Below are 57,671 nucleotides of genomic sequence, written 5' to 3'. Positions count from 1 at the left end.
GCCCCAAACTCACCGGCCATGCGACGGTGATTCCCCTGCCGGGCGGCCATCATTTCGACGGGGATTACGATCGTCTTGCCGATCTTGTGCTTGCGCATGTCGATGCCACCCCAACCGTCGCCGAGGCCGAAGCCGCCGCGGCGAAGTGAGCACATGTCCGCCAAGGTTGCCGTTGATCCCGACCCGTCTCCGGCGCAAAACTGTTGCCGCGGCCCCGCCGCACCCGGTGACCGATGGAGACCCCGCCCGCATGAGCAGCACCCGCAATCGCACCCCCGATCCCCAGGCGGCCTGGATCCTGGATCTGGTCAAGGCGTCCGGCCGCGATCCCTATCCGAAGATGGGGGTAGAGGCGGCACGCCGGATGTTCGACGAGGTGGTGGTGCTGCTGGATCTGCCCCGGGCGGAACTGCCGGTGGTCGAGGATCACACCCTGCCCGGGCCTGAGGGCATCGATCTGCCGGTCCGGCTCTACCGGCCGGCGGCCCTCGATCCCGATGCGGCTCCCCTGCCGGCCCTGCTTTACATTCACGGCGGTGGCTGGACCATCGGCAGCCTGAACGCCTATGACCGGCTCTGCCGCCATATCGCGGCGGCGGCCGGCATTGCGGTCATCTCGCTGGATTATCGTCTGGCGCCCGAACATCCCTTCCCGGCTGCGGTCGACGACGCGATCGCCGCCTGGGCCGCCCTGCCCGGGGCAGCCGCCCGCTTCGGCATCGATCCCGAACGCCTCGCGATCGGCGGCGACAGCGCCGGCGGCAACCTGTCGGCGGTGGTAGCACTCACGGCCCGGGACGACGGCATGCACCTGCCCCGGCTGCAATGGCTGGTCTATCCGGCCACCGACCTCGCCCATCGTCACCCGTCGCGCGACGATTTCGCCCAGGGGTATCTGCTCGACGACGCCACCATCACCTGGTTCCTGGACCAGTACCTGCCCGACCGGGCGGCGGCCGTCGACTGGCGGGCCTCGCCGCTCAGGGCCACGGATCACCGTGGCCTGCCGCCGGCGCTGATCGTCACCGCCGGGTGCGACCCGCTTGCCGATGAAGGCCAGGCCTATGCCGAGGCGCTCAGCCGGGCGGGTGTCACGGTCGAACACCGGGTCTATCCCGGCATGCTGCACGGTTTCATCAACACCGCGGGCGCGCTCGATCAGGCGCGCGACGCCGTCGCCCGTTCCATCGATGCGCTCAAGACCGCCTTGCGCGGCTGACACCGACCGGAGACCCCCATCGTGAACGCCCCCCTGGCCGCAGGCACCTCTGCCGGCGACGCGCTGATCGCCTATGTCGACGCCCTGACCCAGGGCCGCTATGACACCACGCCCCCCACGGCGAACGACCCGCTGGGCCTGGCCATTCTCCGCCTCGGCGCCCGGCTTGCCGAGCAGGCCCGTGAAGACACCGATCGCATCGTCGGTGCGTGCATCGACTCGGCCGAAGCCAGTGTGGGCGTGGTGCATGCCGTCGCGGCCGCCCGCGACCTGGAGGCGCGCACCGCCGGCGCCGCCTCGGCCGTGGCCGAACTTGCCGCCAGCGGCAACCGGGTGCGCGAGGGCGGGCGCCGGGCCGCAGAAGCGGCGGCCGTCGCCAATGAACAGGCGGAGGCCGGCGTGCGCCAGCTGCGTGCCTCGGCCCGGTCGGTCGCGACGCTCGCCGACGGCGTCACCGCGGCGGCCGGCCGGGTGGACGCCCTGGCGGCGGCATCCGAACAGATCGATGCCATCGTCGGTTCGATCGAGGCGATCGCCCGTCAGACCCGCCTGCTGGCGTTGAATGCGACCATCGAGGCCGCCCGGGCCGGTGAGGCCGGCAAGGGCTTCGCGGTCGTGGCATCGGAAGTGAAGAACCTGGCACAACAGACCGCTGCCGCCACCGACGACATCCGCTCGCGCATCGATGGGCTGCGCAGCGAGATGGCCGCGATCGTGGCGGTGATGGGCGATGGTGCCCGCGGTGCCGCCGAAGGCCGGGCCGCGATCGACGGGCTCGGCCGCGAGATCGAGGCCCTGGGCCGCGGCATTGCCGATGTTTCGCGCCAGATGGCCGAGATCGCCGGCGAGATCGACAGCCAGGGTGTGGCATCCGACCGTCTGGCCGGCGACATTGCGGCCCTGGCAGGCCTTGGTGCCGACAACCGCGCCGGCATCGAAGCCGTGGCCGACGCCCTCGACCATCTGGAAGGCCGCATCGCCCCGGCGCTGCAGGCACTGGCCGGCCGGCATTTCCCGGATCAGGTCGTGCGTCTGGCCAAGGCCGATCACGCCCTGTGGAAGAAGCGTCTGGCCGCAATGGCGACCGGCCGGGCGAAGCTGTCGGAAAGGGAACTGACCGATCACCATTCCTGCCGGCTGGGCCGCTGGTATTACGGTGACCAGTCTGCCGCCTGGAGGGGAGACGCAACTTTCCGTGCTCTGGAAAAGCCGCATGCGGCCGTCCACGACCACGGCCGCGAGGCGGCAAGGGCGATGGCGGCCGGTCGGCCGCGCGATGCCCTGGCGGCCCTGGACCGGCTGACCAGCGCATCAGGCGAAGTGTTGCAGCTTCTGGAACGTATGGCGCCAGAGGGTCGGCCGACCGGGCGGAACTGACCGCCACATCCCGGAAAACTGTTGACTATCAAGGGCTCCGACCACATCGTGTGCGAGCGGAAACGGGTTTGTGCCGGCGCAGGAGCCGCGGCCGGCATACCCGAGCTGCGGGTCTGTCATTTTGCATGACGCACCTCCCGTTCCGCCCGCGCAGGCGGGTGCTGCGGGTTCCGGGTCTGCCCGGCATACGCGGCCATCCACATGCGTGAGCACCTGGCATGCCCCGACTGTCCCGCCTTTTGCGCGCCATCCTGGCATCCGGCCTCCTTCCCCTGCTGCTGATCGCGTTTGCACTTGCGGGTTTTGTCACATATTCCGACGCCGCCACACCGGTGCAACAGCTGTCGCCGGTCCGCCTGGGCGTGATGAAGGGGCCGGAGACCGAAGTCGCCGAGGTGGTGAAGACGGTCGCCGCGGGCAAGGGCCTGACGGTGGAGCTTGTCACCTACACCGATTACAGCGAGCCCAATGCGGCGCTGGCGCGCGCCGAGATCGACGCGAACGCCTTCCAGCACCGGCCCTTCCTGGAAGCGGAGATGGCCGCCAAGGGCTATGACCTGGTCTCGGTCGGCTACACCATGGTCCAGCCGATGGGCATTTATTCCCGGACCTACAAACAGCTGCGCGACCTGCCGGATGGTGCCCGGATTGCAATCCCGGAAGACCTGAGCAATGGCGGCCGCGCCCTGCGCCTTCTGGCCGAGCGGGCGATGATCGGCCTGGCACCGGGGGCGAAGCTCACGCCCACGCCCAAGGACGTGATGATCAACACCCGCAGGTTCCAGTTCGTCCAGCTGCCGGCCGATCAGGTCGCCGGCGCCATCGATCTGGTGGATGCGGCGGCGATCAACGGCAACTACGCCCGGGCCGCCGGTCTTGATCCACGCCGTGACACCATCGCGGTCGAAAACCGGCGCAGCAACCCGTATGGCAACATCCTGGTCGTCCGCCGGGCGGATCAGGACCGGCTCGAGATCCATACCCTGCTCGAAGCCTTTCAGTCACCCGAAGTTGCAGCCTTCCTGAACACGCGCTTCGAGGGCGCCTTCCTCCCGGCCTGGTGAGCGGACGCATACCAGCGTCAGCATCCGGTGTGCGCCTGAAAATAACATTATATTATTGTATATATTTTTACATTGACTACATAAACTGTGGAATACATCGTTCCTACACGCTGTTCCGCGATATCATCGGAATGGGCCCGGCATTGCCTCTTCGCCGGTCGTTCTTCTCCCCGCAGGACCACCGCACAGGATCGCCATCATGTTCCGCTCCTTCGCCCAGCCGCGGCCCCGGCGCAAAACCGCCCTCGAAGATGGTCGCCGTCGCCTGTTCACCGCCATTCTGGGGCTTGCCGCCCTGGTCGCCGCCTTTGCCGCCGGCGGTCTCGCCGCCCGTGCGGCCGGGACCGAAACCGTCCGGCTGGGCGTCATCGCCGGCGCGGAAGAGGAAATCGCCGAGGTCGTGAAGCAGGTAGCCGCCCGCGACGGGCTGGAGGTCGAAATCGTCACCTTCCAGGACTACGTGCTGCCGAACGAGGCTCTGGCCGCCGGGGATCTGGATGCCAATGCCTTCCAGCACCAGCCCTATCTGGATGCCCAGATCGCGGCCCATGGCTATGACATCGTCAATGTCGGCTACACCATCGTCGAGCCGATCGGAATCTATTCCACCCGAGTAAAGCGCCTGGCCGATCTGGCCGAAGGGGCAAAGCTCGGCATCCCCAACGACCCGTCGAATGGCGGCCGTGTGCTGAACCTGCTGGCCCGGGAAGGCCTGATCGAGCTGGCCCCTGGCAAGGGGCTCACCCCCACCCTGCTCGACATCACCGCCAATCCGAAGAAGCTTGAGATCGTCGAACTGGATGCCGCCCAGCTGCCGCGTGCGGTGCCCGATCTGGATGCGGCGGCGATCAACGGCAATTACGCCCATGACGCCGGTTTCGACCCCACGAAGGATGCGATCGCGATCGAAAGCCGGACCGACAATCCCTATGGCAACTTCGTCGCCGCACGGGCGGCCGATGCCCAGGCGCCAAGGATCCGCAAGCTGGTGGCCGCCTACCAGTCCGACGAGGTGAAGGCCTTCCTGGCCGAGCGATTCAAGGGTGCGATCCTGCCGGCGTGGTAGGCCCGCCCGCACGCACGGCTCTGATTTCACCACGCAGGATCCAAGGGGTGACGGCGCCTCGCCTCCGCCCCATCTCTCAGGTAGTCTGACAAGGCCGGCCGCCCGTTACGGGACGACCGGCCTTCGCCGTTGCACGAGGATCCCCCGCCCCCGTCGCACATACCGCCGCCGTATCGCCGACATCCGAGGCCCCGATCCACATGACCGCCATCCGCAACAAGAGGCAGATCATCCACCGTCGTGCCCTGATGGCCGACATCGAGCAGCAGGTGGAGGAGACGGGCAAACCGGTCGAGAAGCTCCGGCGCGAGATCCTGAGCATGCTGAAAGAGCATCTGGCGAAGGGGCGGGAGGAGATCCGCAAACGCTTCGACGCCGGGGCCGACGGCGCCCATGTTGTGCGCGAGAACTGCTATCTGATCGACCAGATCGTGCGCACCCTGTTCGATCTGGCCACCACCCATGTCTATCCGGTCGCCAACCCAACCTCGGCCGACCGGCTGTGCCTGGTGGCGATCGGCGGCTATGGCCGCGGCGAGCTGGCGCCGCATTCCGATGTCGATCTGCTGTTCCTGATGCCCTACAAGCAGACCCCGCGCGGCGAGCAGGTGGCGGAATACATCCTCTATCTGCTCTGGGATCTGGGGCTCAAGGTCGGCCATGCGGTGCGCTCGGTCGATGAATGCATCTCGCGGGCGCGCGGCGACATGACCATCCGCACCAGCCTGCTGGAAAGCCGCCAGCTCTGCGGCGAGATGGTGCTGTACGAGGATCTGCGCCGCCGCTTCGCCACCGACATCATGGTCGGCACGGCGGGCGAGTTCATCGAGGCCAAGCTCAACGAGCGCGACGAGCGCCACCGTCGCATGGGCGACAGCCGCTATGTGCTGGAACCCAACGTCAAGGAAGGCAAGGGCGGGCTGCGCGACCTCCACACCCTGTTCTGGATCGCCAAATACTCCTACCGCGTCCACAACCTGTCGGACCTTGTCGAGCAGAAGGTCTTCACCGCCGGCGAATACCGGCGCTTCGCCAAGGCGCAGAACTTCCTGTGGACGGTACGCTGCCACCTGCACTACCTGGCCGGCCGCCCCGAGGACCGCCTGACCTTCGATGTCCAGACCGAGATCGGCCGGTTGATGGGCTATGCCGACCGGCCGGGCGTGCGCGGGGTCGAGCGCTTCATGAAGCACTATTATCTGGTCGCCAAGGATGTGGGCGACCTGACCCGGATCCTGTGCGCGGCACTGGAAAGCGCCAATCAGCGCCAGCCCAAGATCCGCATGCCCAGCATCCTGATGCGGCGCGAGATCGACGGCTTCCGGATCGAAGGCGGCCGGCTGACACTCGCGAACCGCCACGAACTCGCCGAACAGCCGATCAAGATGCTGAAGCTGTTCCGGGTGGCCCAGAGCCGCGAGATGGACGTCCATCCGCAGATCCTGCGCTGGATCACCCAGAACCTGAAATACATCGACGACGGCGTGCGCGAGGATCCGTCGGCCAACCAGGTCTTTCTCGACATCCTGACCTCGCCCAAGGACCCGGAAGCGACGCTGCGCCACATGAATGAGGCCGGTGTCTTCGGTCGCTTCATTCCGGATTTCGGCCGCGTCGTCGCCCAGACCCAGCACGACATGTACCATGTCTATACGGTCGACGAGCACACAATCCGGGCGATCGGCATCCTGTCGGGGATCGAAAAGGGCAACTTCCCCGACGAACTGCCGCTCGCGACCCGGATCGTGCACGAGGTGCTGTCGCGCCGGGTGCTTTATATGGCAGTTCTGCTCCACGACATCGCCAAGGGGCGTGGCGGCGATCATTCCGTGCTGGGAGAAGAGGTCGCCCGCAAGCTCTGCCCCAGGGTCGGCCTGACGCCCGAGGAAACCGAGACCGTCGCCTGGCTGGTGCGCTGGCACCTGCTGATGAGCGCGGTCGCCTTCAAACGCGACATTGAAGATCCGAAGACCGTCCACGACTTCGCCGATCAGGTCCAGTCGATGGAGCGGCTGCGCCTGCTGACCGTGCTGACGGTCGCCGATATCCGTGCCGTCGGCCCCAATGTCTGGAACGGCTGGAAGGGCACGCTGCTGCGTGAACTCTATTATCGCGCGGCCGAACAGCTCTCGGGCGGCCATGTCGAGGGGCTGAACCGTGCCGGCCGGATCCAGGCGGTGCAGGACAAGCTGCGCGAACGCCTGGCCGACTGGACCGGCGCCGCCTTCCAGGCCCATGTCGAGCGCATGCCCGGATCCTATTGGCTGGCCCATGATGCCGAGGTGCTGGAACGCCATGCCCGCCTGGTCGCCAAAGCCGACCGCCAGGGTCCGGCGCCGCTGGTGATCGACGTCGCCCCCGACCGCTTCCGGTCCGTGGCTGCGATCACGGTCTATGCCCCCGATCATCACGGCCTGTTCGCCGGCGTCGCCGGTGCCATGGCGCTGGCCGGCGGCAACATCGTCGATGCCCGCATCGTCACAACCACCGACGGCATGGCGCTCGACACCTTCTGGGTGCAGGACTCCGACCGCTCCGCCTATGACGACGAGGTCCGGGTCGCCAGGATGCGCGATCTGGTCGGGCGGACGCTGTCGGGCGAACTCAGGCCCGCCAAGGCGCTGGCTGCCCGGCGCGACGGGCCCAAGCGCACCGACGTGTTCCAGGTCACCCCCCGGGTGCTGATCGACAACCGCGCAAGCAACACCCAGACGGTCATCGAGGTGACCGCCCGCGACCGGCCGGGCCTGCTGTTCGCGATCACCAGCGTGCTCTCGGATCTGGCGCTCACCATCTCGTCGGCCCATGTCGCGACCTATGGCGAGCGGGCGGTCGACACTTTCTACGTCAAGGACGTGTTCGGCCTGAAGATCACCCATCAGGGCAAGCTGACCCGGGTGCGGGAAGAACTGCTGGCCGCACTCGATGCGGCGGGGCCGGTGATCGCCGATGACGGCACCATCCGCAGCACCGCCACCGCCGCCGGCGACGCCGCCGAATGATCGGCCACGGGGCAGCCCTGGGGCTGCCCCGTCGTCCCATTGATGCCCCTTCCCGCCGGACGCGGTTTCGGATACACCCGCACCTCATGAACCTGATGCGCGCCGCGGCCACGGTGGGTGGCCTCACCATGATGTCGCGGATCCTCGGATTCGCGCGCGATGTCCTCGTGGCCGGCCTGCTGGGTGCGGGTGCGGCGGCGGACGCCTTTTTCGTGGCCCAGAAGCTGCCGAACCTGCTGCGGCGCATGTTCGCCGAAGGCGCGTTCAGCGCCGCCTTCGTGCCGATCTACAACCGCATCCGGGTAGAAAGCGGTCCGGCCGCGGCTCATGCCTTCGCCGAAGCCGCCCTGTCGGTTCTGGTCTGCAGCCTGCTGGTGATCCTGCTTGCGGCCCAGGCGGCGATGCCCTGGGTGGTGACGGTTTTCGCCCCCGGCTTTTCGGACGACCCTGAGAAATTCAACCTTGCCGTTGATCTCGCCCGGATCGTCTTCCCCTATATCGTGTTCATCTCGGCCGTGGCCCTGGTCGGGGGCGTGCTGAACTCGCTCGGCCGGTTCGGCGCCTTTGCCGGCGCACCGGTGCTGTTCAACCTCTGCCTGATCGCCGGTTGCGTGGTCTCGCTGCAGCACTGGGTCGATGCCGATCCGGCGGTGGTCCAGGCCTGGGCGCTGATGCTGTCGGGCATGGTGCAGCTGGGGGCGATGCTGGTCGCCGCCAACCGCGCCGGTGCCGAACTGCGCTTCCGCCTGCCACGGCTGACGCCCGAGGTGAAGCGCCTGCTGAAGGTCGCGGCACCGGCGGCGCTGGGCGCCGGCGTCTATCAGGTGAACGTGCTGGTCGACACCATGATCGCCTCGCTGCTTGCGGAAGGCACGGTGTCGGCGCTCTATTATGCCGACCGGCTGGTGCAGCTGCCCCTGGGTGTGGTCGGCATCGCGGTCGGCACAGCCCTGCTGCCGCTGCTCTCCACCCGGATCAAGGAAGGCGCGCTCGACGACGCCCGCAACCACATGAACCGGGCGATGGAGATGACCCTGCTGGTGGCGCTGCCGGCCCTGGTCGGCCTTGCCACCCTGGGCATGCCGATCGTCGCCACCCTGTTCGAGCGCGGCGCCTTTACACCCGAGGCCACCACCCGCACCGTCGAGGTGATGACCGTGCTCGCTTTCGGCCTGCCGGCCTTCGTGCTCGCCAAGGTGTTGAGCCCGGGCTTCTATGCCCGCGAGGATACCGCCACCCCCACCCGTTATGCGGTGGTGGCGCTGGTCGCCAATGTGGTGCTGAACCTGGCCTTCATGCAGCCTCTGGCGCATATGGGCATCGCGCTTGCGACGGCGCTCTCGGCCTGGATCAACGTCTTCCTGCTCGCCCGCCGGCTCAACCGCGACCGGCTTCTGGTGGGCGATGCCCGGCTGCGCCGCACCCTGCCCAGGATCCTGCTCGCCAATCTGCTGTTCGCGGCCGCCATCCTGGGCGTGCTCGAAGCGCTGCCGCCCTTCGGCACCATGCCCCATGCCGCCCGGGTGCTCTGGCTCACCCTGCTGATCGGCGCGACCATCCCGGTCTATGTGGCCTTCAGCCTGATCACCGGCGCCGCGCGCCTGCAGGATTTCAAGGGCATGCTGCGCCGCCGCAAGCGCTGACCGTCATCGGGCGGTCACATGCCTGCCGTGCAAACTTCATGATGTAAACGTTTACCCACGGATCGATCTGCCGCATTCTCTGGGGGACGAGAGATGACCGATCCCCCGCCGGAGGTCTCGAGACCCATGTCCCCCACCATCCGCGACGTCGCGCTCAAGGCGGGCGTGTCGGTCGCCAGCGTGTCACGCCTGCTGAACGGTACCGGTCGTGTCGGTGCCGAGACCGCGGCGCGCATCCGCCAGGCGGTGGAAGATCTGGGCTTCCGGCCGAACGGGCTGGGCCGCAGCCTCAAATCCCAGCGCAGCCGGCTGATCGGAGTGATGATCCCGTCGCTGGCCAACCCGGTCTTCGCCGATGCGGTGGCCGGTATCGAAACTGCCGCCCGCGCCGCGGGCTTCACCCTGCTTTTCGGCGTCTCGGGCTATCACGCCGAAGAAGAGGTCCGCGCGGTCGAGGCGCTGCTGGCCTACCGGGTCGACGGCATGATCCTGACCGTCACCGACCCCGCCGGCAGCCAGGCGCTCGACGCCCTCGAAGCCGCCCGGGTGCCGCATGTCCTGGTCTACAACCAGCCGACCCCCGGCCGCGCGCCGACGGTCACGGTCGACAACGAGGGCGCCGGTCGGGCGGTCGCCCGCCATTTCTGCGGGCTTGGTCATCGCCGGCTCGGCATGATCACCGGGGCGCTCGGCGGCTCGGATCGCGCTGCCGCGCGGCTGCGCGGCTTTCTGGCCGGTGCGGCCGAAGCGGGGCTGCCGGCGCCCGCCGTACGCGAGGTGGAATTCGAGACCCCGGACCCGGATGCCGCCCTCGACGCCATGGCCGATGAGCCGGGCGGCCTGCCGACGGCGCTGTTCTGTTCGAACGACTGGCTGGCCATCGCCACGATCGGCGCCCTCGCCCGCCGCGGCCTCGCGGTCCCCGGCGATGTGGCGGTGACCGGTTTCGACGGCATCGCGGTCGGCGCCCATCTGACGCCCCCGCTCGCCACCATCGTCCAGCCCTCGGCCGAGATGGGCCGGCAGGCGGCCCTTCGGCTGATCGCCATGCTCGGCGAGGCAGAGGGCCAGGCGGGCGATCTGATCCTGCCCTTCACCTTCAGGCCCTCAGGCCCCCAGGCCGGACCGGCCTCTCCCCATTCCGGGCGCCCCAGAGAAGAGCGCGCGGACACGATGTGACCGGAACGGCGGGACGCACTGCCAGGCACATTCCCGCCGCCCCGGTCGCCACCGACCACGACGCCAACGAGGACACGTCGACCCATGATCGGTACCGCTCTGAAATCCGTGGCCGCTGCGGCCGGGCTGATCCTAGCCGCCGCCACGATCCCCGCGCAAGGCGCCGCCGCCGCGGACGCCATCTGCTACAACTGCCCGCCCGAATGGGCGGACTGGGCGTCGCAGCTGGCGGCGATCAAATCCGAGCTGGGGCTGGACGTGCCCCATGACAACAAGAATTCGGGCCAGACCCTGGCCCAGCTTGCGGCCGAGCGCGCCAATCCGGTTGCCGATGTCGCCTATTACGGCGTCTCCTTCGGCATCCAGGCCGCCGAACAGGGGCTGGTGGAGCCCTACCGCCCGGCTGGTTTCGACGAGATCGACCCCGGTCTCAAGGCCGCGGACGGCAGCTGGTTCTCGATCCATTCGGGCACGATCGGCCTGTTCGTGAACAAGGCCGCGCTGGGCGACCTGCCGGTACCGCAGAGCTGGGAAGACCTGCTCAACCCGCAATATGAGGGCATGGTCGGCTATCTGGATCCGACCAGCGCCTTCGTCGGCTATGCCGGCGCGGTTGCGATCAACCGTGCCTTCGGCGGCGATTTCACCAACTGGCAGCCGGGCATCGACTTCTTTAAGAAGCTGGCCGGCAACGACCCGATCGTGCCCAAGCAGACCTCGTATGCCCGGGTCCTGTCGGGTGAGATCCCGATCATGATCGATTATGACTTCAACGCCTATCGCGCCCGCTACAAGGACAAGGGCGACGTCGAATTCGTAATCCCCAAAGAGGGCACGCTGGTCGTTCCTTACGTGATGAGCCTGGTCAAGGGCGCGCCGCATGCCGATAACGGCCGCAGGATCCTGGACTTCGTGCTCTCGGAAAAGGGCCAGTCGCTCTGGGCCAATGCCTATCTGCGCCCGGTGCGCGAGGTGAAGCTGCCGGCCGAGATTGAGGCCCGCTTCCTGCCCGCCGCCGATTACGCCCGGGCAAAGCCGGTCGATTATGCCGCGATGGCCGCCGGCCAGAAGGCTTTCGCCGAAACCTATCTCGCCGAGGTGAAGTGAGGGTCGCCGGGACGGCCGCCGCTTCACCCCGCCCATGATCCACGACCCGCTGGCACCCGCCGGCGGGTCACCTTTTCACGTGGAACACCGACCGATGTCATCCGCCTCGGGCCGCGACACCCCGCGCCTGGTCCTGATGCTGCTGCCGGCCGGGATCGTGCTCGCCGCCTTCCTTCTGGTGCCGCTGGTCCGTCTCGCCATTGCCGGCGCCTCGGGGCCGGACGGCATCGCGGCCTATTTTTCGATCCTGACCAACCCCCGCCATGGCCACGACACGGTGATGACCTTCGTCCTCGCCGTGACCGTCACGCTGGCCGCACTCGTGATCTCGACCATCGCCGGGCTGTTTCTGGCCCGCCATGTCTTCCCGGGCCGGTCGGCGCTGATTGCCATGCTCACCTTCCCTCTCGCCTTTCCGGGCGTGGTGGTGGGCTTTCTGGTGATCATGCTCGGCGGCCGGCAGGGCCTCGCCAATCTGGTCTCGAAGGCCCTGACCGGCGACAGGCTGGTCTTCGCCTATTCGGCCGCCGGCCTGTTCGTCGGCTATCTCTATTTCTCGATTCCGCGAGTGATCCTGAACGTCATGGCCGCGGCGGAAACGCTGGACCCGTCGCTGCCGGAAGCCGCCCGCTCGCTGGGGGCCGGGGCGGTCAGGGTGTTCCTCTCGGTCACCCTGCCGGCGCTGATGCCGGGGCTGATCGCCAGCGGCGCGATCTGCTTCGCCACCGCCATGGGCGCCTTCGGAACCGCCTTCGCGCTCGCCACCGACATCGCGGTGCTGCCGATGACCATCTATACGGAATTCACCCTGCAGGCGAACATCGCCGGCGCCTCGGCCCTGGCCCTGGTGCTGGGGCTGATCACCTGGGCGACGCTGTTCATCGCCCGCACCCTCGGCGGCCGCGGCGCGGCTGCGGGGGGCGGCTGATGGCCATGCGACGCGGACATCCGCGCGGGGCGGGCTTCTGGGGCGGCCTCGCCTTCACCCTTGTGGTCGCCGCCTTCATGATCGTGCCGGTGGTGCTCTCGGGTCTTGCCGGCGTCACGGTCAACTTCTTCCGCGGCCTGGAAAGCGGCCTCACCCTCGACTGGGTGGCAGAGGTCTGGCGGCTTTACGCCGACACGATCTGGAGGTCGATCTGGCTGGCCTTCGCCACGCTCGCCATCACCGCGGTGATCGGCGTGCCGGCGGCCTATGCCCTGGCCCGCCGGCCGGGGCCGCTTGCCCGCGCGATCGAAGAGACCGTCGCCCTGCCGATCGCGATCCCGGGCCTGGCGCTGGCGCTCGGCCTGCTGCTGACCTGGGGTGGTGCCGGCAGCTTCCGTATGTCGAGCGGCTTCGTGCTCGCCGGTCATGTGATCTACACCCTGCCCTTCATGCTCCGCTCGGTGATCGCGGTGATGGTGGCAACCGACATGAAGACGCTGGAGGAAGGCGCCGCCAGCCTGGGCGCCGGTTTCCTGCGCCGCTTCCTGACCGTGATCGTGCCCAATGCCTGGCCGGGCGTGCTGGCCGGCGGGCTGATGGTGGTCACGCTGTCGATCGGCGAATTCAACCTCACCTGGATGCTGCACACCCCGCTGACCAAGACCCTGCCGGTGGGCCTGGCCGACAGCTATGCCTCGATGCGGCTGGAAATCGCCAGCGCCTACACCCTCGTCTTCTTTGTGATGATCGTGCCGCTGCTGGTCGCCATGCAGCTGGCCGGACGCCGTGGCCGGAAGGACCACCGATGACGACTGATACCGCTTCCTCGGGCGCCACCGCGGTCGAACTCCGCGGCTGCGCCCGCACCTGGCCCGACGGCACCCGGGCGCTGACGCCCATCGATCTCGACATTCCCGCCGGCCGCACCGCCGTTCTGCTCGGCCCGTCCGGCTGCGGCAAGACCACGCTGCTGCGGATCATCGCCGGGCTGGACCGCCCCGACGCGGGCGGGCGGGTGCTGTTCGACGGCGAGGACGTCACCCGGCTGCCGATCGAGGCGCGCGAGGTAGGCATGGTCTTCCAGTCCTATGCGCTTTTCCCCAATCTCACCGTGCGCGGCAACGTCGCCTATGGGCTGAAGGTCCGGCGCCTGCCCCGGCGCGAGATCGACAGCCGGGTCGACGAGATGCTGGCGCTGATGCGGATCGACACCCTGGCCGACCGGCGGATCGACCAGCTGTCGGGCGGCCAGCGCCAGCGCACGGCGCTGGCCCGCGCCATCGCCGTCCGGCCGCGCCTGCTGCTGCTCGACGAGCCGCTGACGGCGCTCGACGCCGCCCTGCGCGAGCATCTGCGCACCGAGATCGACGCTCTGCTGCGCAGCCTGCACATCACCGCCGTCTACGTCACCCACGACCAGGCCGAGGCGATGGTGCTGGGTGACGAGATCGTGGTGATGAATGCCGGCCGCATCGCCCAGCGCGGCACCCCGCGCGAGATCTATCACGCGCCCGCCGACGATTTCGTCGCAGGCTTCGTCGGCACCATGAACCGCGCGATGGACGGCCGGGGCGAGACCCTGCTCTTCCGTCCGGAAGACGCCCGGCTGACCACCCCCGGGGACGGGCTGCTGACCGGCACGGTCGCCGTCTGCCATTTCCTGGGGGATCGTTGCCGGCTGAAGCTCTCAGGCCCCGCAGGCGAAAGCTGGATGGTCGAGACCACCGCCCGCGCCGATCTGCCCGAGACCGGTACCCTGCTCGGCATCGACGTGCCCGCCGCCGCCCGCATCCGCCTTGGAGCCTGAGCCCCCATGCTGATCGCCCAGCTGACCGACACCCATCTGAAGCCCGGCGGCCGGCCGGCCTATGGCCGGGTCGATACCGCCGGCCTGCTGACGGCGGCCGTGGACTACGTCAATGCCTTCGTGCCCGAGGTCGACGCCGTCATCCTGTCGGGCGACCTCACCGACACGGGGTCCGCCGCCGAGTATGCCGTGCTCCGACCGCTGCTCGACCGGATCAGGGCTCCATGGTACGCCGTGCCCGGCAATCACGATCGTGCCGACGAGATGCGCACCGCCTTTGGGGATGTGGTGCCATATGTCGATGCGGCCGATTTCGCCGCCTGCCTGATCGACCATCATCCCGTGCGGCTGATTGGCCTCGACAGTTCGGTCGCCGGCGTGCCCTGGGGCATGGTCGGCGCCGCCCAGCTCGCCTGGCTCGACCGGGTGCTCGCCGCCGGCCCCGACCGGCCGACCCTGGTCTTCGTCCACCACCCGCCCTTCGAGACCGGCATCGGCCATATGGACGTGCAGAATCTGAAGGACGGCGCCGAACTGATCGCGGTCCTCCGCCGCCATCCGCAGGTGCTGCACCTCGCCTGCGGCCATGTCCATCGCGCCATCGACACCGTGCTCGACGGGGTCGCGGTCTCGATTGCCCCCAATGCCGCCCATGCGGTGACGCTGGATCTGACCCTGGGCGGGCCCTCCACTTTCACCATGGAACCGCCGGCGATCCGTCTCTTCCGCTTCACCCCGCCGCGGCTGCTGGTCAGCCATCTGGCCTATCCGGGCCGGTTCGACGGCCCCCACCCCTTCTTCGATGCGACGGGCGGGCTGATCGACTGATCCGTCAGGAGGCTCCAGGCCTGCACCTGCCGGCCTGTGACGGGTGCGCCGTCACAGGCTGTAAATATCTCCATTTATCTCTGATAGTGTATATTGACGCCTTATTCGCAATCCGGAATAAATTCTCTTTATTCCGGATTGGGGATAAATTGCGTTTATCTGATTTCGGGGATAAAATAGCGGCTTGAGTTCCCCCTGAGAGGAACATGCCAGCCATGGCAGATATCATCCGCACCCCCCAACAGCTGGGCAACCTCATCCGGAGACAAAGGCGGAAGCTTGGCCTCACGCAGGCGGCTCTGGGTGTCAGGACAGGTCAGCGGCAAAGCATGATCTCTCAGATCGAGCAAGGCTATCCCAGCCTCCGCCTGGATACGCTCATCGACCTTCTGGCCGCTCTCGATCTGGACCTTCAGGCTGCGCCTCGCGACCGATCCACCGTCGACGACGCCATCGCCCGAATGCTTCTTGGCGGGAACGACGATTGATGGCACGGCGAAAAACCTATGCCGACCTCCATGTTTATCTGAACGGATACCTTGTCGGCCGTCTGTCAAAACAGCTGAACGGCGCCGTGGTTTTTACCTACGATCCGGCCTGGGCAGACCGGCCGGATGCGATCCCGGTGTCACTCTCCCTGCCACTCCGCCCTGAACCGCACCGCGGTCCGGAAGTCGCCGCATTCTTCGACAATCTGTTGCCCGATCAGCCGGCCATCAGGCGGCGTGTCGCCGAACGGATCGGCGCACCAGGCACGGACGCTTACGGCCTGCTCTCCAGGATCGGCCGGGACTGCGTCGGTGCGCTCCAGTTCCTCGACGACGACACACTTCCCTCATCGCTCGACAGAATCGAGGGAGAACCGGTCTCGGACGACGACATCGCCACCATGCTCAAGAACCTGGGACAGACCCCGCTCGGTCTGCAGGGGGATGACGATTTTCGGATCTCCATTGCCGGCGCGCAGGAGAAGACGGCGCTTCTGTTCCACGAGGGGCAATGGCTGAAACCGACAGGAACCACACCCACCACGCATATCCTGAAGACACAGATCGGCCATCTGCCCAACGGCATAGATCTGTCGAACAGCGTCGAGAACGAGTTCTATTGCCTGAAGCTCGCCCAGGCCTTCGGACTGGATGTCAATCACGCTGAGATGATGGTCTTTTCAGGGACCAAGGCACTGGTCGTCAGGCGTTTCGATCGCAAGCGGCTCAACAATGGCTGGCTCATCCGGCTGCCGCAGGAAGATTTCTGCCAGCTCACCGGCACGCCCCCGACCCTCAAATACCAGAGCGAAGGCGGCCCCGGAATCGTCGACATCCTGGATGCCCTGAAGGGCAGCGACGATCCGGGCCGGGATCATCGTGATTTTCTGATGGCCCAGATGCTGTTCTGGATCATCGGTGCGACCGATGGTCATGCGAAGAATTTCAGCGTGTTTCTCGCGCCCGGCGGGCGGTTCAGGATGACCCCGCTCTACGACATCCTGACCGCACAGCCCAGCCTCGACCACAGGCAGGGTGAGCGCAGACAGATGAAGCTCGCCATGTCGGTCGGGCAGAACCGTCATTATCGCCTGGATCAGATCCAGCCCCGCCACTTCGCTCAGACGGCAGAAAAAGCAGGCATCCCGCCTCTGATCTTCAAGACCGCCCTGCAGCAGCTGGTCGAGCGGGGCGGCAGCGCCTTCGACGCCGCGGCCGCCGGACTGCCGGAAGCCTTCCCCCCGGATATCCACGACAGTGTCCTGCGTGCCGCCAGACCGCGGCTCGATGCCTGCGCCAGTTTTCTCGATCAGTTGTCCTGACGATCGAGACGGGGCAAGAGCTCACCCCATTTCCACGCCTCACCCCACTCTCCACGCCTCACCCCATCTCCACGCCTCACCCCATCTCCACGCCTCACCCCATCTCCACGCCTCACCCCATCTCCACGATTTTCCGCCGAAACCGTGCAAGGGCGATCGCGAAGATCCCAAACCCGATCCCCGCCAGAATGGCCAGCGTCGGCCAGACCACGTCCAGGCCGGCGCCGCGATAGAGCACGGCCTGCGAGAACGCCACGAAATGGGTGGCGGGAGAGAGCATCATCACCTTCTGCAGCCAGACCGGCATGCTCTCGAGCGGCGTGGACGAGCCCGAGAGCAGGTTCATGGTCACGATCACCGGGATGACCAGCAGGCCGAATTGCGGCATCGATCGCGCAATGGTGGCAAGCAGAATGCCGAGCGCCGTCACCGAGAACTGGTAGAGCACCGCCCCCGCCGTATAGAGCAGCAGAGAGCCGTGGATCGGCACCGCCAGCACCCCCTGGACCATGCCGATCAGCGACAGCACCGAGGCGACGACGATCACCGAGCCGTTGGCCCAGATCTTGGCGGCCATGATCTCGGCCGGACGGACCGGCATCACCAGCAGATGCTCGATCGTGCCGTGCTCACGCTCGCGGATCAGCGCAGCCCCGGCCAGGATCACCGACAGCATGGTGACGTTGTTGATCACCTGCATCACCGCGTTGAACCAGACCGACGACAGATTGGGGTTGAAGCGCGACCGCACGACCAGATCGATCGGCAGATCCCCCGTCATACCGTCGTCGCGCCCGGCCGCCGCCGAGATCTCGCGCGCGATGATCGACTGGAGATAGGCGGCACCGTTGCCGGCCTGAGTCATGGCGGTGGCGTCGATGTCGAGCAGCAGCGTCGCATCCCGGCCGCGCAGCAGATCGGCTTCGAAGCCTGAGGGAATGTGCAGCACGAAGACCGCATCGCCGGCATCGAGCGCTGCATCGGCCTCGGGCGCCGTCAGCTCGACCACCGAGGCGAATTGCGGCGGCAGCACCGCATCGCGCAGCCGGAGCGACAGCGCCGAGCGGTCGTCGTCGACCACCGCCACCGCCGCATTGCTGACCTCGAAATTGGCGCCGCTCGCGACCGCATAGATCGCATAGGTGAAGGTATAAAGGATCAGAAAGACCAGCACCGGGTCGGCGGCGAGGCTGCGCAGCTCCTTCACGCCCAGGCGGAAGATGTTGGCGAGACGCATCGGCTCAACGCTCCTGCTTGGGCAGCACCCATTGGGCCGCGATCAGGAAGAGCAGCGCAAAACCGGCCAGCGCCAGATGGTTGTGCCAGAGATCCGCAAAACCCAGGCTCTTGGTGAAGGTGCCGATGCTGATCTGCTGGAACCAGGCCGCCGGAAAGGCGAGGCCCAGCACCCGGCCGCCCCCGGTGAGTGCCGAAACCGGGGTCAGCAGGCCCGAGAAGTTCACCGCCGGGATCATGCAGACGATGGCGGTGGCGAACAGCGCCGCAAGCTGGCTCTTCATGAAGGCCGAGACCAGCAGGCCGAAGGCGGTTGTGGCTGCCACATAAAGCAGGGCACCCGTCAGCAGCGCCAGCCCCGATCCCTTCACCTCCAGCCCGAAGACCAGGCCGGCGACGATGGAAAGCACCAGGAAGCTCAGCGCCGCGATACCGAAATAGGGCAGCTGCTTGCCGGCCAGGAACTCGAAACGGGTGACCGGCGTCGCGCGGAAATTGGCGATCGATCCGGTCTCCTTCTCGCGCACCACACCCACCGCCGTCATCATCGCCGGGATCAGCACCAGCATCAGCATGATCACGCCCGGCACGATCGCCTCGACGCTGCGGAAGGCCTGGTTGTAACGGAAGCGGGTCTCGACCGTGACCGAGGGCGTCGTCGAAACCGGCAGAGACGAGGCCTCGCGCATCTCCTCCAGATGGCGCTGCGCCACACCCTGGACATAGGCGCGGGTGGTCTCGGCCCGGAACGGCATGGCACCGTCCAGCACCACCCCGACTTCGGGCACCCGCCCCCGGGTCAGGTCGCGGCCGAAATCGGCCGGAATTTCGATCGCAAGCTTCAGCTCGCCGGCCTGAAGCCGCCGGTCCATCTCGACCGGGCTGTGGATGGGCGCGTGTTCCTCGAAATAGCGCGAGCCGGCGAAGGCCTCGATCAGCGACCGGCTTTCGGTAGACCGGTCCTGGTCATAGACGGCATAGGGCAGATCCTCGACATCGAATGAGATGCCGAAGCCGAAGGTCAGCATCAGGATCACCGGACCCAGCAGCGCGAAGGCCAGCCGGATCGGATCGCGGGCAAGCTCCATCGTCTCGCGCCGGGCATAGGCCCAGAGCCGACGCAGATCCCGGCGCCTGGGCGGCCGGGCCGGCGTCGCCGATGCGGGCTCCATGACGGGGGCCTCGGGCGCCACCGCCCCGGTCGGCATTCCTTCGGCCGGCCCCCCGTCGGTCGCCGCCTGAAGCCGCGCGACGAAGGCCTCCTCAAGGCTGCCGCCGGGATCCTCTGCCGCCAGATCCGCAGGCGTGCCCACCGCCAGCACCCGGCCGGCATGCATCAGCGAGATGCGGTCGCAGCGCGCCGCCTCGTTCATGAAATGGGTGGAAATGAAGATCGTCACACCGCGCTCGCGCGCCAGCACCCCCAGATAGGCCCAGAAGCGGTCGCGGGCGACAGGGTCCACGCCCGAGGTCGGCTCGTCCAGGATCAGGATGTCGGGCTCGTGCAGCACGGCGGCCGCCAGCTGCAGCCGCTGACGGATGCCGAGCGGCAGCGCATCCGAGATCTGGTCCGCCACCCCGGCCAGATCCAGTTCGGCCATCATCGCGGCCATCCGCTCGCTGGTCCGGGTGTCGTCCAGCCCGTAGAGCCGGGCATGCAGCTCCAGATTCTGGCGCACGGTCAGCTCGCCATAGAGCGAGAAGGCCTGCGACATGTAGCCGACGCGGCGGCGGGTCTCGATATCCCCGGCATCGAGCGGCCGCCCGAACAGAAGCGCCGCCCCTTCGGTCGGCGGCAGCAGGCCGGTCAGCATCTTCATGGTCGTGGTCTTGCCGCAACCGTTCGAGCCCAGAAAGCCGAAAATCTCGCCGCGACCGATGGCGAAATCCACTGCATCCACCGCGGTGAAGTCGCCGAAGCGGCAGGTCAGGCCGCGGGCCTCGATCGAGGGCGGCCCGTCGCCGTCGGGGGCCCGCGGCGGGATCACCGGCGCCTGATGGTCGCGACGCCGCGCCTCGGGCAGCAGGCGGATGAAGGCCCGCTCCAGATCCGCCTCGCCGGTCCGGGCCCGCAGCTCGGCCGGCGTGCCGGCGGCAATGACCTGACCACCATCCATCGCAACCAGGCGGTCGAAGCGTGCCGCTTCTTCCATATAGGCGGTGGCAACCAGCACCCCCATGGCCGGACGGCGGGCACGGATGCGATCGATCAGGGTCCAGAACTGGCGGCGCGACAACGGGTCGACGCCGGTGGTCGGCTCGTCCAGGATCAGCAGATCCGGATCGTGGATCAGGGCGCAGCACAGGCCCAGCTTCTGTTTCATGCCGCCCGACAGCTTTCCCGCCGGCCGGTCCGGAAAGGGGGCCAGCCCCGTGGCCTCCAGCAGTTCGGCGATCCGCGCCCGACGTTCCGCCTTGCCCTGGCCGAACAGCCGCCCGAAGAAATCGACATTCTCGAACACGCTGAGCGTGGGATAGAGATTGCGGCCCAGCCCCTGGGGCATATAGGCGATGCGTGGCGCCACCAGCCGACGGTGCGCCGGATCGACCATGTCGCCGCCCAGCACCTCCACCCGCCCGGCCTGGATGCGCCGGACGCCGGCGATCAGTGACAGCAGGGTCGACTTGCCGACGCCGTCGGGGCCGATCAGCCCCAGCGTGCCACCGGCGGTCATCTCCAGATCGACCCGGTCGAGCGCCGTCACCTTCCCGAAGCGATGGGTGACGCCGCCCAGCACCGCCATCGGGCCCGGTGCGACGGGGGCGGTCACGGCAGTTTCACCGCCAGCTCCGCCGGCCATGGGGCGGCGGGATCGACCCGGACCACGGCGGTGCCGCGGACACCGGTCTTCACCCGATCGGCATGGGCGGCGAGCAGATCCGCCGGGATGCGCAGCTTCACCCGGAACATCAGCGTGTCGCGCTCCTCGCGGGTTTCCACCGATTTGGGCGTGAACTGCGCCTCGCCGGCGACGAAGGAAACGGCGGCCGGCACGACATATTCCGGAATCGGATCCAGTATAAGCCGCGCCTCGGCGCCCGTGGCGAGACGACCGGCATCGCGGGCCGGCAGAAAGATCGTCATCTGAACATCGGTGAGGTCGAGCAGGGTGGCGATGCGTCCGCCCGCCGCCAGCACCTCGCCCGGCACCGCCAGGCGGTACTGGATGCGGCCCGCCCGCGGTGCGGTCAGCACGGTATCGTCCAGAATGGCGCGGGTCTGGGCAACCTGGGCCGCCGCCGCATCAATGGCCGCCGCCGCCTGATCGACGGCCGCCATCGCGGCCGCTTCGGCCGCCTGGGCGGTCGCGACCTGCATCCGGCGCTGGTCGACGCCTTCGCGTGTGAAATGACCGCGCGCGGCAAGCGTCTCGCCACGCGAAAGCTCCGCACGGGCATAGACCAGTTCACTCCGCCGGTAGGCAAGCTGGGCCTCGGCCTCGGCCTTTGCCTGGATGGCCCGGCGATGCTCGGCCTCTGCCGCCGCCAGCTGGGCCCGGATCTGAACGTCGTCCAGCCGGGCGACCATCTGGCCGGCCTCGACCATGTCGCCTTCCTCGACCGTGATATCGGCCAGCCGGCCGGCGATCTTGGTGGCGATGTCGATCTGCTCGGCCTCGATCCGGCCATTGGTGCGGGCGAACCCCTCGGGCAGGGCATCGCGGGTGACGGAGCGCCAGTAGATAGCTCCCGCTCCTGCGGCGACGGCGGCAACGATCACGATTGCCATCCAGCGTCCGATACGCATGGCCTTCCGGACCTCCGAACTTGCGCATGGCCTTGAGTGGTCGCCGGTCTCCGCCGGCAGACCATCGTCATGCGTGTGTCACTGGCACCCGACATGCTGTGCGGCGATCATGTCATTCTCTGGTCCGTGACGGAACAGGCTTGTTTTCGCATGCGCGAAAGCCGAACACATTGACATGGATCATGGGTGTCCGCGGCAAGGCAGGCGATGATGCGCTGCAATAGCGGACCACGCACCCCGACCGCAGGCCCCGGGGGATCTTCGAGGAGAGCCGGATCGATGAATGCCGATGCCCGCCGCCACCCCACCGTCGACGCACCCGCAGCGCCGGCCACAGCGCCCGCGGAGCATCCGGTGCCCGCCCATCACCCGCTGCACCACAAAACGCCCGACCCGACCCCACCGGCCGCGGCAGAACCCTGCATCGAAGAGCCGGGAGAGATGGCCGGAGCCGCCGTGCGCGAGGCGGTGGACCGGGCCGTGCACGCGGCCATGGCAAGGGTCACCGGCGGTCTGTCGCCGGCCTCGCTGACCGATGCCTGGGCGGATTGGGCGGTCCATCTGGCAAGCGCTCCGGGCAAGCGGGCCGAACTGGTCGAAAAGGCGATGCGCAAAGCCGCCCGCCTCGGCAGCTATATGGCCCATCGGGCGGGGTTCGCCGATGGCGACACCCCCCTGCCGGGCCTTCCCTTCTCCTCTGCCTATGTTGCCGGGGCGGCAGATGCGGCAGAGGCCGAGGGCATGCCCCATGCAAAGCTGCCCGCCTGTATCGAGCCCCTGCCCCAGGACAACCGTTTCCGGGGCGATGCCTGGAAGCAATGGCCTTTCGACGTGCTCTACCAGGGTTTTCTGCTGAACCAGCAGTGGTGGTACAACGCCACCACCGGCGTGCGCGGCGTGACCCCGGCGCATGAAAAGGTGATGGAGTTCACCGCCCGGCAGATGCTGGACGTGTTCTCGCCGTCCAACAATCCGCTGACCAATCCCGAGGTGATCAATCGCACCATCGAGGAAGGCGGGGCCAATTTCGTCCGCGGCGCCCTGCATTTCTGGGACGACATGTGGCGGACGGTCACCGGCACCGGCCCTGCCGGCACCGAGAATTTCGCCGTCGGCCGCAATATGGGCATGACGCCGGGCGAAGTGGTGTTCCGCAACCACCTGATCGAGCTGATCCGCTATACGCCCACCACCGACACCGTGCATCCGGAACCGGTGCTGATCGTACCGGCCTGGATCATGAAGTACTACATCCTGGACCTGGAGCCCGGCAAATCGCTCGCCGAGTATCTGGTCGGCCAGGGCTTCACCGTCTTCATGGTCTCGTGGCGCAATCCTGGCCCGGCAGACAGGGACATCGGCTTCGACGATTATCGGGTGAAGGGCGTGATGGCGGCGATCGATGCGGTGGAGGCCATTGCCGGTCCTCACCCGATCCACGCCACCGGTTACTGCCTGGGCGGCACGCTGCTCACCATCGCTGCCGCCACCATGGCCCGCGACGGCGACGAGCGGCTGGGCTCCGTCACTCTCTTCGCAGCCCAGGCCGATTTCACCGAAGCGGGTGAGCTGACCCTGTTCATCGACGAGGCCCAGGTCACCTTCCTGGAAGACATGATGTGGGCCCAGGGCTTCCTCGACACCACGCAGATGGCCGGCGCCTTCCAGCTGCTGCGCTCCAACGACCTGATCTGGTCGCGGATGGTGCATGACTACATGATGGGCCAGCGCACGCCGATGAACGCGTTGATGGCCTGGAATGCCGATGCCACCCGCATGCCCTATCGGATGCATTCCGAATATCTGCGCCGGCTGTTCCTCGAGAACCAGTTCGCCACCGGCCGCTTCGAGGTCGAGGGCCAGCCGATCAGCCTGTCGGACATCCGGGCCCCGATCTTCGCAGTGGGCACGGAGCGCGACCATGTGGCCCCCTGGGTCTCGGCCTACAAGATCCACCTGCTGGCCGACACCGAGGTCACCTTCGTGCTCACCGGCGGCGGTCACAATGCTGGCATCGTCTCCGAGCCCGGCCACAAGGGCCGCAAATTCCGGATCATGACCACCCCCACCGACGGCTTCTACAAGGCACCCGACGCCTGGGTGGCGGCCGCCGAAATCCGCGACGGCTCGTGGTGGCCGGCCTGGACCGACTGGCTCCACGCCCATTCCTCGACCCCCGTCACCCCGCCGCCGATGGCCGCCCCGGACAAGGGCTATCCGGCGCTGGGCGCGGCACCGGGGAGCTATGTGTTCCAGAAGTGAACCTGCCGCCCTTCCCTTGACCTCTCCCCCACCCGCGCGCGATCATCCGGCTTTCGCGATCCCCTCCCCCGCAGTGCTTCGAGGATGGCGATGTCGGATGACGTGCGCCCGGCGGGCGTTGCCGGTGCCCTGGCCGCGCGCGGCTTCGGACCGGCGGATTATGGCTGCCTGATCCTGCTCGCCGCGCTGTGGGGCGGATCCTTCATGCTGATCAAGACCGCCCTGCCGACCATGGGGCCGTTCACCATCGTGGTCAGCCGGCTGGCGCTTGGGGCCGCGGCGCTTTATGCGGTGCTGAAGCTTCGGGGGCTGCGCCTGCCGGCCCGGGCGGCCGACTGGCTGCCCTTCGTGGTGTTCGGCGCGATCGGCAATCTCGCCCCCTTCACGCTGATCGCCTGGGGGCAGCAGCATGTGCCCTCGGCGGTGGCGGCGATCCTGATGGCGGCGATGCCGCTGTTCACCCTGGTGCTGGCGCGGGTCGCCAAACCGGCGGAAAACCCGATCACCGCCGGGCGGGTGGCGGGCATTGCGCTCGGCTTTTCCGGGGTGGTCGTGCTGGTCGGTCCCTCGGCCCTGACCGAGGCCGGCGGCGGGATCGGCGAACTTGCGATCCTGGGCGCCGCCCTCTGCTATGCCGTCGCCTCGCTCTATGCCGAGCGGGTGCGCCATGTGCCGCCGCTGGTTTCGGCGACGGCGACCTTGACCTCGGGCGCCGTGCTGGCCCTGCCGGTCGCCGCCGTCCTGGAACAGCCCTGGACCCAGGCGCCGGCGCTGGAGGCGATGGCCGCGGTCACCCTGCTCGGCATCGCCTGCACCGGCCTTGCCTATCTGCTGTTCTACCGGCTGATGGCGCGCGGCGGGGCGGTGCTGGTGGCGCTCAACAACTACCTCATCCCCGCCTTCGGCGTTATGTGGGGCATTCTGCTGCTGGGCGAACAGCCCAGCCTGAACGCCTTTCTGGCGTTGGGGCTGATCCTGTCGGCGATCACCGTCGCCAATCGCCGCAGACGCTGAGCGCCCCGCCCCTGCCTCAGCGCCCCCGCCTCAACGCAGATTCAGCACATCGCGCATGTCGTAGAGCCCCGGCGCCCGCCCGGCGACCCAGAGCGCCGACTTGACCGCCCCACGGGCAAAGGTCTCGCGCGACGAGGCGCGATGGCCCAGTTCCAGGCGCTCGCCATCGGTCGCGAAGATGACCTGATGGTCGCCGACCACATCGCCGCCCCGCAGTGCCGACATCCCGATCGCGCCACGCCTGCGCGGCCCGGTCAGGCCGTCACGTCCGCGATCCGCCACATCGTCGAGCGAAACCTCGCGGCCACGGGCGGCGGCCCGCGCCAGGCCGAGCGCCGTGCCCGAGGGCGCGTCGACCTTGTGGCGGTGATGCATTTCGACGATCTCGATGTCGTAATCCGCATCGAGCCGCGCCGCCGCCTGCTCCACCAGATGCATGAGCAGAGTGACGCCCAGCGACATGTTGGGCGCATAGACCATCGGCACCGACCGGGCGGCATCGGCGAGCACGGCTTCGTCTTCTGACGAAAGCCCGGTGGTGCCGATGACGAGGGCGGTGTTGCTGCCGGCGGCCAGGCGGGCATGGGCCGTGGTGGCGGCGGGCCGGGTGAAGTCGATCACCACATCGGCAGCCGCGAACAGCACGGCCGGATCGTCACCGACGGCGAGGCCCAGAGGATCGACCCCGGCAAAGCGGCCCAGATCCTGGCCGACTTCCTCGCTGCCGGGCCGCTCGGTGCCGCCCGCGATGCGGCAGCCCGGGGTTGTGGCGATGGCAGCCAGCAAGGTGCGTCCCATCCGGCCCGCACAGCCGACCACGCCGATCGCGATCCCGCTCGCGCTCATCTTCCGGTCCTTTCGAGACATCCGACACGAAAAAGGGGCACAGCCGCTTCAACACGGCTGCGCCCCTTTTCCTACCGCGTTTCAGGCCCCCGCGAAAGCCGATCCCGGCCCGCCCGAGGCTGAGATCGGCTCAATCGGTCAGATCCGACCACAGCTCCTTCACCTTGGCGAAGAAACCCTCGGACTGCGGGCTGGACGAGGTGCCGCCTTCCGATCCCTCGCGCTCGAACTCTTCAAGCAGCTCCCGCTGGCGGGCCGAGAGATTGACCGGCGTCTCGACATTGATGATCACATACATGTCGCCGCGCCCGCCGCGTCCCTGAACCGAGGGCATACCCTTCGAGCGCAGGCGGAACTGGTGGCCGGACTGGGTGCCGGCGGGGATGTTGAGCCGCACCCGTGCCCCTTCCAGCGTCGGCACCTCGACCGTGCCGCCGAGGGCTGCGCGGGTCATGGGGATCGGCACCCGGCACGACACGTCGACCCCGTCGCGCTGGAACACCGGATGCGGTGCCACCGCAAGGAAGATGTAGAGATCGCCCGGCGGCCCGCCACGAACCCCGGCCTCGCCCTCGCCCGACAGGCGGATACGCATGCCGTCCTCGACACCGGCCGGGATGTTGACCGCCAACGTCTTATCGCGACGCACGCGGCCCGCGCCGCCGCAATTCTTGCACGGATCCTTGATCACCCGGCCGACGCCGTGGCAGGCGGGGCAGGTGCGTTCGATGGTGAAGAAGCCCTGGGTCGCGCGGACTTTGCCGTGGCCGTTACAGGTCGGGCAGGTCACGGGCTGGGTGCCCTCGGCCGCACCCGAACCGTCGCAGACCTCGCAGGTCGCCGAAGCGGGAACGGTGATCTCGGTCTGCTTGCCGTTGAAGGCATCCTCGAGCGTGATCTCAAGGTCGAAGCGCATATCGGCGCCGCGGGATCCGCCGCCACGGCCACCGCCACGGCCGCCGCCCATGAACTCGCCGAAGATGTCCTCGAAGACATCGGCGAAGGACGAGCCGAAATCGAAGCCGCGGGGACCGCCGCGACCGCCGCCCATGCCCGCCTCGAAGGCGGCATGGCCGAACTGGTCATAGGCCTGACGCTTCTTCGGGTCCTTCAGGACCTCGTAGGCTTCGTTGATTTCCTTGAAGCGCTGTTCCGCTTCGGCGTCACCCGGATTGCGGTCCGGGTGATACTGCATCGCCAGCTTGCGGAATGCCTTCTTGAGCGTCGCTTCGTCGGCGTCTCGCGCAACGCCGAGCATCTCGTAGTAATCGGCCTTCGCCATGGTCGTGGACTGTACCTTGAGCCGGGGCATCCGCGCGCCTGCCGTGGCGGACGCCTCTGCCGGTGCCTTCGATCATGGGCGCGCGCACGAGAACCGGACCCCCGCGCAGCTCCCTCTGAAAACGACCGTGGGCGACCGGCGCCTCGTCGGCACCGACCGCCCCCGGAAACGGGTGGCGGGCCTCAGGCCCGGCCGCCCTTGTCGTCCTTCACTTCCTCGAAGTCGGCATCGACGACACCGTCATCGGCCGCCCCGGCTGCACCGGCACCGGCACCCGGGCCCGAAGCGGTCGGGCCATCGCCCTGCTCGCCGGCCTTGTACATCGCCTCGCCAAGCTTCATCGCCGCCATCGACAGCGCCTCGGTCTTGGCCTTGATGTCGTCGGCATCGTCGCCGTTGAGCGCGGCCTTGAGCGCGGTCACCGCATCCTCGATCGCCGTCCGGTCTTCGGCGCCGATCTTGTCGCCGTGCTCCTTCAGGCTCTTCTCGGTGGAATGCACCAGACCGTCGGCGTGGTTGCGGGCCTCGACCAGCTCCTTGCGCTTCTTGTCCTCGGCGGCATTCGCCTCGGCTTCCTTGACCATCCGCTCGATCTCGGCATCGGACAGACCGCCCGAGGCCTGAATGCGGATCGCCTGCTCCTTGCCCGTCGCCTTGTCCTTGGCCGACACATTGACCAGGCCGTTGGCGTCGATGTCGAAGGTCACCTCGACCTGCGGCACGCCGCGCGGCGCCGGCGGAATGCCGACCAGATCGAACTGGCCGAGCAGCTTGTTGTCCGCCGCCATCTCGCGCTCGCCCTGGAAGACCCGGATGGTCACCGCCGTCTGGTTGTCGTCGGCGGTGGAGAACACCTGGCTCTTCTTGGTCGGGATGGTGGTGTTGCGCTCGATCAGCTTGGTCATCACGCCGCCCAGCGTCTCGATGCCCAGCGACAGCGGGGTCACGTCGAGCAGCAGAACGTCCTTGACCTCACCCTTCAGCACGGCGGCCTGGATGGCGGCGCCGATGGCGACCACCTCGTCCGGGTTAACGCCGCGATGGGGTTCGCGACCGAAGAACTCCTTCACCTTCTCGATGACCTTGGGCATGCGGGTCTGGCCACCGACCAGCACGACCTCGTCGATCTCGCCGGCGGTGAGGCCCGCATCCTTCAGCGCCTTGCGGCAGGGCTCGATGGTGCGCTCGACGAGGTCCGCCACCAGGGCTTCCAGCTTGGCGCGGGTCACCTTGATCGCAAGATGCTTCGGGCCGGTCTGGTCGGCGGTGATGAAGGGCAGGTTGACCTCGGTCTGCATGCCGCTGGACAGCTCGATCTTGGCCTTCTCGGCGGCTTCCTTCAGCCGCTGCAGGGCCAGACGGTCGCTGCGCAGGTCGATGCCGTTCTCCTTCTTGAACTCGTCGGCGAGGTAATCGACGATCCGCATGTCGAAGTCTTCGCCGCCGAGGAAGGTGTCGCCATTGGTCGACTTCACCTCGAACACGCCGTCACCGATCTCCAGGATCGACACGTCGAAGGTGCCGCCGCCCAGGTCGTAGACCGCGATGGTCTTGCCGTCGTTCTTCTCGAGGCCATAGGCGAGCGCCGCCGCCGTCGGCTCGTTGATGATGCGCAGCACCTCGAGCCCGGCGATCTTGCCGGCATCCTTGGTCGCCTGGCGCTGGCTGTCGTTGAAGTAGGCCGGGACCGTGATGACCGCCTGGGTGACGGTCTCACCCAGATAGGCCTCGGCAGTCTCCTTCATCTTCTTCAGGATCTGCGCGCTGATCTGGCTCGGCGACTGCTTCTTGCCGCGCACCTCGACCCAGGCGTCGCCATTGTCCGCCTTGACGATCCGGTAGGGCACCATCTTGGCGTCCTTCTGGGTCGTCGGGTCGTTGAAGGTCCGGCCGATCAGGCGCTTGACCGCGAAGACGGTGTTCTCGGGGTTGGTGACCGCCTGGCGCTTTGCCGGCTGGCCGACCAGAATTTCGTCATCCTCGGTGAAGGCCACCATCGAGGGCGTCGTGCGTGCACCTTCGCTGTTCTCGATGACCTTGGCGTTCTTGCCGTCCATGATCGCGACGCAAGAGTTGGTGGTGCCCAGGTCGATGCCGATGACTTTGCTCATGGGTTCGGTCTCTCTCAGGTAGCGGGCGCCGACGGCCCTGATCAGAGCGGCGCCGACGGCCCCCCCGTTTCCATGCGTGAATGGGTGGAAGGGTCCAGGCAGATGACGGAACGATGCCCAATTTCGCCCCGACATCTGCGGTCGAGCGTCATATAGGGAAGCCCGGGCGGGGGCGCAACCATGGGGGCGTCTCAGAAATGCTGCGACATGTCGCGCATGGCGGCCCGGCCACGCCCTGTCTCAGCTCTTTCGCACCACTTCAGGGTCCTGACACGACAAGGGCCCGCCCGCCGCCGGTCGCTCACCGGCAGGCGGAACGGGCCTTGGCTGTCACCGCCGGACGGTTCCGGCGTCAGGCAGAGGTATCGACCCGGCTGCCGGGGGTCTCGGGCGCAGGCGCCCCCTCCTTCGGGCCACCGCGCGAGACGGCGACCATGGCCGGGCGCAGCAGGCGGTCGGCGATCACATAGCCGGTCTGGAGAACCTGGACCACGGTGCCGGCCGGCTTCGTGCGGTCCTCGACCTCCATCATCGCCTGATGAAGCTTGCTGTCGAAGCGCTCGCCCAGCGGGTCGACACGGCGGATGCCGTGGGTCTCCAGCGTCTGGCGGAACGACGACAGGGTCATGTCCACACCCTGGGCCAGCTGGTCGACCAGCGGATCGCCACCGCGCTTTTCAGGGGGGACGGCCTGGGCGGCGCGCTCCAGATTGTCCGAGACGGCGAGCACGTCGCGGGCGAATTTCGTCACCGCATACTTGCCGGCATCTTCCACCTCGCGCTGGGCCCGGCGGCGCAGGTTTTCCATGTCGGCCAGCGCGCGCAGATGCTGGTCGCGGATCTGGGCCAGTTCCGCCTCAAGCGCCTGAATCCGGGCTTCAGGGCTGATCCGGCCGTCGGGGCTCTCGGCCGCGGCAGTGTCGGGCATGGCCTCGGCCTCGGTACCCTCGGGCGTCTGGTTCTGGTCGGTCATCTCAAGCCTGCTCCATCGTCTTCTCGTTCGAACCCGCGGCCCGGGCCGCCCGCTTCGGGGCCTGCCCCGGCCACGCTCCGCAGATGCCCGGGCCGGACAGTCCCGCCCCGGCCGGGGCATCCGTCGCCATGGGGGCCGATCGGTGGTCGGGGCCATTCTGCCCCAGACCGTCAGCCGATCAACCGCCCGATCAGTTTTGCCGTGTAATCCACCACCGGCACGATCCGGGCATAGTTCACCCGGGTGGGCCCGATCACGCCGATCGCACCCACATAGCGCCGGTTCTGATCGGTCAGGGGTGCCGCGATCACGGAACAGCCGCTCAGGCCGAAAAGCGCGCTCTCCGACCCGATGAAGATCTGGACCCCTTCCGCCCGCTGGCTTTCGGTCAGCAGGCGCAGAATGTCCTTCTTGGTCTCCAGCGCCTCCATCAGCCGGCGGATGCGCTCGATATCCGACAGCGCCGAAACATTGTCGAGCAGCCGTGACTGGCCGCTGACGATCAGCAGCCCGTCGTCATGGCCGCCCGACCAGGTCGCCAGCCCCTGCTCCACCACCCGGGCGGTCAGGGTGTCGATCTCGGCCGAGTTGCGGGCGATTTCGTCGCCGATCAGCTGGCGGGCCTCGTCCATGGTGCGGCCGCGCAGCCGCGCGCTCAGATAATTGCCGGCCTCGATCAGCTTGGCCGGCGGCAGGCCGGGGGGCAGCGGCATCACCCGGTTCTCGACCATGCCGTTTTCGTCGACCAGGATCACCAGGGCCCGGTTTTCCGAAAGCGGCACGAATTCCACATGCTTCAGCCCGGCTTCGCTCTTGGGGGCGATCACCAGCCCCACGCAGCGCGACATCTCGGCGACCACGCCGCTCGCCTCGGTCAGGACCTGGGCCATGCTGCGGCCGGCACCGTTGCACTGGCTGTCGATCGCCCGGCGCTCGTCATCGGACAGGTCGCCGATCTCGAGCAGGCCGTCGACGAACAGCCGCAGCCCGATATCGGTCGGCAGCCGCCCGGCCGAGGTATGCGGCGCATAAAGCAGCCCGCTTTCCTCAAGATCGGCCATCACATTGCGGATGGTGGCGGGCGACAGGCTGCTGCCCAGCCGACGGGCGATGGTCCGCGAGGCGACCGGCTCGCCGGTCTCGACGAAGGCGTCGACCACATGGCGGAACACCTCGCGTGAGCGCTCGTTCAGCTGCTGGAAGGCGCGCGGCGGCCCGCCGAAGCCTTCCAGGGCTTCGAGCGCCTGACGGTCGACATTCTCCCGATCATTCGCGCGCGACATGGATCTGATCCGCTCCACCTTGACCCTCCGCTGACGGTCCGACGTCGATGACGGTCCGACCGGCCGGGATGGCCGTCCGAGCCGGTATGTAAGAGGGGGGCCTTCGACCGTCAACTCTAGGACATGGCGCGGGCAGGGGCATAGTGCGGCGACGGTCTGCCGACATTGCAAGCCCGGGCCCGAGCGCGTAGCTTTACCAGCCAGCCGGCCGGTGCGACACCGCAACCATGTTCCGCACCGTCCGCCCCTCCCGATCTGTTATCCGGGGTGATGCACCCGCATCGCCCGCTGCCGAGGCCTTGTCTCCCCATGCGTCAGTCTCCGATGCGCCTGTCCGGCCGTGCCGTCGATGCGCTCCGCGTCATCCGGTTCGAACCGATGGTGAACAAATATGCCGAGGGCTCGTGCCTGGTTCATTTCGGCGACACCAAGGTGCTGGTGACGGCGACGGTGGAAGAGAAGGTGCCGCCCTTCCTGCGCAACACCGGCAAGGGCTGGGTGACCGCGGAATACGGCATGCTGCCGCGCGCGACCCACAGCCGCACCGATCGCGAGGCCGCCAAGGGCAAGCAGCAGGGCCGCACGGTCGAGATTCAGCGCCTGATCGGCCGCAGCCTGCGCGCGGTCGTCGACATGCAGAAGCTGGGCGAGCGCCAGATCCGGGTCGATGCCGACGTCATCCAGGCCGATGGCGGCACCCGTACCGCCTCGATCACCGGCGGCTATGTCGCCTTGTGGCTGGCGCTGCAGAAGCTGGTGGCGACGCGGGACCTTGCCGAGCATCCGATCACCCGGGCAGTGGCGGCCATCTCCTGCGGCCTGGTCGACGGCGAGGCCGTGCTCGATCTCGATTATGACGAGGACAGCCGCGCCGAGGCCGATGCCAATTTCGTGCTGGCCGAAGGCGGAGGCATCGTCGAGGTCCAGGCGACGGCCGAGGCCGACCCGTTCTCGCCCACCCAGTTCCGCCGTCTGGTCGAACTGGCCGAAATCGGCACGGCACGGCTGTTCGAGCTGCAGAAAGAGGCGATCATCGCCGCCATGGAAGGCCGGCCCGACCTCGCCACCCCGCCGCCGCTGTCCCCCGAGCAGCTGGCCCAGCAGCAGAAGGCGCAGAAACAGGGCAGTGGCAAGCCGGGCGGCGGCAACCGCAATGCCGGTGGCGGCAAGGGCGGTGGCAACAAGGGGGGCGGCAACAATAGTGGCGGTGGCCGCGCGCCCGACCGCGACCGCAATCAGCAGGGACGGCCGCTCGGCACCCTGGGCGATGCGCTGGCGGCCGCCCAGCGCAAGGACCGCTGACCGGAGATCTTCGGATGACCAGCCCCCATCGTCGTTTTACCGAGGACCGCCTCGTCATCGCCAGCCACAACAAGGGCAAGGTGGTGGAGATCCGCGAACTGCTGGAGCCCTTCGGCGTGGACGTCGTCTCGGCCGGCGACCTCGGCCTGCCCGAGCCCGAAGAGACCGGCCTGACCTTCATCGACAACGCCGTGCTCAAGGCGCGGGCTGCCGCCGAGGCCTCGGGCCTGCCCGCCCTCGCCGACGACAGCGGCATGACCGTCGAGGCGCTGGACGGGGCACCCGGCATCTATTCCGCGCGCTGGGCCGGCCCGTCCAAGGATTTCGCCGTGGCGATCGAACTGGTCCGCACCCGCATGGGCGACGATCCCGACCGCCGGGGTGCCTTCGTCTGCGCCCTGGCGCTGGCCTGGCCGGACGGCGCGGTGGAAACCTTCGAGGGCGTCATCCAGGGACATCTGGAATTCCCGCCCCGTGGCAGCAACGGCTTCGGCTACGACCCGATCTTCGTGCCCGAAGGCGACAGCCGCACCTTCGGCGAGTTCGAGCCGGCGGAGAAGCATGCGATCAGCCACCGCGCCATCGCCTTCCGCCAGCTGGTCCGCGCCTGTTTCGAGCCCGACTGACCCCCGGGATGACCACCGCCGCCACCGAACCGCTCGCGCTCTACGTCCACTGGCCGTTCTGCGTCTCCAAATGCCCCTATTGCGACTTCAACAGCCATGTGCGGGAGAAGATCGACGGGCCCCGCTGGGAACGCGCCCTGCTGACCGAGCTGGAAGACGAAGCCCGGCGGCTGGGGCCACGGCCGCTGGGGTCGATTTTCTTCGGCGGCGGCACGCCCTCGCTGATGGACCCCGCCACCACCGCCCGGATCATCGAGCGGGCCCGCACCCTTTTCCCAGCCGAGAGCGCGCCTGAAATCAGCCTGGAGGCCAACCCGACCACGGTCGAGTCCGCCAGGCTCAAGGATTTCCGCGCGGCCGGCGTGGAACGGCTGTCGATCGGCGTCCAGGCACTGGACGAGGCTGCGCTGAAGGCGCTGGGGCGGGCGCATGGCCTGGCCGAGGCACTGGATGCCATCGGCCAGGCCCGCGAGATCTTCCCGCGCATGTCCTTCGACCTGATCTATGCCCGGCCGGGCCAGACCATGGCCGCCTGGATGGCGGAACTTGACCGTGCGGTCGGCCTGGCTGCCGACCATCTGTCGCTCTATCAGCTGACCATCGAGCCGGGCACCGCCTTCCACACCCGCCATGCCCGCGGGGAACTGGTCCTGCCCGAGGATGACGAGGCGGCGGATCTCTACGAGGCGACGACCGCTCGGCTCGCCGCGGCGGGGCTGCCGGCCTATGAGGTGTCGAACCACGCCCGCCCGGGATTCGAATGCCGCCACAATCTCGCCTACTGGACCTATGCCGACTATGCCGGCATTGGGCCCGGCGCCCATGGCCGGGTGCCGACGGGTCCGGACGGCCGGCGCGAAGCCACCCGGCGGGCGCGGGCGCCCGAAACCTGGCTCGACCTGATCGATACCCATGGTCACGGCCGCGACGAAGCCGTGGTCGTCGGGCAGGCACGGGCGGCAGAAGAGGCGCTGATGATGGGGCTCCGGCTCGATGCCGGCATCGACCCCGCCGTCTTCGAGCGCCGGACCGGCGTGGCGCTGCGCGATGCGGTGGATGCCGCCCGCCTTGCCCAGGCGGTGGAGGGCGGCTTCGTCGCCGGGCGCACCGACCGGCTGGTGGCGACGCCCGCCGGCCGGCTGGTGCTGGGGGCGCTGACCGCCCATCTGCTCGCCGACGATCTGGACGAGCGGTTTCCCGAGGCCTGACTGCTTCCCGGGGGCTGACGGCGCGCGGTCAGCGCGCCGGCGGCACCGAACCGGTAAGGCCCTGTGGGGCCGCACCGCTTGCGGTACCAGTGGTGGTCGCGCCGCTCACACCCGAAGTGGAAGCTGCGCCGGTGGTGGGCGGCACGCTCGATGCCGCCGGCTGGGTGGGGGCGGCAAGCGGGTTGGAGCGGATCACGCCCTCCCCGGGACGCGCACCGGCGGTGAAGCGCTGGGCCGCCGGATCGAGCAGTTCGCCGCCGGTCGCCGTCACCTGATAGATGGCGAGCGCATGTTCCGCCGCGCCCTTCTGATCGAAGCGGAACAGGCCGTTCACCCCGGCAAACCCGTCCGGATTGTCGAGTTCGCGGGCAAGCTGACCCTTGCGGCCCAGCACAGCGGCAAGGGCGGTCGCATCATAGGACAGCCCAGCCAGTGCCGGCGGCTGCGCACCGAACAGCGCGCTGAAGCGGCGCACGAAACCGTCCCAGGCGCCGCGGTCGGGGGCGGCATACCAGGCGCCCTGCAGGTTCTGGTCGCGGCCGACCGGCTGATCCATCCAGAGAGCGGTGCCCAGGATCTGCGCCTCGCCGGCATCGATGCCGTAATAGGGCAGCAGGCTGGCGATACCGCGCAGCCGCTCGCCGGTCTCGGCCAGCAACAGGCTGTCGAAGGGGGGCGTCTGCTGCCCGCCCGACAGGCGCCGGACGGCATCCTGGGCATCGGATCCGGGGTCGGAATAGCGCACGATATCGACCAGCTCGGCCCCGGTGCGGGCCACCGCCTTGCGGTAGCTTTCGGCCAGCCGATCCCCATAGGCGCCATAGGGCAACAGGGCGGCAAAGCGGCTCTTGCCCTGCTGGACGGCATAGTCCACCACCCTTTCGACCTGCACCTCGGGCGCCAGCCCGATCAGATGCACGCCCGGGCGCAGTGCCGAGGTGTCGTTCGAGAAGGCGACCACAGGCACCTGACGGGGGGCGGCAACCTCGGCCACCGCCGGCACGTTGCGGCCGTAGATCGGCCCGAGCAGCACGGTCGCGGCCTGGTTTTCGACCAGGTCGCGGGCCGCGGCGGCGCTCTGCTGAGGCTCGGCTCCGCTGTCGCGGGGCAGCAGCACCACGTCATCGGCCTTCACATCCGCAAGTGCCAGCGTGGCGGCATCGATCATCGCCTGGCCGAAACCGGCCTGGGGGCCGGTCATCGGCACCAGCAGACCGACGCGGAGCGCGCCCGGCGGCAGGTCGAGCGGGCTTTCCGGCACTGCCGGCTTCGGCGGCTGCTGGGGCAGAACCTGCACCGGCTGCTGGGGCTGCTGCGGCTGCACTTGTGCCGGAGGCGCCGGCGGCTCTACCCTCTGGCTCTGACAGGCGGCAAGCACGAGCATCGCCGCGAGAGGCAAGAGACGCAATGACGACGCGCGCGAGCGACGAAGCAGGCGGTGGAGCGGGCCGGGTTCAGCCGGACGGACACGGGACCGGTCAGTTTTCACGGGATCGGATCTCATCGGATGTCGTTGCGGCAGAGGCCGGCCCGGCGGGCCACGAAAGCGGCCATGGCCCGGACTGCGGCGACCAGGGTGGCGATCAGAGTAATGGCAGCCCCGGCCCGAGACAACACACGGACGACCCCGAGGGTGAGGCGGGCCCGCCGCCGCGTGCCGGCCGGCGGATCGATCCGGGCCTGTATGCGGTGGCGACGCCCATCGGCAATCTGGGCGACATGACCCCACGCGCCCTGGATGTGCTGGGCCAGGCCGACCTTGTGCTGTGCGAGGATACCCGCACCACCGGCCGGCTGCTGGGCCATTGGGGCGTCAGGGCGAAGCTCGCCCCCTATCACGAGCACAATGCCGCCCGCATGCGCCCCGAGGTGCTGCGCCGGCTGGAGGCGGGGGAGCGGATCGCGCTCGTCTCGGATGCCGGGACGCCGCTGGTGTCGGATCCCGGCTACAAGCTGGTGCGCGAGGCAGCAGGCGCCGGCCACCAGGTCCGTGCCGTGCCCGGGGCTTCGGCCCTCACCGCGGCGCTCTCGATCGCGGGCCTGCCGACCGACCGGGTGCTGTTCCTGGGGTTTCCGCCGGCGAAGCCCGGTGAACGCCGCAGCAGCTTTGCAGGCCTGGCCCACGAGCCGGCGACGCTGGTGTTCTATGAAAGCCCCAACCGCATCGCCCGCACCCTCGCCGAACTGGCCGAGCTGTTGGGGCCTCGCCAGGCCGCGGTCGCGCGGGAACTCACCAAGCTTTATGAAGAGGTCGTGCGCGGCCCCCTCCCTGAGCTTGCCGCCCGCTTCGAGGCGGCACCGCCGCGCGGCGAGATCGTGCTGCTGATCGAAGGCCATCGGACACCGGCACGCGAGGCGGCCGGGGAAGGCGACGCCCTGCCCGCCGGCGGGGCGCTGGATGCGGCCGCGGTGGAGAAGCTGCTGCCGCCGCTGGTCAAGGCGCTGGGCGCCAACCGGGCGGCCAGGCTGCTGGCGGAACTGACCGGCGCGCCGCGCAAGGCCTTCTATGCCCGCGCAGTGGCGCTGACCGGCGACGACGATGCAGAGGGCGAGGGGTGAGCGGCGGCGGCACGCGCAGCCCCCGGATCGCCCGGGGCCGGTCGTCGGAACGTGCCGGCCGGCGGGCGGAGGCGCTGGCGGCACTTCGCCTGCGTCTCACCGGCTGGCGGATCCTGGCCCGGCGGCTGAAGACACCCGCGGGCGAGATCGATATCCTGGCCCGACGCGGGCGGATGCTCGCCGTCGTCGAGGTCAAGCGCCGCCCGGACCGGGCAACCGCCGGCGAAGCGGTGCTGCCGGCCCAGCGCCGCCGTCTGGCCCGCGCCGCCGACTGGGTGCTGGCGCGCGGCGAGGCGCTGGGGGCCGGCGGTGTCGAAGGCCTGCGCTTCGACCTGATCTGGGTCGACCGGCTGGGCCTGCCCCATCATCTGCCCGATGCCTGGCGCCCTGACGGATCCTGACCCGGCTGCACCAGATGGCGCAGTACCCGCAGCCGGTGCTAGGATGCGCGCGCCGTTCAACGTCCTGACGTCACCCCCGACGACCGAGCCCATGACCGAGCTTTTTTCCCGGACCACCCCTCTTCGCCGCCTGGCCGTGCCGCTTGTGGCGATCGCCCTGGCCGGCCTGCTTCAGGCCTGCGCCGCCGCCGTGGCCACCGGCGGCGCCACCGCCGTCTCGGCCGCCGCGGATGAACGCGGCATCGGCGGCGTGGTGTCGGATGCCGATATCCGCGCCGGGATCGCCCGGCGTTACTTCGAGCGCCAGGTCGACGAGCTTTACCGCCCGGTGCACATCCAGGTCAATCAGGGCCGGGTGCTGCTGACCGGCCGGGTGGCCACCCGGACCTGGAAGTCGGAAGCGGTGAGCATCGCGCGGGGCGTGCCGGGCGTCACGCAGGTGATGGACGAGATCCGCGTGGTGGGGGAAGGCAACCTCGGCGACTACGCACGTGACACATGGCTCACCACAAAGGTCCGGGCCGCCCTGCTCGCCGACGAGGCGGTCAATTCCTTCAACTACAACATCGAGGTCTCGGGCGCCGTGGTCTACCTGATCGGGCTGGCGGCCAGCGATGCGGAACATGCCCGGGCGGTCGAGATCGCCCGCGGCATTTCGGGAGTGAAGCGGGTGGTATCGTATGTGGAGGTCAAGCACCCGGGGGCCGGAGCATGAGCACTGGCACACCGTCGGAGCGGGCGGCCATCGCCCGCAGGCTGGAGGCCGTCGGCCGGCTGGATGACGATGCGATCCCGATCGCCGAGACCGCATTGCTGCTCTCGGCACTCGACCATCCGACGGCCGATCCTGCAAAGGCGCGGGCCCTGCTGGAAGAGATGTCGCTGGCCGCCGAAAGCGAGGCCATGGCCCGCGGGCTGAAGACCGGCGTCGATGCCGCCGATGCCGATGACGGCGCCCGGGACCGGGCGGTGCTGATCGCCGACATCCTTCACGGCCGTTATGGCTTCGACGGCGACGACGAGACCTATGACCACGACGACAATGCCAGCCTGGCCCGGGTGCTGGAGCGCCGCCGCGGCCTGCCGGTGGCCCTGGGCGTGCTGGCCATGCATCTGGGCGAAACACTGGGCTGGCCGGTCGTGGGGGTCAATTTTCCCGCCCATTTCCTGATCCGCGTGGAAGGCGGCATGGACCGGGTGCTGGTCGATCCCTTCGATCGCGGCCGGGTGGTGGAAACCTCGGATCTGCGCGCGCTGCTGAAGCAGGTGGCCGGCGACACCGCCGAGCTGGAACCCGAGCATTACCGGGCGGTGGACCGCCGCGCGGTGCTGCTGCGCCTGCAGAACAACCTGAAGATCCGTGCCGCCGGCCGGGGCGAGCTGGACCGCGCCCGCGACGTGCTGGCCCGCATGCTGCTGATCGCGCCCACCGACTGGGCGCTGTGGTACGAGCTGGGGCTGATGCGCGCCCGGCTGGGCGAGCAGCTGGGCGCCGTTCAGGCTCTGGAGGTCTTCGCCGCCAACACCACCGCCGAGGAACCCCGCAGGCGGGCCCTCACCCTGGTCGAACGGTTGCGCGCCGAGCTGAATTGAGTGGTGGTCCTATCACGGACCGCCTTCCGCCCCGCCCGGATCCACGCTGTCCATCTTCCGCCCCGCCCGGATCCACCCCATATCGGCCGCCACAGGCTTCATCCGCGCTGAGGAGTTTCCCGTCCCATGAGCCTTGCCGTTGCGGTCCAGATGGACCCGATCCAGTCGATCGACATCAATGCCGACAGCACCTTCGCCCTGATGCTGGAGGCCGAGCGCCGCGGGCACAGCCTGTTCTACTATCTGCCCCGCGATCTGGCGCTGCGCGACGGCCGGGTCACCGCCCGCGGCCACGAGGTCACCGTGCGCCGCATGGCCGGCGACCATTTCCGCCTGGGGGCGCTGGAGCTGCGCGACCTGACCACCATGGACGTCGTGCTGCTCCGCCAGGATCCGCCCTTCGACATGGCCTATATCACCACCACCCATATCCTGGAGCACGTTCATCCGAAAACGCTGGTGGTGAACGACCCGCAGTCGGTGCGCAACGCGCCGGAAAAACTGCTGGTGACCCATTATCCAGAGCTGGCGCCGCCCACTCTGATCACCGCCGATGTCCAGGCCCTGCGCGATTTCCGGGCCGAGCACCGCGACATCATCCTGAAGCCGCTCTACGGCAATGGCGGCGCGGCGGTGTTCCGCATCCGCCCGGACGATGAGAACTTCAACAGCGCGATCGAGGTGTTCAGCCGGCTGGGCCGCGAGCCGATCATCGCCCAGCGCTATCTGTCCGACGTGCGCAAGGGCGACAAGCGCATCATCCTGGTCGATGGCGAACCGCTGGGCGCCATCAACCGCGTGCCGGCCGAGGGAGAGGCCCGGTCGAACATGCATGTCGGCGGCCGCCCCGAACCCACGGCACTGACCGCCCGCGAGCGCGAGATCTGCGAGGCGATCGGCCCGGAACTGCGCAAACAGGGGCTGATCTTCGTCGGTATCGACGTGATCGGCGACTATCTGACCGAGATCAACGTCACCTCGCCCACGGGCCTGCAGGAGATCGAGCGCTTCGACGGCACCAATCTCGCCGCGGCGATCTGGGATGCCATCGAAGCGAAGCGCAGCTGAACCGGAACGGATATCCATCATGACCCCCGACGAGATCGTGATCTGGCACAACCCGCGCTGCTCCAAGTCGCGTGCGGCCCTGGAGCGGATCGAGGCCCGCGGCCTGACACCGCGCGTGGTGCGCTATCTGGACACCCCGCCCCCGGCCGAAGAAATCGCCCGCGTCGCTGCGGCGGTGGGCGGTGCCAGGGCCCTGATCCGCAAGGCCGAACCGGAATACAAGGGGCTTGGCCTGGACGATCCGGCGAAGGACGACGACGCCCTCGTCGCCGCCATGGCCGCAACGCCACGGCTGATCGAGCGCCCGGTGGTGCTGCGTGGCGGCCGCGCCGTGGTCGGCCGCCCCACCGAGGCCATCGATACCCTGCTCTGACCCCGCACAACCATGGCGGCCGCACATCCCACCGGCCGCCATACACCGCCGATCGACTTCTCACCACATGGCACACGCCTTGCTCTATATCTCGCATGGCGATTGATATGTAGCGCGATCCTCACGAAATGTGCTTCAATCTGAGGTGGAAGCACGATCGCACTCTGCCGACGGGAGGACGTGGATGGAGCTGCTGTATTCCGGCACGACCGTTTTGTGGGACGCCGATGGCCTGTGGGAAGACGATGGCGACGATCTGGCGCCGTCGTCGCGCCTGCGGCGCGGAAAGGTCGCGGAGGAGGTTTTCGCAGCGGCGGTCGGCCGACGGATCCGCACCATCCGCAGGGCGCGCGGACTGACCCAGCAGCGCTGTGCAGCGGCGCTCGGCATCAGTTTTCAGCAACTTCAGAAATACGAAAAGGGCCGCAACCGCATCGCGGCCAGCACCCTCGTCCTGCTGGCGGAAGTGCTGGAAGTGGCGCCGTCGGCCCTGCTGGACGATACCACCGACCCGATGACGGTACCGCCGCGCCGCCGCACGCCCGAGCGCAGCGCACCGGATCTGCCCCGGATCGAGGCGGTGTCACATCCGCTCGCCCGTCGGGCGATCGCCGACCTGATCCGGGCGCTGACCGATCCCGACGCCCCGGCGCATCCCGCCACGAGCCATCGGGATGAGGATGGAGATGGGGGCGACAACGGGGATGGAGATGGGCCGGGCGAAAGGTGATCCCGCCCCGCCCGATCGGGGATATCAGTCCCTGAGCGCCGCTGCATGCCAGCGGAGATGGTCTTCCATGAAGCTGGCAATGAAGTAGTAGCTGTGGTCATAGCCGTCGCGCCGGTTGAGCGTCAGCGGCTGGCCCGCTGCATTGCAGGCGGCTTCCAGCAGGTCGGGCTTCAGCTGGCTGGCGACGAACCCATCGGCCATGCCCTGGTCGACCAGGATATGCGGGCAGCGGGCACCGTCCTCGATCAGGGCGACGGCGTCATGGGCCCGCCAGCGGCTGCGATCGGGCCCCAGATAGCCGCCCAGCGCCTTTTCGCCCCAGGGGCAGTTCAGCGGCGACACGATCGGCGCAAAGGCCGAGACCGAGCGGAACCGACCGGGATGGCGCAGCGCGATGGTCAGCGCACCATGCCCGCCCATCGAATGCCCCATGATGCCCTGGGCATTCATATCGGCCGGGAAGGCCCCGGCGATCAGCTGCGGCAGCTCGTCCGAGATGTAAGAGAACATCCGGTAGTTGCGCGCCCACGGAGCTTCGGTGGCATCGACATAAAAGCCGGCCCCCAGACCGAAATCCCAGGCCCCCTCCGGATCGTCGGGCACCGTCTCGCCGCCGTCGTCCACCCCTCGCGGGCTGGTATCGGGGGCGACCAGCATCAGCCCCAGCGCCGCAGCCATGCGCTGGGCGCCGGCTTTGACGGTGAAGTTCTCTTCCGTGCAGGTCAGCCCCGACAGGAACCAGACCACCGGCACCGGCCCCTGCTCTGCCTGCGGCGGCACGAAGACCGAGAACCGCATGCGGGTGCGGGTCTCGGCCGACGCATGGGCATAGATCCCCTGGGTACCGCCGAAGCAGCGGCTGATGGAGATCGTCTCCATGTCTTTCACGATCATCGGATCAGTAGACCACGACCGAGCGGATCGACTTGCCTTCATGCATCAGATCGAAGCCGTGATTGATCTGATCCAGCGGCATGACATCGGTGATCAGCTCGTCGATGCGGATCTTGCCCTGCATGTACCAGTCGACGATCTTCGGCACATCGGTCCGGCCGCGGGCACCACCGAAGGCCGAGCCGCGCCAGACCCGGCCGGTGACCAGCTGAAAGGGACGGGTGGAGATTTCCTGCCCCGCCTCGGCCACACCGATGATGATCGACTGGCCCCAGCCGCGATGGCAGCATTCCAGGGCCTGACGCATCACGGTGGTGTTGCCGGTGCAGTCGAAGGAGTAGTCGACGCCGCCGCCGGTCAGATCGGTGATCGCCTGCACGACCTTGTCGGCACCAACCTCCTTGGGGTTGATGAAGTGGGTCATGCCGAAAGCCTCGGCCATTGCCCGCTTCCCGGGGTTGATATCGACGCCGATGATCCGGTCGGCGCCGACCATCTTCGCGCCCTGGATCACGTTCAGGCCGATGCCGCCCAGGCCGAATACGGCCACATCAGCACCCGCTTCCACCTTGGCGGTATAGATCACCGCACCGATGCCGGTGGTGACGCCGCAGCCGATATAGCAGACCTTGTCGAAGGGCGCGTCCTCGCGGATCTTCGCGACCGCGATCTCGGGCATCACGGTGAAGTTCGAGAAAGTCGAGCAGCCCATATAGTGGTAGATCGGCTGGCCCTTGAGCGAGAAACGGCTGGTGCCGTCGGGCATCAGCCCCTTGCCCTGGGTGGCGCGGATCGCGGTGCACAGATTGGACTTCTGCGACAGGCAGGTCTTGCACTGGCGGCATTCGGGCGTGTAGAGCGGGATCACATGATCACCAGGCTTGACCGAGGTGACGCCGGCACCGACCTCGCGGACGATGCCCGCGCCCTCGTGCCCCAGGATGCTGGGGAACACGCCCTCGCTGTCCTTGCCCGACAGCGTATAGGCATCGGTATGGCAGATGCCGGTGGCCATGATCTCGACCAGAACCTCGCCCTCTTTCGGACCTTCCAGGTCGAGCTCGACGATCTCGAGCGGCGTGTTCGGCGCGAACGCGACGGCGGCGCGGGTCTTCATCCGGTCTCTCCTCGGGCAGCTGCACGGGGGAGCCGGGCAGGCGGCCCCCATGCGGCATGGTCGGACTTACATTCTGAATTCGACGGCATCGAACCGCCAGTATTCATGGTCGATCTCGATGACATTGCCCACCTCGTCGACCTTGATCCGGCGGATGTACACCCCCGGAGCCCCCGGGGCCAGTGCCAGAACCTCGAGCACCTCTCCCGCCAGCCGCACGGGACGGACCAGAAGATTGCGCTGGCGGGGCCGGATGCCGAAATCCTCCTCCCAGACCTCGGTGGTGGAGCGTCCACGCCACTGCGTATCGGCGACCGGCCCGAGGCGGGGGTTATAGAAGGTTTCCTCGACATAGACCCGCACCCCGTCGAGGGCCCCCCAGGCGAAGGTGCGCAGCAGCGGCGTGCCGGGCGGAAGCCGCATCGCCCGGGCCTCGGGCCCGGGAGCGGGCACCATGTCGCGCTGCAGCGACTGCCAGCCCGGATCCCGCCCCTGGTCGCGGGCGGCGCGGGCGAAGTTGACATGGTTGACCGGGTCGAAGGCCAGGCGGGGCGGGGTGGCGAACCAGCCCCGGCGATCCAGCCGCATCACCCGCCCTTCGCCTTCCAGCGCCATCAGGGCATGGCGGACGAGATTGCGGTCCAGCAGGAGCTGGCGCGCCAGATCCCGTTCCGAGGGCAGCTTGTCGCCGGGCCGCCAGCGGCCCTCGTCCAGCCCGTCGCTCAGATGGGTCTTGGCCTTGAGATAGATCGGGTCGCGCAGGGTCATCCGCTTGTCCGTCGGGGAAAATCCGCCCAACCTAACAGCAGCGCGCCCCCCCTCGCCAGAGCCGATGAGGGCACCGATATCTGGTTTAATCCAGAGAGGGCTGGGCAGGCCGATCACAGAGGTGCAACATGATCCTGCTATGTCACCTCCTCCCGATCCTCTCGGCAGCCGCCGCCACCGGAGCCCGCCCCCCATGCGCTTTCTGCTGATCGGCCTAGACGGCCTGCGCCCGGAACTCGTCACCCACGATCGCATGCCGGTGCTGACGGCGCTGCTGGAGCGGGGCACGGTGCTGGCCCGCCATTCCGCCGCCTTCCCGACCGAGACCTATGTCAACCTGCCCACCCTGGTGACCGGCGCCCGGCCATCCGGCCATGGCATGGTGGCGAACTTCTTCCTGGACCCCCGGGTCGACGCCCGCGAGCGCTTCGAGGGCTATGACGTCGCCAAGATCGACAAGGCGACCGCGGCCTATGACGGCCGGCTGTTCACGACCCCGACCCTGGGCGAGATTCTGGCGGCCAACGGCCGGCGGCTGAAGGTACTGTCGGCCAATTCCGCCGGCAGCGTGCGGCTGAAGCAGCCGATGACCGGGCTGGACGCGCTGTGCCTGTCGGTCCACCAGCCCGAGAGTTCCTTCCCCGAAGCCGAGGTGCGGGCGATCCTGGACGAGGTAGGCCGGCCCGAGGCACCGAAGCAGTATCCGGACCTGGCCGGCACCCGCTGGATGACCGACGCCTTCCTGACGGTCATCACCCGCGACCTGCCGGACGTCACCATCCTGTGGTATGGCGAGCCCGACAATGCCTACCATGTTTTCGGCATCGGATCCGAAACCTCGTTGGGCGCGATGCGAGCGGTGGACGACCAGATCGGCCGGGTTGCGGACTGGTGGGAGGCCGAGGGTCGGGCCGCGGGCGTGCAGCTGATTTTTGTGTCAGATCATGCACATGTTACCCAGACACGGCGCTTCGATCTGGCGGCGGCGCTGCGGTCGGCGGGGTTCAGGGTCGACCGGCACCTGGCCGACGGGGCCGATGTGGCCCTGATTCCGGGCTATTGCGGAAACATGCTGGTGCGTGATCGTTCCCCGGCGCTGGCGGCGAGGGTGGCGGCAGCGCTGATGGAGATGGACGAGATCGGCATGGTGTTCTCGGCCCCCGGCCGGGACGGGGTGGAAGGCCAGGCCCCGGGGACCTTCGACCGGCGGCTCGCGGGCATCGACCATGCCCGGGCAGCCGATCTTGTTTTCGTATTGCGGAACTTCGACGAACCGGACCAGTGGGGCCTGACCGGGACCTGCCTGCATGACAACGGCCTGGGCGACGGGGTGGGCATCCATGGCGGGCTGCACCCGAAGGAGATCCTGAGCCTGGGGGCGCTGTTGGGCGACCACTTCCGGAGCGGGGCCAGGATCGAGACCGCGACCGGCACCGCCGATATCGTACCGACCATGCTGGCGATGATGGGGCTTGAACATACGATCGCACCCGGTCCCCATGGCGGTCGCCCGGTGTGGGAGGCGATGGCCCCAGCTGACGGATCGGCTATGAATATGGGCCAAAATAGCCGAATCGGCTATTTCTCGGACAGACACGCCGAACTGGTCGCCGAACCCGAGACGGTTCAGAGCCTGACCGTCGGCACCGGGCGGTTCGCCCAGCGGCTGGACCGCCGGCTGCGCGGGGAGCGGGCCCATATCGAGGCCGGGCGGCGGATCGGCTGAGGCCGCATGTTGCCGCAGGGGCAGGGCTGGCGGGCGCGGCCGGGACACCCTATTCTCTTGAGCATGACACCCGTTCGCCCGATGCCCCTGTTTCTGCGCCGCCCCATCGCCCTGTTGCTGGCCCTGCTGGCCATGCCGGCGATCCTGACCGGCTGCGCGGAGAGCATCACGACCGAACCGCCGGCGGATGAGGAACGGATCCTGCCGAGCACCGACCCGATCATCGTCGAGGCGCCGATCACGGTCGACTCGCCGGCCGCAGTGCAGATGGTGGCCTGGCAGCCGGTGGTGTGGCCGCCCGGCAGCCGGCCACGGCCGGGCCCCGCCCCGGTGGACCAGGCATTGGACGCCGGCATGGTGCGGCGCTTCCAGACCATGGAGCGGCTGCGTGCCGCCGATCTGGTGACGGCCAGGCTGGCGGCGGAACGCCGGGCGACCAATCTGGGCGGGCTGCTGCCGCTGTCGCATACGCCCTCGGTTACCGTGGACCCGCTGGCCCCGGCCCCCACCCCCGGCGAGACCCTGGCGCGTTTCGAGGCGCTGAAGCAGATGGTCGCCGCGCGCGAGATGACCGCCGAAGAGGCGCGGGCCGAACAGGCCCGGATCATAGATGCCCTGCTGCCGCCCGCCCCGGCGGAAACGCTGCCCTATCCGAACGAGCTGACGGCCGAAGAGCTGGCGGCCCATGGCCGGCGCATCGACGACTGGATGCGCCTGGGGGTGATCACCCCCAATGAAGCCGCGGCGGAACGCCAGCGGATCGAGGAGATGCGCCGCAGGCTGGAGGCGATGCAGGCCGCCGTGCAGGCACCCTCGACCGTCACCCCCGAGGCGGCCGCACCCGGGACGACGCCTGATATGCCCGCAACGGAGGCGGTGGTCCCCATCCCCGTGACACCGGCCCTTCTGCCGCCGCGAGAGGTGCCGCCGCCACCGACCGTGCCGGCCACACCGGTGGGACCGGTGCCGCCGTCGGGCCTGGCACCCTATCCAGGCGAGACGGCGCCTGCAGACGCCCCGGGCAAACCGATCAACCTGCTGCCCGCAACCGGCTAGACAGGCTCAGACGCCCGGCGCGGCCAGCCGGGCCTGGATGGTGGCGTGATCGAATCCCGCCACGCAATCGGCATCGCCCGCCCCCGCCGCCTGCGGACCGAACCAGCGCACCACCCCATGGGTGGGACGCGCCCCGCCCGGCTTTGCCGCATCGATCGCCGGGAAATACAGGATCAGCGCGCAGCGATTGTCGGAATAGCGCCAGAACACCGACTGGCCTTCGCGCCGCGCCACCGCCGGCCGGCCGAAACGGGTGGTCAGATCGTCCTGATCCAGCTTCAGCAGCTCTGCCAGCCCCGAGGGCTGCGCCACATGCGCAGGCTTGGGCGCCGGGCGGATCTGGGCCGTCCCGATATCGGGGCTGGTGGTCTGACAGCCGGCGAGGCCGAAGCCCGCAAGGCCGAGAAGAAGGGCGGCCACAGGACGGATGGCCAAGGGGCGGGCGATCTGGCTACGGACGGCGCAGCTCACGGGCTTCGCGCTCCCGGATCAGGGTGAAGAGATGGGTGAACAGGGCGGCGGCGATGATCGGCGCGGTCAGGTTCACGAAGGGGATCGCGAACAGGAAGGAGACCGCGGCGCCATGCACGAAGAGCGTGGTGCGGTGGCGGAGCCGCATGGCCTTCGCCTCGGCCGTGCCGAGACGGCGCAGCGCCGCCAGTTCGAAATACTCCCGGCTGAGCAGGATGCCGTTCAGCCCGACGAACAGGACCAGGTTGACCACCGGCACGAAATAGAGCGGCAGCACCAGCAGGTTCAGCAGAAGCGCGAAGACGCCGAACCTGACACCGGACCAGAGCGAGGCCCAGAACCCGGCCCCTTTGGCCGGCGGCAATCCGGGATAGCTGCGCCGCTCCACGACCCCGGCGACCTCGTCGATCACCAGGCCCATCACCGCCGAGGTGATCGGCACGAAGAGCAGCCAGGCCGAGATGACGATGACGGCGAAATCGCCGGCGTAAGAAATGGTGGTGTCCAGCCAGCCGATGCCGGTGAGCCCGGTCGCATCCACCCAGCCCACAGCCAGCCACCACAGCACGCCCATCAGGATCGCCGAACCGACGATGCCGATGCCGAGCGGACGCCACATGCGGGCATCGTCGAGATTGCCGAGCGTGCGTCCGACGGTGGTGGTGATCAGCGCCATGGCGCGGGTCGTCTCCGGGGAGCGCGGGGAGGGGGAGCGCGGGGAGGAAGAGGGCCCGTTCGGCCCCCCCGGCCGAGGCGCCCCCCGGTCCGTGATCCGGTTACGGTGCGCCTGCGAAACCGTAGGGAATTCATACGACGGGGACGGGCGGGACTCAAGGGCGCAATCGGCATTGCGACGCAAAAGCCGGCGAGATGCCGCGCGCCCGGGATCGCCCTTCCGGGCCGGGGCGGCTATACTGCCGCCGACCGGCCATGCAGCCTGTGGTTGAGGGTCGCCCGGGCACCCGCGCCCCCATCCTCGTGCAAAGAAACATCCCCGCGCAAAGGAAGACGAACCGATCATGACGGAGAAGACCTATCACGTGCTCGGCCTCGGCAACGCCATCCTGGACATCCTGGCCCGCACGGAAGACGGCTTCCTCGACGCCCAGGGCATGGTCAAGGGCACCATGGCCCTGATCGACACCGACCGGGCCGAGGCGATCTATGCAGCCATGGGCCCGGCGATCGAAAGCTCGGGCGGGTCGGCGGCCAACACGATCGCGGGTCTGGCGGCGCTGGGCGCGCGCACCGCCTTTGTCGGCCGGGTGGCCGACGACACGCTGGGCCAGGTTTTCCGCCACGACATCCGGGCGCTGGGCGTGGCCTATGACACGCCGGCCGCAGCACCGACCCCGCCCACCGCGCGCTGCTTCGTGCTGATCACGCCCGACGGCCAGCGGACGATGAACACCTATCTGGGGGCCAGCGTCCACCTGTCGCCGGACGATGTCGACGAAAACGAAGTCGCGCGTGCCGAAATACTGTACGTGGAAGGCTATTTGTGGGATCTTGCACCCGCGAAGGAAGCCTGCCTCAAGGCGATGCGGGCGGCACGGCGCAATGGAACACGGGTGGCATTCAGCCTGTCCGACAAGTTCTGCGTCGACCGCTTCCGTGCCGAGTTCCACCGGCTTATCGACGACCACATCGACATCCTGTTCGCGAACGAAGCCGAGATCACCGCACTTGCGGAGACCGACGACTTCGACGCGGCCATGCGTTCGGTGACGGGCCGGGTGGAGATTGCGGCGCTGACCCGCAGCGAACACGGATCGGTGATCGTGCCCCGCGAGGGGGCGCCGGTCCATGTGGAGGCGAGCCCGGTGGAAGCGGTGGTGGATACCACCGGCGCCGGTGATCTCTATGCGGCTGGTTTCCTTTACGGGCTGACCCACGGGTTCGATCTCGCGCGGTCCGCCCGACTCGGCGGCCTGGCGGCTGCCGGGATCATCGGCCAAATCGGCCCGCGCCCTGCCGGTTCGATCGCGGATCTCGTCGCGCGATCGGCCTGAACCGGGGCCCAAGCGGGCGGACGGCGGCACAAGAGGTGCCGCCGTCGTCTCTCAAGGCTTGTCAGACCCGTATGACCGTCCTGCGCAATCTCGCGATCATCGCCCACGTCGACCACGGCAAGACCACGCTGATCGACGCCCTGCTCCAGCAGAGCGGCGCCGTGCGCGCCCACCAGCAGCTCGCCGAACGGGCGATGGACTCGAACGATCTCGAGCGCGAGCGCGGCATCACCATCCTGGCCAAATGCACGGCAGTCGCCTGGAAGGATTACCGCCTCAACATCGTCGACACCCCCGGCCACGCCGATTTCGGCGGTGAGGTCGAGCGGATCCTCGACATGGTCGACGGCGCCCTGCTTCTGGTCGATTCGGCCGAAAGCGTGCGGCCCCAGACCAAGTTCGTGCTCTCCAAGGCGCTCGCCAAGGGCCTGCGTCCGATCGTGGTGGTCAACAAGATGGACCGCCCCGACGCCCGCCCCGACACCGTGCTCGACGAGGTCTTCGACCTGTTCGCGGCACTGGGTGCCGACGAGCACCAGCTGGACTTCCCCGTGGCCTATGCCTCGGGCCGGTCGGGCTGGGCCTCGATGGAGCCGGTGACCTCGGGCGAGAACCTGCACCCGCTGCTCGACCTGATCGTCGCCCACGTGCCGGCCCCGGATGTGGACCGCGACGCGCCGTTCACCATGCTCGCGACCATGATCGAGAGCGACCCCTATATCGGCCGCGTGCTGACCGGCCGGGTCGCCTCGGGCGTCGTGAAGATGAACCAGGCCGTCCGGGCGCTGCGCCGCGACGGCACGCTGGTCGAGGATGCGCGGATCACCAAGATCCTGCGCAGCGACGGGCTGAAGCGCGAAGCGGTGGACCAGGCGGAAGCCGGCGACATCGTCTCCATCGCCGGCCTGTCGAAGACCACGGTCGCCGACACCATCGGTGCCGTCGGCATCACCGAGCCGCTGGCGGCCCGGCCGATCGATCCGCCGACCATGGCGGTCAGCATCTCGGTCAACGACAGCCCGCTGGCCGGCCAGGAAGGCGACAAGGTCACTTCGCGCATGATCCGCGACCGGCTGTTCCGCGAAGCGGAAAGCAATGTCGCGATCCGCGTGACCGAGCTGCCGAGCAAGGACGCCTTCGAAGTCGCCGGCCGCGGCGAACTTCAGCTGGGCGTTCTGGTCGAGACCATGCGCCGCGAAGGCTTCGAGATGTCGATCTCGCGCCCGCGCGTGCTGTTCCGCGAAAACGCCGAGACCGGCCAGCTGGAAGAGCCGATCGAAGAAGTCCACATCGACGTCGACGAAGAGTATTCGGGCGTCGTGGTGGAAAAGATGAGCCTGCGCCGGGCCGAAATGACCGACATGCGCCCCTCGGGCGGCGGCAAGACCCGGATCGTGTTCATGGCACCGTCGCGCGGCCTGATCGGCTATCGCAGCGAGTTCCTGTCGGACACCCGCGGCACCGGCGTGCTGAACCGGCTGTTCTCGCATTACGGCCCGCACAAGGGTGAGGTGGAAGGCCGGCGCAACGGCGTGCTGGTGTCCAACGGCACCGGCGAGGCGGTCGCCTATGCGCTGTGGAACCTGGAGGAGCGCGGCATCCTGTTCGTCGAGCCCCAGACCCGGGTCTATGGCGGCATGGTGATCGGCGAGCATTCGCGCGGCAACGACCTGGACGTCAACCCGCTGAAGGCCAAGCAGCTGACCAATATCCGCTCGGCCGGCAAGGACGACGCCATCCGCCTGACGCCGCCGAAGATCATGAGCCTGGAAGAGGCGATCGCTTATATCGACGAGGACGAGCTGATCGAGGTGACGCCCAAGTCGATCCGGCTGCGCAAGCGCTTCCTGGACCCCAACGACCGCAAGAAGGCGGCCCGCGCCGTCGCTTCGGCCTGATCCCACCCGTCGGACGGATGCCCGCATGACGACACCCGATGGTGGCGAGGGCAGGGATGAGACAGGCAGGGGCAGCCGCTTCCTTGCCGGGGCGCGGATCTATCTGGAGCCGCGCCTCATCCAGATCCTTGTGCTGGGTTTTGCGAGCGGTCTGCCGCTCGCACTCAGTTTCGGCACGCTCAGCGTCCGGCTGACGGAAGACGGCATCTCCAAGGCGGCGATCGGCCTGTTCGCCGCCGTGGGGACGCCCTATGCGCTCAAATTCATCTGGGCGCCGCTGATCGACCAGCTGCGGCTGCCGGGCCTGGCCCGGCTGTTCGGCCACCGCCGGTCCTGGCTGCTGCTGACCCAGGCGGCGGTTATCCTGACCATGCTGGGGCTGGGGCTGTCCGACCCCGCCGCCGACCCCTGGACCACCGCGCTCTGGGCGGTGCTGCTGGCTTTTTCGTCGGCCAGCCAGGACATCGTCATCGATGCCTACCGGGTGGAACGCCTGCCCGAAGACCGCCAGGGCGCCGGTGCGGCGATGGTGGTGTTCGGCTATCGGCTGGGCATGCTCGCCTCGGGCGCCGGCGCGCTTTATCTCGCCGCCTATTTCGACTGGTTCACCGCCTATGCCGTGATGGCGGCGGCGATGGGCCTGGGCGTTCTGGCGGTGCTGGCGGGCCCCGAACCCCGGGTGGATCGCAGCCATGCGGCCGAGGCCGAAGCCCGGGCCGGACGGCTGCTGGAACGGCTGGGTGCAAAGGGGCCGATCGGCCGCGCCGGCGCCTGGCTGCATGCCGCGGTGGTGGCCCCCTTCCAGGAATTCCTGACCCGGCCCCATGCCTGGCTGATCCTGGCCTTCGTCGCCTTCTACAAATTCGGCGACAGCCTGGCCGGGGTGATGACCAACCCCTTCCTGGTCGATATCGGCTTCGACAAGACCCAGATCGCCGAGATTTCCAAACTGTTCGGCTTCTGGGCCTCGATGGTCGGCTTCTGGGCCGGCGGCACGCTGCTGGGGGCGCTGGGCACCGTCCGGTCGCTCTGGATCTGCGGCATCCTGCAGGCGCTGTCGAACCTGGCCTTCATGGTCCAGGCCGAGGCCGGCCCCGATGTCGCGGTGCTGGCGGCGGTGATCGGCTTCGAGAATCTGGCCGGCGGCATGGGGACGGCGGTGTTCGTGGCCTATATGTCGAGCCTGTGCAACGTCTCTTACACCGCCACGCAATATGCGCTGCTGTCGTCCTTCATGGCGGTGGCGCGGACCTGGCTTTCGTCGTCGAGCGGCATCATGGCCGAGGAACTCGGCTGGTCGGCCTTCTTCCTCGCAACCACGGTTGCGGCGATTCCGGGGCTGATCCTGCTGCGGCTCGTCTCGCGCAGAACCGCAGATCGTGCTATCTAGCGCATCGATCGGCGAGGTCGCACCCGGCCGTCCCGTCTCGACCCCCGGGTGTACATCGCCATTTCTGTACCACCGGGGAAAGAGGCCCGACCAATGGACGTGACCAAGATCGCCGCCGGCCGCGCGGTGCCTGCGGACATCAATGTCGTCATCGAGATCCCTGCCAACGCCGATCCGGTGAAGTACGAGCTGGACAAGGACAGCGGCGCCATCCTGGTCGACCGTTTCGTCGCCACGCCGATGTTCTACCCGGCCAATTACGGCTTCATCCCCAACACCCTGGGCGATGACGGCGACCCGGTGGACGTGATGGTCGTGACGCCCTATCCGGTCGTGCCGGGCTCGGTGATCCGCGCGCGGCCGGTGGGCGTGCTGAAGATGGAAGACGAGAGCGGCATGGATGAAAAGATCCTGGCCGTTCCGCACCAGAAGGTCTCGGCGCTCTACGACCATGTCCAGAGCTATACCGACCTGCCGGAGCTGCTGATCCGCCAGATCGAGCATTTCTTCACCCGCTACAAGGACCTCGAAAAGGGCAAGTGGGTGAAGGTCACCGGCTGGGACGACATCGACACCGCCAAGCGGCTGATCGAGGAAGGTGTCGCCCGCGCCGGCAAGTGAGCCGGCCGCTTCGCGCGGCATCTGATCGTATTGAAAAGGCCGGCGGATCGCTCCGCCGGCCTTTTGCCGTGCAGACGTCCGGGATCAGTCGAGAGTCGGGATGACACGCCGCATCGCATATAGGCGTCGAAAAGCGGAACGGTAAAAGCCGTGTCACCGTGCTGTGGGGAATAGATCATGCCCTTGCGGATGAGCTTATTGCGGACCGGCCCGACGCTGGTGGTCTTCAGGCCAAGCCGGTCCGCGACATCTCCGGATCGATGGGTGCCGGGGCCGAACTCGGCCAACGCCCTCATATAGCGTTTTTCAGATGGCGTGCAGCGATCGAAGCGGACGCGGAAGAAATTGTCGTCCAGCTTGCGAATCGCAATCTCCGTCGCCGCCTCCACGTCCACTGCCGTGATCATGTCATGTTCTGCGACGTTCCAGGCGTCATGCCCCCATTGCTGAAGGAAATACGGATATCGCTCGGTGATCTCCAGAATAGCAGTCAGCGCGGCCTCTTCGATCCGTGCACCTTCCTCACGAATTGGCCCCAGCAGGGCCGCACGGGCATCCTTTTCCTCCAAGGCACCGATCTTCGGATATTTGAACAGACGCTCGGCATAGGACTTCGATTCGCCCGCCAACCCCAGAATCTGGGGGAGGGCCGCCCCAGATACTGCATCTCGTCGATCAGGATCGCGAACGGTACCCCAGCTGACCGGGCGGCTTCACCAACCGCCAGGAACAGGTTGGGCAAATTTTCCAAGGGCGATGCGCTGGAGCGTGACGGTAAGCTCGTCGAGAATCATCGCGCGCCCGGCAACCTCGGGCGACGGCGTACCGGCACCAGGTGCGAAGGGATTGCGTACCGGATCCATCTGCACCCTCCGAAGGAAACGGATTTTATCGAATTTACCTGTTTGATCGAGTTTACCCATTTATATCTGAATGTGGATATAAATGGGTAAACTCGATCTAAACCCCTTATATGCCGTCTGACGTCCCGACCACACCGCCAGTCACCGCCACTCCCGGCGTCTTGTCCTTGTAGCGGCAGAGATCGGCCACGATGCAGGCGGGGCAGTCGGGTTTGCGGGCCTTGCAGACATAGCGGCCGTGCAGGATCAGCCAGTGATGGGCGTGGAGGCGGTAGTGTTTCGGGACCTTACGCTCCAGCCCGCGCTCCACGTCGAGCGGGGTCTTGCCGGGGGCGAGGCCGGTGCGGTTGCCGACCCGGAAGATATGGGTGTCGACCGCAATCGTCGGCTCACCGAAGGCCACGTTCAGCACGACATTGGCGGTCTTGCGGCCGACCCCGGGCAGGGCCTCCAGGGCGGCACGGTCGCGCGGCACCTCGCCGCCATGCTGCTCCACCAGAATGCGGCTGAGCGCGATGACGTTCTTCGCCTTGGCATTGAACAGGCCGATGGTTTTGATATGGCCGCGCAGCCCCTCTTCACCCAGTTCCAGCATGTCGGCCGGGGTGAAGACCTGCTGGAACAGCAGCCGGGTCGCCTTGTTGACGCCGATATCGGTCGCCTGGGCAGACAGCACCACCGCCACCAGCAGCTGGTAGACGTTACCATAGGCAAGCTCGGTCTCGGGCGCCGGATCGGCGGCGGAGAGCCGGCGGAAGAATTCTTCGACATCGGCGCGCTTCATGGGCGGTGACGATAGCCGCTCGGGCGGGCCTTGGGAAGCGGCGGCCGCATCCATGGGTCAACCTGTCCCAGGTGCCTGAAGAATAACGGCTTGGCGGGCCGCCCGGCCGCTCCATATACTGAAGCCATGAGCCAGCCAGAGACCAGAGACGAGAGCCGGCCATCCCCTGAAGGTCCGCTCATTTTCGACGCGCTGCTGACGCCCCATCGCTCCCTGCCGCCCAGCGGGTTCAGATGGGTGATGTTCGGCCTCGCGGGCGTGCTCGCGCCCATGGGCATCTATTTCATGACGCTGGGCGCCTGGCCGGTCTTCGGCTTCTGCGGGCTGGAAATCCTGCTGGTCTGGCTGGGCTTCCGCGCCAGCTATATCAGCGGCCGCGCGTTTGAACGGCTGCGCCTGACCCATGAACGGCTGCGGGTGGAACAGACCGACCATCGCGGCCGCACCCGCGCCCATGATTTTCAGCCCTACTGGCTGCGGGTGGAACTGGTGGAGCCCGATGCGGGCGAGGAAGACGGCTTCGGCCCGCGCGAACTGGCCCTCACCAGCCATGGCCGGCGGCTGATCATCGGCCATTTCCTGACGCCCGAGGAGCGGCGCGACCTGGCCCGGGCGCTGGAAACCGCGCTGCACCGGGCCAGGATGCCGCAGCCGACGGAGACGCTGCTCGCGTGAACCGGTACCGGCATTCGACGGCACAAGGCGGTTCCTGAGTATTCCGACACTGAATTGTGTCGTTCCATTTAAAAGTTTCGATGGACAAGACAAGGACGGCCCTGATGCGGCCGGTCCTGCACAACCCATGCGGTATAAATCCTGTCTGAACTGCCGGGTGATAAGACAAAATGGCGCGAAGCGCATATCATCATATCGCAGATTATTCGACAGGCTTGATGCATTGTATATTTTTTCCAGACGGCAGGTTCGCGCATGATGTATGAATAAACCCTCATTCGGGTTGAAGATTAAGAAAGCTGCACATCCACCAATTCTCAGCCAAAACCGTGAAGCCACCTGACCGGGTTCATTCCTCATACTTAACCGCCTGAACCGAGCGAAATTCCTCTTAAAGAAGTAAATTAGTAATAATCTACTCGCTATAGTAGTCCCCTGTCTCCAATTACACGTCAAGGTATTTATGCTTGTGTATGAACACGTATTAGCTGTAAATGACTCTGATAGCTTCGTTTTATCCCCATGATTATTGACGAAATCATGATGGTCGACTAACGATCAGGTAGAACAGACTCTGAGGAAAGCCAACACGCCACCCGCCGATGGCGTGTCGCGAAGGGGTTCGTGCGTGCGGACGTTGTGGACTGATCCACCGACCCGGATCGACAGATGCACCGGTGGCCTTGCAGCCCGGAACCGGGAGCGGTGCCGTTGACTGCGCGCGTCGATACCATCGCGCTCACCGGCATCCGCGCCGTCCCGGTCGAGGTTCAGGTGGCGATCTCGGCCGGGCTGCCGGCCTTTGCCGTGGTGGGTCTGGGCGACAAGGCGGTGACGGAAGCGCGCGAACGGGTGCGGGCGGCCCTCGGCCGGCTGGGGCTGACCCTGCCGGCGAAACGTATCCTGGTCAATCTGGCCCCGGCGGGGCTCGCCAAGGAAGGGTCGCATTACGATCTGCCGATCGCGCTCGCCCTGATGCTCGGCATCGGCGCCCTGCCGTCAGGGGTGTTGGACGGCCACCTGGCCCTGGGAGAGCTGGCACTGGACGGCACGCTTGCCGCGGTGGCCGGCGTGCTGCCGGCGGCCGTGCTTGCGGCCGAGACCGGCCGGCGGATCATCTGCCCGGCCGCATCGGCGGACGAGGCGGCCTGGGCAGGTGACCGCCATGCGGTGATCGCAGCCCCCGACCTGCTGGGCCTGCTGGGCCACCTGACCGGGCGCAGTACGCTGCCGACGACGCCGGAACCCCGGCTGGACGGTGAGCCGCCCCTACCCGACATGGCGGATATCCGGGGCCAGCCGGTGGCCCGGCGGGCGTTGGAGATCGCCGCAGCCGGCCGCCATAATCTGCTGATGATCGGACCGCCCGGCGCGGGTAAATCCATGCTCGCCCGGCGACTGCCCGGCCTGCTGCCCCCTCTGGCGCCGGCGGAATCGCTGGATCTGTGCCTGATTGAAAGCGTGGCCGGCCGCGGGCAGGTCCGGCCGCGGATCAACCGGCCCTTCCGCGACCCGCATCATTCGGCGTCGGCCGCAGCCCTGGTGGGCGGCGGCAACCGCGCCCGTCCGGGCGAAATCAGCCTGGCCCATGGCGGCGTGCTGTTCCTGGACGAATTGCCGGAATTCGCCCGACCGACACTAGAGGCCCTGCGTCAGCCGGTGGAAAGTGGGGAAGCTGTGGTATCGCGGGCAGCGATGCATGTGTCCTATCCGGCGCGCGTTCAGCTGCTGGCGGCGATGAATCCCTGCCG

At 68.1% G+C, this 57,671-nt stretch carries 51 protein-coding genes and 1 pseudogene (2 of these 52 only partly in view); 35 read left to right on the top strand and 17 right to left on the bottom strand.

The features are described 5' to 3' along the window. The 15 genes from TMO_RS17605 to TMO_RS17535 all read left to right on the top strand — a co-directional run. On the top strand, positions 1-149 hold the 3' portion of the coding sequence (locus TMO_RS17605; RefSeq protein ID WP_014747012.1) for a virulence protein. Its footprint begins 619 nt before the window's first position; the window shows 149 of its 768 coding nt (coding positions 620-768); its start codon lies off the left edge, out of view; its stop codon occupies positions 147-149. A gap of 101 nt (positions 150-250) precedes the next feature. Next, complete coding sequence (locus TMO_RS17600; RefSeq protein ID WP_014747011.1) at positions 251-1,219, top strand: alpha/beta hydrolase; 969 nt, start codon at positions 251-253, stop codon at positions 1,217-1,219. A gap of 21 nt (positions 1,220-1,240) precedes the next feature. Continuing rightward, on the top strand, positions 1,241-2,596 hold the full coding sequence (locus tag TMO_RS17595) for a methyl-accepting chemotaxis protein (protein ID WP_014747010.1): 1,356 nt from the start codon (positions 1,241-1,243) through the stop codon (positions 2,594-2,596). A gap of 218 nt (positions 2,597-2,814) precedes the next feature. Next, on the top strand, positions 2,815-3,660 hold the full coding sequence (locus TMO_RS17590) for a MetQ/NlpA family ABC transporter substrate-binding protein (RefSeq protein WP_014747009.1): 846 nt from the start codon (positions 2,815-2,817) through the stop codon (positions 3,658-3,660). Between the two features lie 199 nt (positions 3,661-3,859). Then, on the top strand, positions 3,860-4,726 hold the full coding sequence (locus TMO_RS17585) for a MetQ/NlpA family ABC transporter substrate-binding protein (protein WP_014747008.1): 867 nt from the start codon (positions 3,860-3,862) through the stop codon (positions 4,724-4,726). A gap of 194 nt (positions 4,727-4,920) precedes the next feature. Then, entirely contained in the window at positions 4,921-7,728 is a 2,808-nt protein-coding gene (locus TMO_RS17580; RefSeq protein ID WP_416069007.1) for a [protein-PII] uridylyltransferase, read from the top strand. An 86-nt stretch (positions 7,729-7,814) separates the two neighbouring features. After that, on the top strand, positions 7,815-9,371 hold the full coding sequence (gene murJ, locus TMO_RS17575) for a murein biosynthesis integral membrane protein MurJ (RefSeq protein WP_014747006.1): 1,557 nt from the start codon (positions 7,815-7,817) through the stop codon (positions 9,369-9,371). 126 nt (positions 9,372-9,497) lie between these two features. Continuing rightward, positions 9,498-10,550, top strand: a complete 1,053-nt coding sequence (locus TMO_RS17570; protein WP_014747005.1) for a LacI family DNA-binding transcriptional regulator — start codon at positions 9,498-9,500, stop codon at positions 10,548-10,550. Between the two features lie 84 nt (positions 10,551-10,634). Then, positions 10,635-11,657, top strand: coding sequence for an ABC transporter substrate-binding protein (locus TMO_RS17565; RefSeq protein WP_014747004.1), 1,023 nt, complete (start codon positions 10,635-10,637; stop codon positions 11,655-11,657). 94 nt (positions 11,658-11,751) lie between these two features. After that, positions 11,752-12,585, top strand: a complete 834-nt coding sequence (locus TMO_RS17560; protein WP_014747003.1) for an ABC transporter permease — start codon at positions 11,752-11,754, stop codon at positions 12,583-12,585. A 5-nt stretch (positions 12,586-12,590) separates the two neighbouring features. Beyond that, on the top strand, positions 12,591-13,394 hold the full coding sequence (locus TMO_RS17555) for an ABC transporter permease (RefSeq protein ID WP_014747002.1): 804 nt from the start codon (positions 12,591-12,593) through the stop codon (positions 13,392-13,394). Further along, positions 13,391-14,392, top strand: a complete 1,002-nt coding sequence (locus TMO_RS17550) for an ABC transporter ATP-binding protein (protein ID WP_014747001.1) — start codon at positions 13,391-13,393, stop codon at positions 14,390-14,392. The genes TMO_RS17555 and TMO_RS17550 overlap by 4 nt, the downstream gene beginning before the upstream one ends. A 6-nt stretch (positions 14,393-14,398) precedes the next feature. Beyond that, positions 14,399-15,220: a phosphodiesterase gene (locus TMO_RS17545; RefSeq protein ID WP_014747000.1), complete on the top strand. Its 822-nt coding sequence runs from the start codon at positions 14,399-14,401 to the stop codon at positions 15,218-15,220. Positions 15,221-15,435: 215 nt separating this feature from the next. Further along, complete coding sequence (locus TMO_RS17540; RefSeq protein WP_041605087.1) at positions 15,436-15,708, top strand: helix-turn-helix domain-containing protein; 273 nt, start codon at positions 15,436-15,438, stop codon at positions 15,706-15,708. Further along, positions 15,708-17,030 carry a type II toxin-antitoxin system HipA family toxin gene (locus TMO_RS17535; RefSeq protein ID WP_014746998.1) on the top strand — a complete coding sequence of 441 codons (1,323 nt, stop codon included), beginning with the start codon at positions 15,708-15,710 and terminating at the stop codon, positions 17,028-17,030. Before TMO_RS17540 ends, TMO_RS17535 begins: the two co-directional genes overlap by 1 nt. Positions 17,031-17,142: 112 nt before the next feature. Here TMO_RS17535 and TMO_RS17530 read toward each other — a convergent pair whose 3' ends face one another. The 3 genes from TMO_RS17530 to TMO_RS17520 are packed head-to-tail and all read right to left on the bottom strand — an operon-like array spanning position 17,143 to position 22,014. Further along, entirely contained in the window at positions 17,143-18,267 is a 1,125-nt protein-coding gene (locus tag TMO_RS17530; protein ID WP_014746997.1) for an ABC transporter permease, read from the bottom strand. 4 nt (positions 18,268-18,271) lie between these two features. Next, positions 18,272-21,010 (bottom strand): ribosome-associated ATPase/putative transporter RbbA, encoded by a 2,739-nt coding sequence (rbbA, locus tag TMO_RS17525; RefSeq protein ID WP_041605086.1) that lies wholly within the window; start codon positions 21,008-21,010, stop codon positions 18,272-18,274. Positions 21,011-21,033: 23 nt separating this feature from the next. After that, positions 21,034-22,014, bottom strand: a complete 981-nt coding sequence (locus TMO_RS17520; protein WP_014746995.1) for an HlyD family secretion protein — start codon at positions 22,012-22,014, stop codon at positions 21,034-21,036. A 279-nt stretch (positions 22,015-22,293) separates the two neighbouring features. Here TMO_RS17520 and TMO_RS17515 point away from each other — a divergent pair, with 279 nt between their 5' ends. Next, entirely contained in the window at positions 22,294-24,276 is a 1,983-nt protein-coding gene (locus tag TMO_RS17515) for a PHA/PHB synthase family protein (RefSeq protein WP_014746993.1), read from the top strand. A 90-nt stretch (positions 24,277-24,366) separates the two neighbouring features. Next, a complete protein-coding gene (locus TMO_RS17510; RefSeq protein WP_014746992.1) occupies positions 24,367-25,290 on the top strand; it encodes a DMT family transporter in 924 nt (307 codons plus the stop codon). Positions 25,291-25,320: 30 nt separating this feature from the next. Here TMO_RS17510 and dapB read toward each other — a convergent pair whose 3' ends face one another. The 5 genes from dapB to hrcA form a co-directional block, all read right to left on the bottom strand. Continuing rightward, positions 25,321-26,121: a 4-hydroxy-tetrahydrodipicolinate reductase gene (dapB, locus tag TMO_RS17505; protein ID WP_041606834.1), complete on the bottom strand. Its 801-nt coding sequence runs from the start codon at positions 26,119-26,121 to the stop codon at positions 25,321-25,323. A 145-nt stretch (positions 26,122-26,266) separates the two neighbouring features. Further along, on the bottom strand, positions 26,267-27,418 hold the full coding sequence (dnaJ, locus tag TMO_RS17500; protein WP_041605084.1) for a molecular chaperone DnaJ: 1,152 nt from the start codon (positions 27,416-27,418) through the stop codon (positions 26,267-26,269). A 182-nt stretch (positions 27,419-27,600) separates the two neighbouring features. Further along, a complete protein-coding gene (gene dnaK, locus TMO_RS17495) occupies positions 27,601-29,529 on the bottom strand; it encodes a molecular chaperone DnaK (protein ID WP_014746989.1) in 1,929 nt (642 codons plus the stop codon). A 352-nt stretch (positions 29,530-29,881) separates the two neighbouring features. Beyond that, entirely contained in the window at positions 29,882-30,502 is a 621-nt protein-coding gene (grpE, locus tag TMO_RS17490; RefSeq protein ID WP_014746988.1) for a nucleotide exchange factor GrpE, read from the bottom strand. A 170-nt stretch (positions 30,503-30,672) separates the two neighbouring features. After that, positions 30,673-31,785, bottom strand: a complete 1,113-nt coding sequence (gene hrcA, locus TMO_RS17485; protein WP_081598972.1) for a heat-inducible transcriptional repressor HrcA — start codon at positions 31,783-31,785, stop codon at positions 30,673-30,675. Positions 31,786-32,109: 324 nt separating this feature from the next. Here hrcA and rph point away from each other — a divergent pair. From rph to hemW, 3 genes and pseudogenes are all read left to right on the top strand, one after another. After that, positions 32,110-32,817, top strand: a pseudogene (gene rph, locus TMO_RS17480) (ribonuclease PH); the annotation flags it as partial. Positions 32,818-33,101: 284 nt separating this feature from the next. Further along, positions 33,102-33,713, top strand: coding sequence for an RdgB/HAM1 family non-canonical purine NTP pyrophosphatase (rdgB, locus tag TMO_RS17475; RefSeq protein WP_014746985.1), 612 nt, complete (start codon positions 33,102-33,104; stop codon positions 33,711-33,713). Positions 33,714-33,721: 8 nt separating this feature from the next. Continuing rightward, positions 33,722-34,921 carry a radical SAM family heme chaperone HemW gene (hemW, locus tag TMO_RS17470; RefSeq protein WP_014746984.1) on the top strand — a complete coding sequence of 400 codons (1,200 nt, stop codon included), beginning with the start codon at positions 33,722-33,724 and terminating at the stop codon, positions 34,919-34,921. Positions 34,922-34,949: 28 nt separating this feature from the next. Here hemW and TMO_RS17465 read toward each other — a convergent pair whose 3' ends face one another. Then, positions 34,950-36,245, bottom strand: a complete 1,296-nt coding sequence (locus TMO_RS17465; protein ID WP_014746983.1) for a penicillin-binding protein activator — start codon at positions 36,243-36,245, stop codon at positions 34,950-34,952. A gap of 365 nt (positions 36,246-36,610) precedes the next feature. Between TMO_RS17465 and rsmI the strand changes: the two genes are divergently transcribed. From rsmI to TMO_RS31090, 7 genes are all read left to right on the top strand, one after another. After that, positions 36,611-37,480, top strand: coding sequence for a 16S rRNA (cytidine(1402)-2'-O)-methyltransferase (rsmI, locus tag TMO_RS17460; RefSeq protein ID WP_267019228.1), 870 nt, complete (start codon positions 36,611-36,613; stop codon positions 37,478-37,480). Beyond that, positions 37,477-37,881, top strand: a complete 405-nt coding sequence (locus TMO_RS17455) for a YraN family protein (RefSeq protein ID WP_014746981.1) — start codon at positions 37,477-37,479, stop codon at positions 37,879-37,881. Before rsmI ends, TMO_RS17455 begins: the two co-directional genes overlap by 4 nt. A gap of 91 nt (positions 37,882-37,972) precedes the next feature. Next, complete coding sequence (locus TMO_RS17450) at positions 37,973-38,596, top strand: BON domain-containing protein (RefSeq protein ID WP_051045413.1); 624 nt, start codon at positions 37,973-37,975, stop codon at positions 38,594-38,596. Further along, positions 38,593-39,474 (top strand): SirB1 family protein, encoded by an 882-nt coding sequence (locus TMO_RS17445; protein ID WP_014746979.1) that lies wholly within the window; start codon positions 38,593-38,595, stop codon positions 39,472-39,474. Before TMO_RS17450 ends, TMO_RS17445 begins: the two co-directional genes overlap by 4 nt. A 126-nt stretch (positions 39,475-39,600) precedes the next feature. Beyond that, positions 39,601-40,542, top strand: a complete 942-nt coding sequence (gshB, locus tag TMO_RS17440) for a glutathione synthase (RefSeq protein WP_014746978.1) — start codon at positions 39,601-39,603, stop codon at positions 40,540-40,542. A gap of 19 nt (positions 40,543-40,561) precedes the next feature. Further along, complete coding sequence (gene arsC / locus TMO_RS17435; protein WP_014746977.1) at positions 40,562-40,915, top strand: arsenate reductase (glutaredoxin); 354 nt, start codon at positions 40,562-40,564, stop codon at positions 40,913-40,915. Between the two features lie 184 nt (positions 40,916-41,099). After that, entirely contained in the window at positions 41,100-41,645 is a 546-nt protein-coding gene (locus TMO_RS31090; RefSeq protein WP_014746976.1) for a helix-turn-helix domain-containing protein, read from the top strand. Positions 41,646-41,669: 24 nt separating this feature from the next. Here the strand turns inward: TMO_RS31090 and fghA are convergent, their stop codons facing one another. From fghA to TMO_RS31295, 3 genes are all read right to left on the bottom strand, one after another. Then, positions 41,670-42,524, bottom strand: a complete 855-nt coding sequence (gene fghA, locus TMO_RS17425; RefSeq protein ID WP_041606826.1) for an S-formylglutathione hydrolase — start codon at positions 42,522-42,524, stop codon at positions 41,670-41,672. A 19-nt stretch (positions 42,525-42,543) separates the two neighbouring features. Next, on the bottom strand, positions 42,544-43,656 hold the full coding sequence (locus TMO_RS17420) for an S-(hydroxymethyl)glutathione dehydrogenase/class III alcohol dehydrogenase (protein WP_014746974.1): 1,113 nt from the start codon (positions 43,654-43,656) through the stop codon (positions 42,544-42,546). Positions 43,657-43,722: 66 nt separating this feature from the next. Further along, complete coding sequence (locus TMO_RS31295; RefSeq protein ID WP_014746973.1) at positions 43,723-44,424, bottom strand: GntR family transcriptional regulator; 702 nt, start codon at positions 44,422-44,424, stop codon at positions 43,723-43,725. A gap of 193 nt (positions 44,425-44,617) precedes the next feature. Between TMO_RS31295 and TMO_RS17410 the strand changes: the two genes are divergently transcribed. Beyond that, entirely contained in the window at positions 44,618-46,150 is a 1,533-nt protein-coding gene (locus TMO_RS17410) for an alkaline phosphatase family protein (RefSeq protein ID WP_014746972.1), read from the top strand. Positions 46,151-46,207: 57 nt separating this feature from the next. Further along, positions 46,208-47,206 carry a hypothetical protein gene (locus TMO_RS17405; RefSeq protein ID WP_145978168.1) on the top strand — a complete coding sequence of 333 codons (999 nt, stop codon included), beginning with the start codon at positions 46,208-46,210 and terminating at the stop codon, positions 47,204-47,206. Positions 47,207-47,212: 6 nt separating this feature from the next. Here TMO_RS17405 and TMO_RS17400 read toward each other — a convergent pair whose 3' ends face one another. After that, positions 47,213-47,641 carry a hypothetical protein gene (locus tag TMO_RS17400; protein WP_145978167.1) on the bottom strand — a complete coding sequence of 143 codons (429 nt, stop codon included), beginning with the start codon at positions 47,639-47,641 and terminating at the stop codon, positions 47,213-47,215. Positions 47,642-47,657: 16 nt separating this feature from the next. Continuing rightward, a complete protein-coding gene (locus tag TMO_RS17395) occupies positions 47,658-48,353 on the bottom strand; it encodes an EI24 domain-containing protein (protein ID WP_014746969.1) in 696 nt (231 codons plus the stop codon). A 343-nt stretch (positions 48,354-48,696) separates the two neighbouring features. Here TMO_RS17395 and TMO_RS17390 point away from each other — a divergent pair, with 343 nt between their 5' ends. The 4 genes from TMO_RS17390 to ppa all read left to right on the top strand — a co-directional run bounded on the left by TMO_RS17390 (position 48,697) and on the right by ppa (position 53,598). Further along, entirely contained in the window at positions 48,697-49,689 is a 993-nt protein-coding gene (locus TMO_RS17390) for an adenosine kinase (protein ID WP_014746968.1), read from the top strand. 71 nt (positions 49,690-49,760) lie between these two features. Next, on the top strand, positions 49,761-51,587 hold the full coding sequence (gene typA, locus TMO_RS17385) for a translational GTPase TypA (protein ID WP_014746967.1): 1,827 nt from the start codon (positions 49,761-49,763) through the stop codon (positions 51,585-51,587). Positions 51,588-51,612: 25 nt separating this feature from the next. Next, positions 51,613-52,977 (top strand): AmpG family muropeptide MFS transporter, encoded by a 1,365-nt coding sequence (locus TMO_RS17380; protein ID WP_014746966.1) that lies wholly within the window; start codon positions 51,613-51,615, stop codon positions 52,975-52,977. Between the two features lie 93 nt (positions 52,978-53,070). Next, positions 53,071-53,598, top strand: a complete 528-nt coding sequence (gene ppa, locus TMO_RS17375; RefSeq protein ID WP_014746965.1) for an inorganic diphosphatase — start codon at positions 53,071-53,073, stop codon at positions 53,596-53,598. Here ppa and TMO_RS30565 read toward each other — a convergent pair. The 3 genes from TMO_RS30565 to nth all read right to left on the bottom strand — a co-directional run bounded on the left by TMO_RS30565 (position 53,493) and on the right by nth (position 55,245). After that, positions 53,493-54,227, bottom strand: a complete 735-nt coding sequence (locus tag TMO_RS30565; protein ID WP_228382244.1) for a hypothetical protein — start codon at positions 54,225-54,227, stop codon at positions 53,493-53,495. The genes ppa and TMO_RS30565 overlap by 106 nt on opposite strands. Before the next feature lie 84 nt (positions 54,228-54,311). Beyond that, entirely contained in the window at positions 54,312-54,521 is a 210-nt protein-coding gene (locus TMO_RS32305) for a hypothetical protein (protein WP_228382243.1), read from the bottom strand. Positions 54,522-54,567: 46 nt separating this feature from the next. Then, on the bottom strand, positions 54,568-55,245 hold the full coding sequence (nth, locus tag TMO_RS17365; RefSeq protein ID WP_051045412.1) for an endonuclease III: 678 nt from the start codon (positions 55,243-55,245) through the stop codon (positions 54,568-54,570). A gap of 126 nt (positions 55,246-55,371) precedes the next feature. On the opposite strand from nth, the gene TMO_RS17360 reads away from it, so the two are divergent. Further along, the gene (locus TMO_RS17360) at positions 55,372-55,920 is read left to right on the top strand and encodes a DUF2244 domain-containing protein (RefSeq protein WP_041605079.1); all 549 of its coding nucleotides are present in this window, start codon (positions 55,372-55,374) and stop codon (positions 55,918-55,920) included. 711 nt (positions 55,921-56,631) lie between these two features. After that, positions 56,632-57,671: the 5' portion of a YifB family Mg chelatase-like AAA ATPase gene (locus TMO_RS17355; RefSeq protein ID WP_014746961.1), read on the top strand. Its footprint extends 574 nt past the window's final position; the window shows 1,040 of its 1,614 coding nt (coding positions 1-1,040); it begins with the start codon at positions 56,632-56,634; its stop codon lies off the right edge, out of view.

The sequence above is a fragment of the Tistrella mobilis KA081020-065 genome, assembly GCF_000264455.2.
In the GTDB taxonomy this organism is placed as follows: Bacteria; Pseudomonadota; Alphaproteobacteria; order Tistrellales; family Tistrellaceae; genus Tistrella; species Tistrella mobilis.
The sequence above is the reverse complement of the archived record's forward strand: the minus strand, read 5'-3'. Positions and strand labels throughout refer to the sequence as shown.

Coding starts and splice junctions, on each gene's coding strand:
- TMO_RS17410 (WP_014746972.1), top strand. CDS start 44,618: ATGCGCTTTCTGCTGATCGGCCTAGACGGCCTGCGCCCGGAACTCGTC.
- dnaJ (WP_041605084.1), bottom strand. CDS start 27,418: ATGGCGAAGGCCGATTACTACGAGATGCTCGGCGTTGCGCGAGACGCC.
- TMO_RS31295 (WP_014746973.1), bottom strand. CDS start 44,424: ATGACCCTGCGCGACCCGATCTATCTCAAGGCCAAGACCCATCTGAGC.
- TMO_RS17445 (WP_014746979.1), top strand. CDS start 38,593: ATGAGCACTGGCACACCGTCGGAGCGGGCGGCCATCGCCCGCAGGCTG.
- TMO_RS17590 (WP_014747009.1), top strand. CDS start 2,815: ATGCCCCGACTGTCCCGCCTTTTGCGCGCCATCCTGGCATCCGGCCTC.
- gshB (WP_014746978.1), top strand. CDS start 39,601: ATGAGCCTTGCCGTTGCGGTCCAGATGGACCCGATCCAGTCGATCGAC.
- TMO_RS32305 (WP_228382243.1), bottom strand. CDS start 54,521: ATGGGTAAACTCGATCAAACAGGTAAATTCGATAAAATCCGTTTCCTT.
- TMO_RS17380 (WP_014746966.1), top strand. CDS start 51,613: ATGACGACACCCGATGGTGGCGAGGGCAGGGATGAGACAGGCAGGGGC.
- hrcA (WP_081598972.1), bottom strand. CDS start 31,785: ATGTCGCGCGCGAATGATCGGGAGAATGTCGACCGTCAGGCGCTCGAA.
- TMO_RS31090 (WP_014746976.1), top strand. CDS start 41,100: ATGGAGCTGCTGTATTCCGGCACGACCGTTTTGTGGGACGCCGATGGC.
- TMO_RS17395 (WP_014746969.1), bottom strand. CDS start 48,353: ATGGCGCTGATCACCACCACCGTCGGACGCACGCTCGGCAATCTCGAC.
- ppa (WP_014746965.1), top strand. CDS start 53,071: ATGGACGTGACCAAGATCGCCGCCGGCCGCGCGGTGCCTGCGGACATC.
- fghA (WP_041606826.1), bottom strand. CDS start 42,524: ATGGAGACGATCTCCATCAGCCGCTGCTTCGGCGGTACCCAGGGGATC.
- TMO_RS17540 (WP_041605087.1), top strand. CDS start 15,436: ATGGCAGATATCATCCGCACCCCCCAACAGCTGGGCAACCTCATCCGG.
- TMO_RS17390 (WP_014746968.1), top strand. CDS start 48,697: ATGACGGAGAAGACCTATCACGTGCTCGGCCTCGGCAACGCCATCCTG.
- typA (WP_014746967.1), top strand. CDS start 49,761: ATGACCGTCCTGCGCAATCTCGCGATCATCGCCCACGTCGACCACGGC.
- TMO_RS17360 (WP_041605079.1), top strand. CDS start 55,372: ATGAGCCAGCCAGAGACCAGAGACGAGAGCCGGCCATCCCCTGAAGGT.
- TMO_RS17515 (WP_014746993.1), top strand. CDS start 22,294: ATGAATGCCGATGCCCGCCGCCACCCCACCGTCGACGCACCCGCAGCG.
- TMO_RS17600 (WP_014747011.1), top strand. CDS start 251: ATGAGCAGCACCCGCAATCGCACCCCCGATCCCCAGGCGGCCTGGATC.
- TMO_RS17555 (WP_014747002.1), top strand. CDS start 12,591: ATGCGACGCGGACATCCGCGCGGGGCGGGCTTCTGGGGCGGCCTCGCC.
- TMO_RS17545 (WP_014747000.1), top strand. CDS start 14,399: ATGCTGATCGCCCAGCTGACCGACACCCATCTGAAGCCCGGCGGCCGG.
- TMO_RS17420 (WP_014746974.1), bottom strand. CDS start 43,656: ATGAAGACCCGCGCCGCCGTCGCGTTCGCGCCGAACACGCCGCTCGAG.
- TMO_RS17520 (WP_014746995.1), bottom strand. CDS start 22,014: ATGCGTATCGGACGCTGGATGGCAATCGTGATCGTTGCCGCCGTCGCC.
- TMO_RS17565 (WP_014747004.1), top strand. CDS start 10,635: ATGATCGGTACCGCTCTGAAATCCGTGGCCGCTGCGGCCGGGCTGATC.
- TMO_RS17535 (WP_014746998.1), top strand. CDS start 15,708: ATGGCACGGCGAAAAACCTATGCCGACCTCCATGTTTATCTGAACGGA.
- TMO_RS17510 (WP_014746992.1), top strand. CDS start 24,367: ATGTCGGATGACGTGCGCCCGGCGGGCGTTGCCGGTGCCCTGGCCGCG.
- dnaK (WP_014746989.1), bottom strand. CDS start 29,529: ATGAGCAAAGTCATCGGCATCGACCTGGGCACCACCAACTCTTGCGTC.
- rdgB (WP_014746985.1), top strand. CDS start 33,102: ATGACCAGCCCCCATCGTCGTTTTACCGAGGACCGCCTCGTCATCGCC.
- TMO_RS17560 (WP_014747003.1), top strand. CDS start 11,752: ATGTCATCCGCCTCGGGCCGCGACACCCCGCGCCTGGTCCTGATGCTG.
- TMO_RS17450 (WP_051045413.1), top strand. CDS start 37,973: ATGACCGAGCTTTTTTCCCGGACCACCCCTCTTCGCCGCCTGGCCGTG.
- hemW (WP_014746984.1), top strand. CDS start 33,722: ATGACCACCGCCGCCACCGAACCGCTCGCGCTCTACGTCCACTGGCCG.
- arsC (WP_014746977.1), top strand. CDS start 40,562: ATGACCCCCGACGAGATCGTGATCTGGCACAACCCGCGCTGCTCCAAG.
- TMO_RS17530 (WP_014746997.1), bottom strand. CDS start 18,267: ATGCGTCTCGCCAACATCTTCCGCCTGGGCGTGAAGGAGCTGCGCAGC.
- rbbA (WP_041605086.1), bottom strand. CDS start 21,010: ATGGCGGTGCTGGGCGGCGTCACCCATCGCTTCGGGAAGGTGACGGCG.
- grpE (WP_014746988.1), bottom strand. CDS start 30,502: ATGACCGACCAGAACCAGACGCCCGAGGGTACCGAGGCCGAGGCCATG.
- TMO_RS17585 (WP_014747008.1), top strand. CDS start 3,860: ATGTTCCGCTCCTTCGCCCAGCCGCGGCCCCGGCGCAAAACCGCCCTC.
- nth (WP_051045412.1), bottom strand. CDS start 55,245: ATGAAGCGCGCCGATGTCGAAGAATTCTTCCGCCGGCTCTCCGCCGCC.
- TMO_RS17550 (WP_014747001.1), top strand. CDS start 13,391: ATGACGACTGATACCGCTTCCTCGGGCGCCACCGCGGTCGAACTCCGC.
- murJ (WP_014747006.1), top strand. CDS start 7,815: ATGAACCTGATGCGCGCCGCGGCCACGGTGGGTGGCCTCACCATGATG.
- TMO_RS17570 (WP_014747005.1), top strand. CDS start 9,498: ATGTCCCCCACCATCCGCGACGTCGCGCTCAAGGCGGGCGTGTCGGTC.